This is a genomic window from Pseudoxanthomonas sp. (assembly GCF_002863005.1).
GTDB lineage: Bacteria > Pseudomonadota > Gammaproteobacteria > Xanthomonadales > Xanthomonadaceae > Pseudoxanthomonas_A.
Map to the genome: position 1 here is coordinate 166,640 of NZ_PKDG01000018.1, position 56,174 is coordinate 222,813.

The 56,174-nt window shown below is 67.3% G+C and carries 53 protein-coding genes, 2 tRNA genes and 2 pseudogenes (2 of these 57 running past the window's edge); 34 read left to right on the top strand and 23 right to left on the bottom strand.

Annotation, left to right across the window (positions count from 1 at the left end):
* The 3 genes from CYU89_RS08590 to CYU89_RS08600 form a co-directional block, all read right to left on the bottom strand.
* Positions 1-214, bottom strand: the 5' portion of a protein-coding gene (locus CYU89_RS08590; protein WP_296280191.1) for a DUF4190 domain-containing protein. Its footprint begins 65 nt before the window's first position; the window shows 214 of its 279 coding nt (coding positions 1-214); it begins with the start codon at positions 212-214; its stop codon lies beyond the left edge, outside the window.
* A gap of 147 nt (positions 215-361) precedes the next feature.
* Complete coding sequence (locus tag CYU89_RS08595) at positions 362-1,894, bottom strand: aldehyde dehydrogenase family protein (RefSeq protein ID WP_296280192.1); 1,533 nt, start codon at positions 1,892-1,894, stop codon at positions 362-364.
* A gap of 245 nt (positions 1,895-2,139) precedes the next feature.
* Positions 2,140-2,216: transfer RNA gene (locus CYU89_RS08600), tRNA-Arg, on the bottom strand.
* Positions 2,217-2,333: 117 nt separating this feature from the next.
* Here CYU89_RS08600 and CYU89_RS08605 point away from each other — a divergent pair.
* From CYU89_RS08605 to CYU89_RS08630, 6 genes are all read left to right on the top strand, one after another.
* Positions 2,334-2,789, top strand: a complete 456-nt coding sequence (locus CYU89_RS08605; RefSeq protein WP_296280193.1) for a GNAT family N-acetyltransferase — start codon at positions 2,334-2,336, stop codon at positions 2,787-2,789.
* A gap of 327 nt (positions 2,790-3,116) precedes the next feature.
* On the top strand, positions 3,117-5,609 hold the full coding sequence (gene thrA / locus CYU89_RS08610; protein ID WP_296280194.1) for a bifunctional aspartate kinase/homoserine dehydrogenase I: 2,493 nt from the start codon (positions 3,117-3,119) through the stop codon (positions 5,607-5,609).
* Positions 5,610-5,640: 31 nt separating this feature from the next.
* Complete coding sequence (locus CYU89_RS08615; RefSeq protein ID WP_296280195.1) at positions 5,641-6,570, top strand: homoserine kinase; 930 nt, start codon at positions 5,641-5,643, stop codon at positions 6,568-6,570.
* 53 nt (positions 6,571-6,623) lie between these two features.
* Positions 6,624-7,913, top strand: a complete 1,290-nt coding sequence (gene thrC, locus CYU89_RS08620; RefSeq protein WP_296280257.1) for a threonine synthase — start codon at positions 6,624-6,626, stop codon at positions 7,911-7,913.
* 200 nt (positions 7,914-8,113) lie between these two features.
* Complete coding sequence (locus CYU89_RS08625) at positions 8,114-9,154, top strand: L,D-transpeptidase (protein WP_296280196.1); 1,041 nt, start codon at positions 8,114-8,116, stop codon at positions 9,152-9,154.
* Between the two features lie 49 nt (positions 9,155-9,203).
* The gene (locus CYU89_RS08630) at positions 9,204-9,941 is read left to right on the top strand and encodes a murein L,D-transpeptidase catalytic domain family protein (protein ID WP_296280197.1); all 738 of its coding nucleotides are present in this window, start codon (positions 9,204-9,206) and stop codon (positions 9,939-9,941) included.
* A 5-nt stretch (positions 9,942-9,946) separates the two neighbouring features.
* Here the strand turns inward: CYU89_RS08630 and CYU89_RS08635 are convergent, their stop codons facing one another.
* Positions 9,947-10,807, bottom strand: a complete 861-nt coding sequence (locus tag CYU89_RS08635; RefSeq protein WP_296280198.1) for an MBL fold metallo-hydrolase — start codon at positions 10,805-10,807, stop codon at positions 9,947-9,949.
* 73 nt (positions 10,808-10,880) lie between these two features.
* Between CYU89_RS08635 and CYU89_RS08640 the strand changes: the two genes are divergently transcribed.
* The 4 genes from CYU89_RS08640 (at position 10,881) to CYU89_RS08655 (ending at position 13,455) form a co-directional block, all read left to right on the top strand.
* Positions 10,881-11,192: a metalloregulator ArsR/SmtB family transcription factor gene (locus CYU89_RS08640; RefSeq protein ID WP_296280199.1), complete on the top strand. Its 312-nt coding sequence runs from the start codon at positions 10,881-10,883 to the stop codon at positions 11,190-11,192.
* Between the two features lie 10 nt (positions 11,193-11,202).
* Positions 11,203-11,727 carry a rhodanese family protein gene (locus CYU89_RS08645; protein ID WP_296280200.1) on the top strand — a complete coding sequence of 175 codons (525 nt, stop codon included), beginning with the start codon at positions 11,203-11,205 and terminating at the stop codon, positions 11,725-11,727.
* 38 nt (positions 11,728-11,765) lie between these two features.
* A complete protein-coding gene (locus CYU89_RS08650) occupies positions 11,766-12,248 on the top strand; it encodes an OsmC family protein (protein WP_296280201.1) in 483 nt (160 codons plus the stop codon).
* A 172-nt stretch (positions 12,249-12,420) separates the two neighbouring features.
* Positions 12,421-13,455 (top strand): LacI family DNA-binding transcriptional regulator, encoded by a 1,035-nt coding sequence (locus CYU89_RS08655; protein ID WP_296280258.1) that lies wholly within the window; start codon positions 12,421-12,423, stop codon positions 13,453-13,455.
* Between the two features lie 160 nt (positions 13,456-13,615).
* Here CYU89_RS08655 and CYU89_RS08660 read toward each other — a convergent pair whose 3' ends face one another.
* Together CYU89_RS08660 and CYU89_RS08665 are read right to left on the bottom strand one after the other, a co-directional pair.
* On the bottom strand, positions 13,616-15,304 hold the full coding sequence (locus CYU89_RS08660) for an alpha-amylase family glycosyl hydrolase (protein WP_296280202.1): 1,689 nt from the start codon (positions 15,302-15,304) through the stop codon (positions 13,616-13,618).
* Entirely contained in the window at positions 15,304-16,689 is a 1,386-nt protein-coding gene (locus CYU89_RS08665; protein ID WP_296280203.1) for an MFS transporter, read from the bottom strand. Before CYU89_RS08665 ends, CYU89_RS08660 begins: the two co-directional genes overlap by 1 nt.
* Before the next feature lie 371 nt (positions 16,690-17,060).
* Here CYU89_RS08665 and CYU89_RS08670 point away from each other — a divergent pair, with 371 nt between their 5' ends.
* Together CYU89_RS08670 and CYU89_RS08675 are read left to right on the top strand one after the other, a co-directional pair.
* The gene (locus tag CYU89_RS08670; protein WP_296280204.1) at positions 17,061-18,677 is read left to right on the top strand and encodes an alpha-glucosidase family protein; all 1,617 of its coding nucleotides are present in this window, start codon (positions 17,061-17,063) and stop codon (positions 18,675-18,677) included.
* 311 nt (positions 18,678-18,988) lie between these two features.
* Complete coding sequence (locus CYU89_RS08675) at positions 18,989-21,739, top strand: TonB-dependent receptor (RefSeq protein ID WP_296280205.1); 2,751 nt, start codon at positions 18,989-18,991, stop codon at positions 21,737-21,739.
* A gap of 126 nt (positions 21,740-21,865) precedes the next feature.
* Here CYU89_RS08675 and CYU89_RS08680 read toward each other — a convergent pair.
* Together CYU89_RS08680 and rnd are read right to left on the bottom strand one after the other, a co-directional pair.
* Positions 21,866-21,941 (bottom strand) — tRNA-Ala (locus CYU89_RS08680).
* 17 nt (positions 21,942-21,958) lie between these two features.
* On the bottom strand, positions 21,959-23,068 hold the full coding sequence (rnd, locus tag CYU89_RS08685; RefSeq protein WP_296280206.1) for a ribonuclease D: 1,110 nt from the start codon (positions 23,066-23,068) through the stop codon (positions 21,959-21,961).
* Positions 23,069-23,297: 229 nt separating this feature from the next.
* On the opposite strand from rnd, the gene CYU89_RS08690 reads away from it, so the two are divergent.
* The 6 genes from CYU89_RS08690 (at position 23,298) to CYU89_RS08715 (ending at position 27,793) form a co-directional block, all read left to right on the top strand.
* Positions 23,298-25,028, top strand: a complete 1,731-nt coding sequence (locus CYU89_RS08690) for a formylglycine-generating enzyme family protein (protein WP_296280259.1) — start codon at positions 23,298-23,300, stop codon at positions 25,026-25,028.
* Between the two features lie 17 nt (positions 25,029-25,045).
* Positions 25,046-25,957, top strand: a complete 912-nt coding sequence (locus tag CYU89_RS08695) for a M48 family metallopeptidase (RefSeq protein WP_296280207.1) — start codon at positions 25,046-25,048, stop codon at positions 25,955-25,957.
* Positions 25,954-26,487 carry an SRPBCC family protein gene (locus tag CYU89_RS08700; protein WP_296280208.1) on the top strand — a complete coding sequence of 178 codons (534 nt, stop codon included), beginning with the start codon at positions 25,954-25,956 and terminating at the stop codon, positions 26,485-26,487. Before CYU89_RS08695 ends, CYU89_RS08700 begins: the two co-directional genes overlap by 4 nt.
* Before the next feature lie 34 nt (positions 26,488-26,521).
* The gene (locus CYU89_RS08705) at positions 26,522-26,761 is read left to right on the top strand and encodes a hypothetical protein (RefSeq protein WP_296280209.1); all 240 of its coding nucleotides are present in this window, start codon (positions 26,522-26,524) and stop codon (positions 26,759-26,761) included.
* Between the two features lie 27 nt (positions 26,762-26,788).
* Positions 26,789-27,181 carry a VOC family protein gene (locus tag CYU89_RS08710; RefSeq protein WP_296280210.1) on the top strand — a complete coding sequence of 131 codons (393 nt, stop codon included), beginning with the start codon at positions 26,789-26,791 and terminating at the stop codon, positions 27,179-27,181.
* A 168-nt stretch (positions 27,182-27,349) separates the two neighbouring features.
* Entirely contained in the window at positions 27,350-27,793 is a 444-nt protein-coding gene (locus CYU89_RS08715; RefSeq protein ID WP_296280211.1) for a phage tail protein, read from the top strand.
* A 3-nt stretch (positions 27,794-27,796) separates the two neighbouring features.
* Here the strand turns inward: CYU89_RS08715 and CYU89_RS08720 are convergent, their stop codons facing one another.
* From CYU89_RS08720 to gluQRS, 7 genes are all read right to left on the bottom strand, one after another.
* A complete protein-coding gene (locus CYU89_RS08720; RefSeq protein WP_296280212.1) occupies positions 27,797-28,012 on the bottom strand; it encodes a hypothetical protein in 216 nt (71 codons plus the stop codon).
* Positions 28,013-28,018: 6 nt separating this feature from the next.
* Positions 28,019-28,312 (bottom strand): hypothetical protein, encoded by a 294-nt coding sequence (locus CYU89_RS08725; RefSeq protein WP_296280213.1) that lies wholly within the window; start codon positions 28,310-28,312, stop codon positions 28,019-28,021.
* Between the two features lie 78 nt (positions 28,313-28,390).
* A complete protein-coding gene (locus CYU89_RS08730; protein WP_155944648.1) occupies positions 28,391-28,561 on the bottom strand; it encodes a hypothetical protein in 171 nt (56 codons plus the stop codon).
* A 53-nt stretch (positions 28,562-28,614) separates the two neighbouring features.
* Positions 28,615-29,355 carry an acetoacetyl-CoA reductase gene (gene phbB / locus CYU89_RS08735; RefSeq protein WP_296280214.1) on the bottom strand — a complete coding sequence of 247 codons (741 nt, stop codon included), beginning with the start codon at positions 29,353-29,355 and terminating at the stop codon, positions 28,615-28,617.
* A 72-nt stretch (positions 29,356-29,427) separates the two neighbouring features.
* Positions 29,428-29,931 carry a polyhydroxyalkanoate synthesis repressor PhaR gene (gene phaR, locus CYU89_RS08740; protein WP_296280215.1) on the bottom strand — a complete coding sequence of 168 codons (504 nt, stop codon included), beginning with the start codon at positions 29,929-29,931 and terminating at the stop codon, positions 29,428-29,430.
* A gap of 175 nt (positions 29,932-30,106) precedes the next feature.
* Positions 30,107-30,847: a beta-ketoacyl-ACP reductase gene (locus tag CYU89_RS08745; RefSeq protein ID WP_296280216.1), complete on the bottom strand. Its 741-nt coding sequence runs from the start codon at positions 30,845-30,847 to the stop codon at positions 30,107-30,109.
* A gap of 45 nt (positions 30,848-30,892) precedes the next feature.
* On the bottom strand, positions 30,893-31,813 hold the full coding sequence (gene gluQRS, locus CYU89_RS08750; RefSeq protein ID WP_296280217.1) for a tRNA glutamyl-Q(34) synthetase GluQRS: 921 nt from the start codon (positions 31,811-31,813) through the stop codon (positions 30,893-30,895).
* A 119-nt stretch (positions 31,814-31,932) separates the two neighbouring features.
* Here gluQRS and htpX point away from each other — a divergent pair, with 119 nt between their 5' ends.
* Positions 31,933-32,814, top strand: a complete 882-nt coding sequence (htpX, locus tag CYU89_RS08755; protein ID WP_296280218.1) for a protease HtpX — start codon at positions 31,933-31,935, stop codon at positions 32,812-32,814.
* Positions 32,815-32,891: 77 nt separating this feature from the next.
* Here the strand turns inward: htpX and CYU89_RS08760 are convergent, their stop codons facing one another.
* Both CYU89_RS08760 and epmB read right to left on the bottom strand, forming a co-directional pair.
* Positions 32,892-34,967, bottom strand: coding sequence for an EAL domain-containing protein (locus CYU89_RS08760; RefSeq protein WP_296280219.1), 2,076 nt, complete (start codon positions 34,965-34,967; stop codon positions 32,892-32,894).
* A 97-nt stretch (positions 34,968-35,064) separates the two neighbouring features.
* A complete protein-coding gene (gene epmB / locus CYU89_RS08765; protein ID WP_296280220.1) occupies positions 35,065-36,084 on the bottom strand; it encodes an EF-P beta-lysylation protein EpmB in 1,020 nt (339 codons plus the stop codon).
* A 103-nt stretch (positions 36,085-36,187) separates the two neighbouring features.
* On the opposite strand from epmB, the gene efp reads away from it, so the two are divergent.
* The 7 genes and pseudogenes from efp to folE2 all read left to right on the top strand — a co-directional run bounded on the left by efp (position 36,188) and on the right by folE2 (position 41,649).
* Positions 36,188-36,754: an elongation factor P gene (gene efp / locus CYU89_RS08770; RefSeq protein ID WP_162338187.1), complete on the top strand. Its 567-nt coding sequence runs from the start codon at positions 36,188-36,190 to the stop codon at positions 36,752-36,754.
* Positions 36,754-36,963 carry a hypothetical protein gene (locus CYU89_RS08775; RefSeq protein ID WP_296280221.1) on the top strand — a complete coding sequence of 70 codons (210 nt, stop codon included), beginning with the start codon at positions 36,754-36,756 and terminating at the stop codon, positions 36,961-36,963. The genes efp and CYU89_RS08775 overlap by 1 nt, the downstream gene beginning before the upstream one ends.
* 11 nt (positions 36,964-36,974) lie before the next feature.
* On the top strand, positions 36,975-38,315 hold the full coding sequence (locus CYU89_RS08780) for a TRZ/ATZ family hydrolase (RefSeq protein WP_296280222.1): 1,341 nt from the start codon (positions 36,975-36,977) through the stop codon (positions 38,313-38,315).
* Positions 38,316-38,361: 46 nt separating this feature from the next.
* Complete coding sequence (gene ubiG / locus CYU89_RS08785) at positions 38,362-39,081, top strand: bifunctional 2-polyprenyl-6-hydroxyphenol methylase/3-demethylubiquinol 3-O-methyltransferase UbiG (protein WP_296280223.1); 720 nt, start codon at positions 38,362-38,364, stop codon at positions 39,079-39,081.
* A 2-nt stretch (positions 39,082-39,083) separates the two neighbouring features.
* Positions 39,084-39,761 carry a phosphoglycolate phosphatase gene (locus CYU89_RS08790; RefSeq protein WP_296280260.1) on the top strand — a complete coding sequence of 226 codons (678 nt, stop codon included), beginning with the start codon at positions 39,084-39,086 and terminating at the stop codon, positions 39,759-39,761.
* Between the two features lie 136 nt (positions 39,762-39,897).
* Positions 39,898-40,200 (top strand): annotated as a pseudogene (locus CYU89_RS08795) (phytoene/squalene synthase family protein); the annotation flags it as partial.
* A gap of 513 nt (positions 40,201-40,713) precedes the next feature.
* Positions 40,714-41,649, top strand: a complete 936-nt coding sequence (gene folE2 / locus CYU89_RS08800; RefSeq protein ID WP_296280224.1) for a GTP cyclohydrolase FolE2 — start codon at positions 40,714-40,716, stop codon at positions 41,647-41,649.
* Between the two features lie 586 nt (positions 41,650-42,235).
* On the opposite strand, the pseudogene CYU89_RS08805 reads toward folE2, so the two are convergent.
* The 3 genes and pseudogenes from CYU89_RS08805 to yidD all read right to left on the bottom strand — a co-directional run.
* Positions 42,236-42,982: pseudogene (locus tag CYU89_RS08805) on the bottom strand (M23 family metallopeptidase); the annotation flags it as partial.
* Positions 42,983-43,086: 104 nt separating this feature from the next.
* Positions 43,087-44,433, bottom strand: a complete 1,347-nt coding sequence (locus CYU89_RS08810) for a dihydroorotase (protein WP_296280225.1) — start codon at positions 44,431-44,433, stop codon at positions 43,087-43,089.
* Entirely contained in the window at positions 44,433-44,690 is a 258-nt protein-coding gene (yidD, locus tag CYU89_RS08815; RefSeq protein WP_296280226.1) for a membrane protein insertion efficiency factor YidD, read from the bottom strand. Before yidD ends, CYU89_RS08810 begins: the two co-directional genes overlap by 1 nt.
* A 95-nt stretch (positions 44,691-44,785) precedes the next feature.
* Between yidD and dksA the strand changes: the two genes are divergently transcribed.
* The gene (dksA, locus tag CYU89_RS08820) at positions 44,786-45,910 is read left to right on the top strand and encodes an RNA polymerase-binding protein DksA (RefSeq protein ID WP_296280262.1); all 1,125 of its coding nucleotides are present in this window, start codon (positions 44,786-44,788) and stop codon (positions 45,908-45,910) included.
* Positions 45,911-45,980: 70 nt separating this feature from the next.
* Here dksA and CYU89_RS08825 read toward each other — a convergent pair whose 3' ends face one another.
* From CYU89_RS08825 to cysS, 3 genes are all read right to left on the bottom strand, one after another.
* On the bottom strand, positions 45,981-47,222 hold the full coding sequence (locus CYU89_RS08825; protein WP_296280227.1) for an MFS transporter: 1,242 nt from the start codon (positions 47,220-47,222) through the stop codon (positions 45,981-45,983).
* Positions 47,219-47,656 (bottom strand): SufE family protein, encoded by a 438-nt coding sequence (locus CYU89_RS08830; protein WP_296280228.1) that lies wholly within the window; start codon positions 47,654-47,656, stop codon positions 47,219-47,221. The genes CYU89_RS08825 and CYU89_RS08830 overlap by 4 nt, the downstream gene beginning before the upstream one ends.
* Before the next feature lie 157 nt (positions 47,657-47,813).
* Entirely contained in the window at positions 47,814-49,394 is a 1,581-nt protein-coding gene (cysS, locus tag CYU89_RS08835) for a cysteine--tRNA ligase (RefSeq protein ID WP_296280229.1), read from the bottom strand.
* Positions 49,395-49,536: 142 nt separating this feature from the next.
* Between cysS and CYU89_RS08840 the strand changes: the two genes are divergently transcribed.
* The 7 genes from CYU89_RS08840 to argC form a co-directional block, all read left to right on the top strand.
* On the top strand, positions 49,537-50,040 hold the full coding sequence (locus CYU89_RS08840) for a hypothetical protein (RefSeq protein WP_296280230.1): 504 nt from the start codon (positions 49,537-49,539) through the stop codon (positions 50,038-50,040).
* Positions 50,041-50,312: 272 nt separating this feature from the next.
* Positions 50,313-51,317 carry an N-acetylornithine carbamoyltransferase gene (locus tag CYU89_RS08845; protein WP_296280231.1) on the top strand — a complete coding sequence of 335 codons (1,005 nt, stop codon included), beginning with the start codon at positions 50,313-50,315 and terminating at the stop codon, positions 51,315-51,317.
* Positions 51,318-51,348: 31 nt separating this feature from the next.
* Complete coding sequence (locus tag CYU89_RS08850) at positions 51,349-52,548, top strand: argininosuccinate synthase (protein ID WP_296280232.1); 1,200 nt, start codon at positions 51,349-51,351, stop codon at positions 52,546-52,548.
* 19 nt (positions 52,549-52,567) lie between these two features.
* Positions 52,568-53,659: an acetylornithine deacetylase gene (locus CYU89_RS08855; protein ID WP_296280233.1), complete on the top strand. Its 1,092-nt coding sequence runs from the start codon at positions 52,568-52,570 to the stop codon at positions 53,657-53,659.
* A gap of 81 nt (positions 53,660-53,740) precedes the next feature.
* Positions 53,741-55,060, top strand: coding sequence for an acetylglutamate kinase (locus CYU89_RS08860; protein WP_296280234.1), 1,320 nt, complete (start codon positions 53,741-53,743; stop codon positions 55,058-55,060).
* A gap of 1 nt (position 55,061) precedes the next feature.
* Entirely contained in the window at positions 55,062-55,682 is a 621-nt protein-coding gene (locus CYU89_RS08865) for a GNAT family N-acetyltransferase (protein ID WP_296280235.1), read from the top strand.
* Positions 55,679-56,174 carry the 5' portion of an N-acetyl-gamma-glutamyl-phosphate reductase gene (gene argC, locus CYU89_RS08870; RefSeq protein ID WP_296280236.1) on the top strand. The gene runs 467 nt beyond the window's last position, so 496 of the gene's 963 nt are visible here — the first part of the coding sequence; its start codon is at positions 55,679-55,681; the stop codon falls past the right edge of the window. Before CYU89_RS08865 ends, argC begins: the two co-directional genes overlap by 4 nt.

Here is a 56,174-nt window from a genome sequence, read left to right on the forward strand (position 1 = left end):
CCCACAGCAGCGCTGACACCCAGCCCAGTATCAAGCCGCCGATGGCCATGCCGTCGCCGTCCAGCGTGCCTGCGCTGCGGCGGATCTCGGCGCGCGCCATGTGACCGGTGATGATGGCTACGAGGGTGCCGATGAAGGGCAACAGGGTCCAGCCGAGGATGCCGGACACGAGGCTGGCGATGGCGAGGCTGCTGGTGGTGCGGGCTTGGTTCATCAGGGGCTCCGTGCAGGGGTCAGGGAGGCGCGCCGGCGCTGGACCGGGCGGACAAAAAAAAGCGCCACCCGGAAGGGGTGGCGCGATTATCCCAGAAGCCGGCCCGTTCAGGGCAGCCGGCACGCATGCCGGCCGGCCGCGTTCGGGTCAGAGATCGAACTTGATGCCCTGTGCCAGCGGCAGCGAGTCGGAGTAGTTGATCGTGTTGGTCTGGCGGCGCATGTAGACCTTCCATGCATCCGAGCCGGACTCGCGGCCGCCACCGGTCTCCTTCTCGCCACCGAATGCACCACCGATCTCGGCGCCGCTGGTGCCGATGTTGACGTTGGCGATGCCGCAGTCGCTGCCGGCCGCCGACAGGAACTGCTCGGCCGCCTTGAGGTTCTGGGTGAAGATCGACGACGACAGGCCCTGAGGCACGGCGTTCTGCATGTCGATGGCTTCGTCCAGGGTCTTGAACTTCATCACGTACAGGATCGGCGCGAAGGTCTCGTGCTGGACGACTTCATCGGAATTCTTCAGGCCGGTGACGATCGCCGGCAGCACGAAGTTGCCCGGGCGGTCGATCGCGGTACCGCCGGTTTCGACGGTGCCGCCGCTGGCCTTGGCCTTGGCGATGGAATCGAGGAACTGCTGCACGGCGCCCTGGCTGTTGAGCGGGCCCATCAGGTTGGCCGGATCCAGCGGATCGCCGATCTTGCCTTCCACCTGCTTGTACGCCTTGACCAGCGTGGACAGCACGGTGTCGTAGATGGATTCGTGCACGATCAGGCGACGCGTGGTGGTGCAGCGCTGGCCAGCGGTGCCGACGGCGCCGAACACGATGCCGGGGATCGCCAGCTTCAGGTCGGCGCTTTCATCGAGGATGATCGCGTTGTTGCCGCCCAGTTCCAGCAGGCTGCGGCCCATGCGGCGCGCGACGCGTTCGCCGACGGTACGGCCGACCTGGGTGGAGCCGGTGAAACTGATCAGCGGGATGCGCTTGTCGTCGACGAACTGCTGCGCCAGTTCCACGCCGGCGTCGTTGATCAGGAAGAAGATGTCCGGGAACCCGCCGGCCTTCAGCGCCTCGTTGCAGATCTTCATGCTGGCGATCGCGGTCAGCGGCGTCTTGTTGGACGGCTTCCAGATGCAGATGTCGCCGCAGATCGCGGCCAGGAACGCGTTCCATGCCCACACAGCGACCGGGAAGTTGAACGCGCTGATGATGCCGACCAGGCCGAGCGGCTGGTACTGCTCGTACATGCGATGGCCGGGGCGCTCGGAGTGCATGGTGTAGCCGTACAGCATGCGGCTCTGCCCCACGGCGAAGTCGGCGATGTCGATCATCTCCTGCACTTCGCCGTCGCCTTCGGGCTTGCTCTTGCCCATTTCCAGCGCGACCAGCGAGCCCAGCGCGTCCTTGTGCTTGCGCAGCGCTTCGCCGCACAGGCGCACCGCTTCGCCGCGGCGCGGCGCCGGCGTGGTGCGCCAGATCCTGAAGGCGGCCTGGGCGCGCGCGACGATCTTCTCGTAGTCGGCCTGGCTGCTCGCATGGACCTCGGCGATCACCTCGTCGGTGGTCGGGTTGATCGACTGCAGCAGGCCGGCGTCGGTGGTCGTGGACCACTCACCACTGCCGAGGTAGGTGCCGGAGTTGGTGGTGGTAAGGCCGAGGGCCTTGAGGAGGTCAGCAGGCATGGAAGCTCCAGGGTCGTTGCACGGGATGCCGCCGGACGGCGAAGCATCGAAAGAGGTGCGCGATTCTACCAGAGACGGCCCGCCGGACCTTGCGTAAGTCTGTGTTTTTCCAGCGATTCCGGGCCCATCGATGATTGCGCGGAACGCCGATGATTCGGTGCCGGGCTTTATTCGGATTGCCGATGCGGGAACGGATAGATCGTCGATTCGCCGAGGTGCGCAGGCGGCGCGGGCGATGGGAAAGATGGTGACCCCGGCGCGATTCGAACGCACGACCTGTCCCTTAGGAGGGGACCGCTCTATCCAGCTGAGCTACGGGGCCATCGGCGCCGATTCTCGCACGAAGCGCCGCCACGTACGACGCATCCGGCGCCCGGCCGTATCACGCCGACGATCCTCATGGCACTGTGGAACAACGCCCCCCCACCTGTTCGCACCCATGGACATCCGCCTCGATGACCTCCGCCATCCTGACGTCATTGCGCTGCTGCAGGAGCACCTGGACTGGATGCATCGCACCTCGCCGCCCGAAAGCGTGCATGCGCTCGACCTGGACGCGCTGCGGCAACCCGACATCGCCTTCTGGACGCTCTGGGACGGTGAGACGCTGGCCGGATGCGGTGCGCTGCGCGCGCTGGACGCGACCCACGGTGAAGTGAAGTCGATGCGGACCGCGCAGACGCACCTGAGACGTGGCGTCGCTGCGACGATGCTCGATCACATCCTGGCCGAGGCGCGCAGGCGGGGGTATGCGCGCCTCAGTCTGGAAACCGGTGCGATGGCGTACTTCGCCCCCGCGCATGCCCTGTATGCGCGTGCCGGTTTCCATCCATGCGCCCCCTTCGGCGATTACGTCGAAGACCCGAACAGCGTCTTCATGACACGTGCGCTGTAGGCAAGTGTATTGGTTTCAGTTGCATCCAACTGAAATCATTGGCTTTGTTGCGTCGCAGCGCTTGACAGCCCCCCGGGGTTCCGTGGTTCTCTTGCGCCATGCGACCTTCCGTCCACCCCTGTGCGACCCCGACCCCGGCCCCCATGCCAGCGTCGGCGCATGCGTGCGGCGGACGCTCCCTGATTACGACCATTACCACCCTGACTCGTCGGGTGCGGCTGGTCGTGTTCGCGTAATAAGCAAACCACGGCCCCGCACCCGGATCAGGATGCAGGGCCTCCCCACTTCCTGATGCGTGCCGGGCCTCCTACCCGAGGTTCCTGACCCATGTCGTCCCGCAACGCCGAAGTCCCACCTGCCAAACCGCGCACCGTCGTCCACAAGTTCGGCGGCACGTCCGTTGCCGATGCCGAGCGCTACCGCCATGTGGCGCAGCTGCTGCTGGCGCGCGACGAAGACGTGCAGGTCACCGTGGTGTCGGCGATGAAGGGCGTGACCGACGCGCTGATCGAGCTGTGCGAGTTGGCCGCGGCCAATCGCCCGGAATGGCATGAGGCCTGGCACGCCTTGCGCGCGCGCCATCGCGGTGCGGCCGTCGCGCTGCTCGGCGAGGCATCGGGACCGGTGATCGAATGGGTGGACGAGCGCTTCACCCGGCTCGAGGAAATCCTCAACGCACTGATCGTCATCGGCGGGCTGCCGGAACTCGTCCTGCAGCGCGTGCAGGGGCTGGGCGAAGTCTGTTCGGCGCGCCTGCTCGGGGAATACCTGACGCTGCAGGGCGAAGACTGCGCCGTGCTGGACGCGCGCGATGTGTTGCGCGTCGACCACGGCGAACTCGGCGTGGTGGTCGACTGGGAAACCAGCGCGCAGCGACTGGCGGCGTGGCAGGCCGCACACCCCCAGCGCCGCGTCGTGGCCACCGGCTTCGTCGCGCGCGACCGCGAGGGCCGTTTCACCACGCTCGGCCGCAACGGCAGCGACTACTCCGGCGCCATCTTCGCCGCCCTGTACGACGCCGCCGAACTGCACATCTGGACGGACGTGGACGGCGTGCTGTCGGCCGACCCGCGCGTGGTGCCGGAAGCCGTGCAGCTGGGTGCCCTGAGCTACGACGAAGCCTGCGAACTCGCATATTTCGGCGCCAAGGTCGTGCACCCGCAGACCATGTCGCCGGCGATGGAACGCGGCCTGCCGATCATCATCCGCAATACCTTCCATCCCGAACATCCCGGCACCCGCATCACCGCCGAACGCGATGCGGTCGGCCCGGTCAAGGGGCTGACGCTGAGCGCCGACCTGGCGCTGCTGAACCTGGAAGGCACCGGCCTGATCGGCGTCCCCGGCACGGCGGAGCGCGTGTTCGCGGCGCTGCGCAACGCGCATGTGTCGGTGGTGATGATCTCGCAGGGCTCGTCCGAGCATTCGATCTGCTGCGTGGTCCGGGCCAGCGAGGCGGGAAAGGGGCAGGCGGCGCTGCTGGACGCCTTCGCGCACGAGCTGGACACCCGGCAGATCCAGCGCGTCCAGCGGCGCGATGGCGTGAGCGTGCTCGCCGCGGTCGGCGATGGCATGGCGGGCACTCCCGGCGTATCGGCGCGCCTGTTCGGCGCGCTGGGGCGCGCGCAGGTCAATATCCTGGCGATCGCGCAGGGGTCTTCCGAGCGCAACATTTCGGTGGCGATCGACAGCGCCGACGCCACCAAGGCGCTGCGTGCGGCGCATGCGGGCTTCTGGCTGTCGCCGCAGACCTTCGCGGTGGGCGTGATCGGCCCGGGCAATGTCGGGGGCGCACTGATCGAGCAACTGCGCGCGGCGCAACCGCAACTGCTGGGCAAGGCCAACGTCGACCTGCGCCTGCGCGCCATCGCCTCGAGCAGGCGCATGCTGCTGGACGAGCGCAGCATCGGCGCCGACTGGCGCGCCCGCTTCGACGCCAGTACGCAACCGGCCGACCTCGACCGCTTCACACAGCACCTGCTGTCCGCGCACATGCCGCATGCGGTGATCGTGGACTGCAGCGCCAGCCCGGTGGTCGCGGACCGTTACGCCGAATGGCTGGCCGCCGGCATCCACGTCATCACGCCGAACAAGCAGGCCGGTGCCGGTCCGCTGGCGCGTTACCACGCCATCCGCGACGCCGCTGCGGCCAGCGGTGCCCGCTTCCGCTATGAAGCCACGGTCGGTGCGGGACTGCCGGTGATCTCGACACTGCGCGACCTGGTGGATACCGGCGACACCGTGGTCTCCGTGGAAGGCATCTTCTCCGGCACCCTGGCCTGGTTGTTCAACAGGTTCGACGGCAGCGTGCCGTTCTCGCAGCTGGTCACCGAAGCGCGCGGCCTGGGTTACACCGAACCCGATCCGCGCGATGACCTGTCCGGGACCGACGTGGCGCGCAAGCTGGTGATCCTGGCGCGCGAAGCGGGCCGGGAACTGGCGCTGGAAGACGTGCAGGTCGAGAGCCTGGTGCCGGAAGGGCTGCGGCAGGCGAGTGTCGACGACTTCATGGCGCGACTGGGCGAGGTGGATGCCACGTTCGGTGAGCGGCTTGCGAACGCGCGCGCCGCGGGGAACGTGCTGCGCTACGTCGCACGACTCGATGCCGAAGGCCATGCGAGTGTGGGGCTGGTCGAGCTGCCGTCGGGGCACGCCTTCGGCAACCTGCGCCTGACCGACAACATCGTGCAGTTCACCACGCGCCGTTACTGCGACAATCCGCTGATCGTGCAAGGCCCCGGCGCTGGTCCCGAGGTCACCGCCGCGGGCGTCTTCGCCGACGTGCTGCGCGTGGCGGCCGGGCAGGGGGCGAAGCTGTGAGGGATCCGACGACGAGGGACGGAGCGTGGGCATGAGGCAGCAGGCAAGTGCGTTTTCGCCGGCATCGGTGGGCAACGTCGGCGTGGGGTTCGACATCCTGGGCCACGTGATCGAAGGCGTCGGCGACACCGTCACCGTGCGTCGCATCGACGCGGCGGACGTCCGCATCTCGGCGATCCGCGGTGCCACTGTCGACCTGCCGCTGGATGCGCCCGGCAACACCGCGGGTGCGGCGCTGATCTCCCTGCGCGAAGCCCTGGCACTGCCGTTCGGATTCGAGGTGGAAATCGAGAAGGGCATTCCGCTCGGCTCGGGCATGGGCGGGTCCGCCGCATCCTGCGTGGCCGCGCTGGTGGCCGCGAACGCGCTGCTCGATGCGCCGCTCACGCGCGAGCAGCTGTATCCGCACGCACTCGTGGGCGAGGCGGTGGCCAGCGGCGGCAAGCATGGCGACAACCTGGGCCCGATGCTGCTGGGCGGGCTGGTGCTGTCGACGGCCGAGCGGCTGGTGCGCATACCCGTGCCCGATCACTGGCACAGCCTGCTCGTACATCCCGAGGCCATCCTGGAGACGCGTCGCGCGCGAGCCGCGCTGCAGGGAGCGTACGAACTCAAGGCGTTCGTGGCCCAGAGCGCGAACCTCGCACTGGTCCTCGCCGGCTGCCACGCCGGCGATGCGATGCTGGTGCGCGACGGCCTGCGCGACGTGCTGGTCGAGCCGCGCCGTGCACCGTTGATCGCCGGCTTCGATGCCGTGAAACGCGCCGCGCTGGACGCAGGCGCACTGGGCGCCAGCATCTCGGGTGCAGGCCCCAGTGTGTTCGCCTGGTTCGAGTCGCGTGGCGAAGCGGAAGCGGCAACACCGGCCGTGCAGGCCGCTTTCGCCTCGGCCGGCTTCGACAGCCAGGCCTGGGTGTCGCCGATCAATGCCACGGGCGCGGAACTCCTGTCCGCCCACTGATTCCTTCCACCGGCCGCCGCGACTGCATGCGTGGTGCCTTGCCTGCGAACCTCATGAACTTCATCTCGACCCGACACGCTTCACCTGCCGCCTCGCTCAGCCAGGCGATCGCCGCCGGCCTCGCGCCTGACGGCGGGCTGTATGTTCCCGAGGCACTCCCGAAGGCGCGCGAGCTCGCGCCCGGGCGCGACATCGCCGGGACGGCAACGACCCTGCTGGCGCCGTTCTTCGCGGGTGATGGACTGGAAGACGAACTGGCGGCGATCTGCGGCGAGGCCTTCGACTTCCCGGCGCCGCTGCGTCCGCTCGGGACGCCGCGAGACCACGTACTCGAGTTGTTCCATGGACCGACCGCTGCCTTCAAGGATTTCGGCGCGCGCTTCCTCGCCGCGAGCATGGCGCGCCTGCGTCGCGAGCACGCCACGCCCTTGACGATCCTCGTCGCGACCTCCGGCGATACGGGTGCGGCAGTGGCGGCCGCCTTCCATCGCCAGCCGGGCCTGCGCGTGGTCGTGCTGTATCCGGACGGACGCGTGTCGCCGCGGCAGGCGCACCAGTTGGGCTGCTTCGGCGACAACATCGCGGCGTTGCGCGTGGCGGGTTCGTTCGATGATTGCCAGGCGCTGGTGAAGCGCGCCCTCAACGATGCCGACCTGCAAGCGCAGGTGCCCCTGAGTTCCGCCAACAGCATCAGCCTGGGCCGGCTGCTGCCACAGATGAGTTACTACGCCCATGCAGCGCTGGCGCACCGCGCGGAGACGGGGCGGACATTGAACGTGGTCATCCCCACCGGCAACCTGGGCAACGCGATGGCGGCAATCCTGGCGCGCGCACTCGGCGTGCCGCTCGGCAGGATCGTGCTGGCGACCAATGCCAATCGCGTGCTGCCGGATTTCTTCGCCGGGGGCGACTATGCGCCGGCAGCCAGCGTGTCGACGCTGGCCAACGCGATGGATGTGGGTGCGCCGAGCAACTTCGAGCGCCTGCGCTGGCTCTACGCAGGCGGCGACGCGGCGCTGCGGACGGCGTTCACGGCGTCCAGTGTCGACGACGCGACCATCCGCGCGGTCATCGCGCGCAGGTTCCAGGATCATGGCGAGGTGCATTGCCCGCATACGGCGACCGCGGTGAACGTCCTCGAGGACCTGCGCGCGCAGGGGGAGGAGGGCGACTGGGCGGTCGCGGCCACGGCGCATCCGGCCAAGTTCGAGAGCGTGGTGGAACCGCTGATCGGGCGTGCCGTCGAGGTGCCGCCCGCGTTGGCCGACCTGCTGGCGCGTCCCGCGCAGGCCGATCCGATTCCGGCCGATTACAACGCCTTGCGCGAGCGCCTCTCGGTCTAGCCCGGTGACGGATCGCCCCTGCAGAAGCGACATGAGTCGCGACCGCACGGTCTGATGCACGTCGACGTCTTCATGTGCGCCGGGGATGATGTCGAGAGGGCTTCCGAGCAGTCGCTGGTGCACGGTCGCGACTCGTGTCGCTCCTGCAGGAGGGCGTCGCCGTCCTCGGCGCACGACCCACCTGCGATAAGCTCTCGCCCATGAAGCGCACCCTGTTGCAGACCCTCCTGCTGGCCACCGTGCTCGCCAGCATCGTTCCGACCATTACGCACGCGCAGTCCGCCGTACCGCAGGCCGATGTCCGCGCGCTGAAGCCGGGCGAATTCCTCTGGTACCCGCAGATCGCGCCGGAAGGCCCGGTGGTGCTGGTGGTCAGCCTCGACGAACAGCGCGCCTACGTCTACCGCAACGGCATCGCGATCGGCGTGTCCACGATCAGTTCGGGCAAGGCCGGCAAGGACACGCCGACCGGCGTGTTCACCATCCTGCAGAAGAACAAGGATCACCGTTCCAACCTCTACAACAATGCACCGATGCCCTACATGCAGCGGCTCACCTGGGACGGCATCGCGCTGCACGGGGGACACTTGCCGGGCTATCCGGCGTCGCATGGCTGCGTCCGCCTGCCGCAGGCCTTCGCCGAGAAGCTGTTCGGCATCACGCGCTTCGGTGACTCGGTGGTCGTGGCCAATGCGAAGGCATCGCCGGCCAGCCTGGTGCATCCCGCCGTGCTGGCCCCGGTGACCGCAGGAGGGCAGGTGGCACATCCGCCACTGTCGGCGTACGAGGTGTACTGGAACGAGGCGGCGTCCCCGGACGGGCCGGTCAGCATCCTGGTCAGCCTGTACGACCAGCGGGTATCGGTGTTGCGCAACGGCGTGCTCATCGGTGCCGCACCGGTGCAGCGGGTCCGCGACTTCGCGCTCAACGGCACCGTGCTGCTGGTGATGACGACCGAGATGGAGGACATCCCCAGCCTGCTCGATCCCCGGCGCAAGGAACATCGCTGGGTCGCGCATCGGGTGCTGGGCGAGGAGGGCGCGCCGATGCCGCCGCTGCGCGCGCTGGGCGATTCCTTCTGGATTCCGCAGGATTTCGCCCGCCGCCTGTACGCCGTCCTCAAGCCCGGGACGACCGTACTGCTGTCCGATCTGCCCGGTGTGCGCGCAACGCAGGATGACCCGTCGACCGTGCCCGTCTTGGAATCGGACGAAAGCAGCCCCACGACGGGGGTACGCTGAGCCTCCCGGACGGAACCGGGATGCTGCTTCCCATGCCCCGGATTCCGTCATGAACCGTTGCCACCGCGTGCTGCCGTTGTGCCTCGTCGTTGCGGGTATCGCCCCGACGTACGCGGTACGGGCCGCTTCGCCGCCTCCCGCGCCTTCCGAACGCCTGGTCGATGCGCTGCATCGTGCCGCGCCGTCGCTCGACCGCGAGGTGCTGTCGATGGCGGCGCGTGCGATGACGTGCACGATCCGGCGCGGCGAACCGGTGCCGATGCGGCGCCTCAGCGTGATCGACTATTCGTTGCCGTCGACGCAGCCCCGGCTGTGGGTGTTCGATCTGGAGCGCGCACGCCTGTTGTTCGAGGAGCGCGTCGCGCACGGGCGCAACACGGGGGAGAACCTCGCCACCCGTTTCTCCAATGCGACCGGCAGCTACATGTCCAGCCTCGGGGCGTTCGTCACCCAGGAAGCGTATAGCGGATCCAACGGCTATTCCCTGCGCCTGCAGGGGCTTGAGCCGGGCTTCAACGACAGGGCGCGTGAGCGCGCCATCGTCATACACGGCGCCCCTTATGTCAGCGACGCGCTCGTGCGCATGCAGGGACGCCTCGGCCGCAGCCTGGGGTGCCCGGCAGTCGGCAGTGCCGTGGCCAAGCCGCTGATCGACAGCATCCGCGGCGGTTCGTTCCTGTTCGCCTACTATCCCGATCCCGCTTGGCTGAAGCAGTCGCGCTTGCTCAGCGCCGATTGCGGAAGCGGCGTGGCCACCCATCCGGCATCGATCCCGCCGGGTGGATGATCGGGTCAGATCCTGATCGGAATCTTCAGGTAGCGTCGCCCGTTGTCTTCCGGTGCCGGCAGGCGGCCGGCGCGGATGTTGACCTGCAGCGACGGCAGCAGCAGTGTCGGCGCCGCCAGCGTGGCATCGCGCGCTTCGCGCATCGCGACGAAGCTGTCTTCGTCCACGCCGCCGCCGACGTGCACGTTGCGCGCTTTCTCGTCGGCCACGGTGGTCTGCCACGCGTAGTGGTCGCGTCCCGGCGCCTTGTAGTCGTGGCACAGGTACAGCACGGTACTCGGCGGAAGGGCGAGCAGTTTCTGGATCGAGCGGTACAGCGTGCGCGCATCGCCGCCGGGGAAATCGGTACGCGCGGTACCGTAGTCGGGCATGAACAGCGTGTCGCCCACGAAAACCGCCTCGCCGATCCGGTAGGACACGCAGGCGGGCGTGTGGCCCGGGGTGTGGATCACCTCGACCTGCAGCCCCCCGAGCGCGAACGTGTCCCCATCGCGGAACAGGCGGTCGAACTCGCGCCCCTCGCCACTCACGTCATCCAGCCCGAACACCGGGGCGAACGTTCGCTGCACCTCGGTAATGCGCGAACCGATGCCGATTGCCGCGCCGGTCTTGTCCTTCAGGTAGGGGGCGGCACTGAGATGGTCGGCGTGCGCGTGCGTCTCCAGGATCCAGTCCACCGTCAGTCCGTGGTCGGCGACAAAGCCCAGCAACGTGTCGGCGCTGTGGTGCGAGGCGCGGCCGGAACGGTGGTCGTAGTCCAGCACGGGGTCGATGATCGCCGCCTGGCGCGTGGCTGGGTCCCAGGCCACGTAGGTGATGGTGTTCGTGGCGTCGTCGAACCAGGCGTGCACGGCGGGGGTGGTCATGGAGATCTCCGGGGGGTTGCTTTTTGATTTAGATAAAACTAAATTAAGTAAAGTCTAAAGTAAAGGCCGGCCGATGCCGTTCAAACAACGCGACCTGGAAAAACTGCGTGCCAGCGCCGCCGACGCCGCGGCCCTCATGCGCGCATTGGGCCACGACGGCCGGCTGCTGGTCCTGTGCACCCTCGTCGCACAAGGCGAGTGCAGTGCCGGCGAGCTGGCGCAGCAGGTCGGACTCAGTCCGTCCGCGCTGTCGCAGCATCTGGCGAAGCTGCGCGACGATGGACTGGTGGACAGTCGCCGCGAGGCCCAGAGCGTGTACTACCGCATTGCCGAACCGCGCGTGGCGCGTGTCGTGTCGTTGTTGAAAGACCTGTATTGCCCATGAGGAAGCATCCATGACGATTCCATCGATTTCTCCCGCCGAGGCGCGGTCGCTACTGTCGGACGGCGCCGTGTTGGTGGATATCCGCAATCGCGACGAGCATGCACGCGAGCACATTCCAGGCGCCGTGCTGTGGCCCGTGGCACAGGCGACGGGGCCGATACCCCGGGGCGCTTCGAAGACCCTGATCTTCCATTGCCGCTCCGGTGCCCGCACCCGGGCGAATGGTCCCATGCTCGCATCGGCAGCGGATGGATGCGAGGCGTTCGTCCTGTCCGGCGGTCTTGAGGCCTGGAAAGGCGCCGGCCTGCCGGTCCGCGTGGACCGTCGCCAGCCGATCGAGCTGATGCGGCAGGTGCAGATCGCCGCCGGGGCGCTGGTACTGACCGGTGTCCTGGTGGCCGCGATGGTCTCGCCGTATGGTCTGCTGCTGTCGGGCTTCGTGGGTGCAGGCCTGGTGTTCGCGGGCGTCAGCGGCTTCTGCGGCATGGCGCGCGTGCTGGCATGGATGCCCTGGAATCGCCGCACGATGCCATGATCCCGTCCACCGCCCGACTCTTCCCAACGGAGCCCTCCATGAGTGACACCCAGCGCATCAGCCTCACCCTGGAGCAGGAAGACGACTACGCCTTCCGCATCCGCTTCGACGAGACGACCATCGCCGACCTCATGACCGACGAGCCCGAGCCGCTGGGGAAGGGCGAAGGTCCGAACCCGACGCGCCTGCTGCTGTCGGCCGTGGCCAACTGCCTGTCGGCCAGCCTGTTGTTCGCCCTGCGCAAGTTCAAGAACGCGCCGGGCAAGCTGGTGACCCACGCGACCGCCGAACTGGTGCGGAACGAACAGGGTCGACTGCGCGTGGGACACATCCATGCCGATATCCGGCTGGCCGAGGCGGGGGCGACGCATGCCTCGCTGGAGCGGATCCTGGCCCAGTTCGAAAACTTCTGCGTGGTCACCGAGAGCGTGCGCCACGGCATCGAGGTCTCCGTCAGCATCACCGACGCCGATGGCGTGCAGCTGCACGGTGCGACTCGAACGGACCAGGGCACGCCCTGAGCTGCGAGCCCGCTCTTGGGGGAGCGAGGTACGTCGTGATGAGGCGCTGCCGGCGCCCTTTCGCGACTTACGTCGCTCCCACGGCGGAAGGGGAGGCCCCGACCGGATCGCCGCCTGCGGCCCGGCGTGGCATGATCCTGCCCTCCGCCGTCCGTATCCGAAGCCGTCCGTGATCGCGCCCATCAAGGGGAAGGCCACCTCGCTGGACATCGCCCACCTCGCGGGCGTGTCCCAGCCCACCGTGTCGCGCGCCCTGCGGGGCAGTCCGATGGTCAACGAGGAAACACGCAAGCGCATCCTCGCCATCGCCGAACAGCTCAACTACAAGGTGGACAAGAACGCGTCCAACCTGCGCCGGCAGCATTCCGGAACGCTGGCGCTGCTTTTCTTCGAAGATCCCACGCCCGACGAATCGGCGATCAACCCGTTCTTCCTCTCCATGCTGGGCAGCATTACCCGTGCATGCGCACTGCGCGGCTACGACCTGTTGATCTCGTTCCAGCAATTGTCGACCGACTGGCAGGCCGACTACGAGGACAGCAAGAAGGCCGACGGCATCATCCTTCTGGGTTATGGAGACTATCTGGAAGCCCGCAGCCGGCTGGAGCGGCTGGTGGAGCAGGGCACGCATTTCGTCCGCTGGGGCGCCGTGCAGCCCGGCACGCCCGGGGTGTCGATCGGCTGCGACAACACCCAGGGCGGCCATGACATCACGGCGCACCTGGTCGCGCAGGGGCGTCGCCGCATCGCGTTCCTCGGACATGCGTCCAACCACTACCCGGAATTCTTCGAGCGCTACCTCGGCCATCGCCGGGCGCTCGAAGCCGCCGGCCTGGTGGCCGACCCTGCACTGCAGGTCGATGCGATCACGACCGAGCAATCCGGCTACGAGGCGGCCAGCACGTTGCTGGCGAGTGGTGCGACGTTCGACGCCGTCTTCGGTGCCAGCGACCTGATCGCCGTCGGCGCGATGAAGGCGCTGCTCGAACACGGCCGGCGCGTGCCCGACGATGTCGCGGTGGCCGGCTTCGACGACATCCCGCTGGCCAGTTTCATGAATCCCGGCCTGTCCACCGTGCAACAGGACACCAAGCTGGCGGGCGCCCTGCTGGTCGAGACATTGCTGGCGCTGATCAATGGCGAACCGGCGGAAAGCCAGACCATTCCGGTGAAGCTGGCGCTGCGCGGATCGACCGCTGCCAAGTGAGTCTGCGGTTGTAGGAGCGACGTGAGTCGCGACCGCGCGCCATCAGCTCTGCTGGCGTTCCCCGTCTCCGAGAACGTGCCCTCTCCAGCGCGCCGACGCGCGTACAGGTCGTTTCTGGTTAGCGGTCGCGACTTGCGTCGCTCCCACAGAAGGCATTGAGTCAATCCGCCTTCGGCGACTTGCGTGCCATCAGCTCGGCGAGACGTGCACGGGTATCGGCCCGCGCAATCGCATCATCCAGCAGGAACACGCGCACACCGTGGGCCGGCACGTCCGCCTGCAGGCGGTTGCGCACGCGCTGGGTCTTGCCGGTGAAGGCGTCGCGCCACTGGCCTGGCTCGAGATACTCGGACACGGACATCTTTGCCGGCGTATCCGCCTTGTTCAGCAGCACCAGGGCGGTCTGGGTGGTTCCTTCGTGCTGGAGCACGCGGTAGAAGATCGCCTGGTCGCCCTTCAGGCGTACGTTGAGCTGCAAGCCGCGCTGCAGGGCCGGTGTTTCGCGGCGCAGCTGCGCGATGCGCTTCAACGGGGCGAAGATCGGGCTCTGCGGTGCCGCGTCGATGCGTTCCTGGCCGAAGTAGTTGCGGTTGCCGGCGTGCTCGGCGTTGCCACGCTCGAAGCCCACTTCCGAGCCGTAGTAGATCACCGGGATACCGCGCGCCGTGAACAGCCAGTTGTGCGCGTCGATGAAGCCGGTGTCCGCGGCCTTCATGCGCGCCATGTCGTGGTTGTCGTAGAACGTCATGAGATCGTACGGATTGGCGTACGGACCGTCTTCCAGGTACAGCGCCTTGCCGAGTTCCTCGTAGCTGGTGCCCGGTTTCTCGAACACCTCGGTCAATTTGGCCTTCAGCGGGAAGTCCAGCACGCTGTAGCTGCCATTGCGCGCCCAGGTATGGCCGGCGATGCTGGCGGCGTCGTAGTTGAAGTTCTCGCCGAACATGAAGAAGCCCGGCTTCTTCGCGCGGATGCGGTCGGCGAATTCCTTCCAGAACGCGTGCGGCATCCAGGCGATGGTGTCCACGCGGAACGCGGCCGCGCCCTGGTCGATCCACTGCTCGTACGCGCCGATCAGGTACTCCATCACCGCCGGGTTGTTCTCGTTGAAGTCGGACAACTGCGCCAGGCCGCCGCCGGTGTTGTAGAAGGCGTGCATCGGCTTGCGACGCGGATCCAGCTTGTCCGGGTCCAGGTTCTGGTGGTCGGCGATCAGCTTGCCGTCCTTGTCCCAGACCTTGCCGTACTGCGGTTGCATCTTCGGCATCGAGTACGCGGGCGAGCCGTGGTTGCCGACGATGTCCAGCACCACGTCGAGCTTCTGATCCTTCATGGCGCGGGTGAAGCCGGCGAAATCCAGCCCTTCGCTGGGCAGGTGTTCGTCCAGCTTGTAGAAGTTGATGCCCCAGTAGCCGTGGTAGCCGGTCTTGCCGCGGTCGGTGAACATGCCTTCCCACTTCACTTCCTCGCCACCGGTGAACGCTTCATCGGGATTGTCGACGATGGGGGTGACCCATACCGAGGTGAAGCCGAGGTCGTGGATGTAGCCGGCGTTGTCCAGCACACCCTTGAAGTCGCCGCCGAGGTAGCCAATGTTGTCGCTACGCCCGGCGGGTGCGCCCGGGGTGGGGCGATCGAAGGTAGGGTGCTTCCCACCCTGGTCGCGATGGTCGTTCGACGGATCGCCATTGACGAAGCGGTCGGTCAGCACGAAGTACACCGCCTCTTTCGCGAACGGTTCGGTCGTGCCGTAGACCTCGTCGACGGGAACGACGGCGAACGCCAGCGTGGGGGCGCACAGCAGGCCTGCGAGCAACACGGCGAGCGGGCGGGGGGCGGGAAAACGCATCAGTGCACCTGCGGCGGGGCGGAAGAGGGAGCGTCGGCGGCTTCGTGCACGCCGGCCAGCGAGAGGGCGGCAAGCAGCAGGCTGCCGCCGCTGATCACGAGGGCGAAGATCGCCTGGTTGTCGAAGAAGTGGCGCAGGGCCGGGCCGAGCAGGGTCGCGGCGACGATCTGCGGCACCACGATGAACATGTTGAAGATGCCCATGTAGATGCCCATCTTCTCCGCCGGAACATGGCTGGACAGCAGGGCGTACGGCATCGACAGGATGCTGGCCCAGGCCACGCCGACCAGTGCGAACGACCCGATCAGCCATGACGGGTGGGGCACGAACCACATCGACAGGAAGCCGATCCCGCCCAGCACCAGCGAGCCGGCGTGCACGGCCTTGCGGTTCAGCGGCAGCCGTGCGGCGTAGAAGCTGAGCAGCAGCGCCACCAGCATCGACGACAGGCCGTAGTAGCCCATGTACGAGCCCACCAGGTCCGCCGCGTCCTGGAAGGCGCCGTTGGCCGACTGGAACGCCGCCGCCTGCGCGGGCACCGTCATGTCGAATGCCGCCGGATCCGGTGCGGCCGAATCGAACACGTGTTCGGTCAGGCCGGGCGTAGCCATGCTCCACATGGCGAAAAACGCCAGCCAGCTGAAGAACTGCACCACGCCCAGGCGGCGCATCTGCGCCGGCATGTGGACGACATGGCGGACGATCTCGCTGGCCACGTTGCCTTGCGCGCGCTTCTCGGCCTTGAACCGCTCCAGATCATCCGGCGGATATTCGCGCGTGGTGAGGATGGTCACCAGGATGCTGGCCATGAACACGAAGGCGCCGATGGCGAACGCGATCTTCACCGAGGGCGGCACCACGCCCGGGCCCGCTTCGTTGGACACGCCCAACCGGGTGATGAACCACGGCAGGTTGCTGGCCACCCATGTGCCGATGCCGATGATCAAGGTCTGCAGCACGAAGCCGTAGGAGCGCTGGCTCTCCGGCAGTTTGTCGGCCACCAGCGCGCGGAAGGGCTCCATGCTGATGTTGATGCTCGCATCCAGCACCCATAGCAGGCCTGCGGCGATCCACAGGGTCGGCGAGTGCGGCATGAACACCAGCGCGATCGAACTCAGGATCGCGCCGGCGAGGAAATACGGCCGGCGCCGCCCGAGCAGCGGATGCCAGGTGCGATCGCTGAAGTAGCCGATCACCGGCTGTACCAGCAGTCCCGTCAACGGCGCGGCGATCCACAACAGCGGCAGTGCATCCTTTTCCGCCCCCAGTGTCTGGAAGATGCGCGACATGAAGCCGCCCTGCAGCGCGAACCCGAACTGGATGCCGAGGAAGCCGAACGACATGTTCCAGATCTGCCAGAAGGACAGGCGGGGCTTGGCGGTCATTCGGATCCCTGGGTGGCGTGTTTCAGTGGAAGTGCGCGCGCGATGGCGAACGTCGCGGCATCTTGCCGACATGCGCGTCCGATTCCATGCTGCACCGCAAACAACACGCAGGCGCGAGTTGCCGCCCATCCTTGCGATGCCATCGCCCGCGAGATGCCTGCAAACCGTTGGCAGGCATGGGTTTTGCGACCTGGAAAGTGTGGTCGGGGTGCGATGACGCGAATGCCGTGTCGTCGCGGGTCGTGTCGATCTGCATACGTATTCATGCGCGGCGACCGCGACCCGCGTGCACGCAGTCCGGCACGGCGTGGAATAGTGGCGCCCGCCGAGCGCACCGGAGGGGTGCGTTACGCATTGCGACGGGTGCATCGATGACGAAGAACAACTGGTGGCGTGGCGCGGTGATCTACCAGATCTACCCGCGCAGCTTCCTGGACACCAACGGGGATGGCGTCGGTGACCTGCCGGGCATCGTCGAGAAGCTCGACTACATCGCCGGGCTGGGCGTGGACGCCATCTGGATCTCGCCATTCTTCAAGTCGCCGATGGCCGACTTCGGCTACGACATCGCCGACTACCGCGATGTCGACCCGCTGTTCGGCACGCTGGAGGACTTCGATCGCCTGCTGGCCAAGGCGCACGCGCTGGGCGTCAAGGTGATGATCGACCAGGTGCTGAGCCACTGTTCGGTCGAACACCCTTGGTTCAAGGAAAGCCGGGAGAGCCGCGACAATCCCAAGGCCGACTGGTACGTATGGGCCGATCCCAAGGAAGACGGCACGCCCCCCAACAACTGGATGTCGCTGTTCGGCGGCGTCGCCTGGCGCTGGGAACCGCGTCGCGAGCAGTATTACCTGCACAACTTCCTCGCCAGCCAGCCGGACCTGAACTTCCACAACCCGGCCGTGCAACAGGCCACGCTGGACAACGTGCAGTTCTGGCTGGACCGCGGTGTCGATGGCCTGCGCCTGGATGCGATCAACTTCTGCTTCCACGACGCGCAGCTGCGCGACAATCCTCCCAAGCCGAAAGACCAGCGCGTGGGCCGCGGATTCAGTCCCGACAACCCGTACGCCTACCAGTATCACTACTTCAACAACACGCAGCCCGAGAACATTCCCTTCCTGGAGCGCCTGCGTGGGTTGCTGGACGCATATCCTGACGCGGCGGCGCTCGGCGAGATCTCGTCCGAAGACTCACTGGCCACCACGGCCGAGTACGTCACCGACCAGCGCCTGCACATGGGCTACAGCTTCGAGCTGCTGACCGAGGACGGCAGCGCCGCCTACATCCGCGGCACCGTCGAACGGCTTGAAGCGGCGATGGTGGAAGGCTGGCCGTGCTGGGCCGTGTCCAACCACGATGTGCAGCGCGCGGTGACGCGCTGGGGAGGCGGGGATGCCTCGCCCGCGCTGGCCGCACAACTGGTGGCCCTGGTGTGCTCGCTGCGCGGCTCGGTCTGCCTCTACCAGGGCGAGGAACTGGGCCTGCCGGAAGCGGACGTGCCGTATGAAGCATTGCAGGATCCCTACGGCAAGACCTTCTGGCCCAATTTCAAGGGGCGCGATGGGTGCCGTACGCCCATGCCATGGGACGGGGGAGACCAGGCCGGCTTCAGCCGGGCGTCGCCGTGGCTGCCGATTCCCGACGAACACCGCGCCATCAACGTCGCCCGGCAGGACGCCGATCCCGCGTCGGTGCTCAACCTCGTGCGCCGCTTCCTCGCGTGGCGACGCACGCAGCCCGCACTGAGAAGCGGAAGCATCCGTTTCCTCGACGCGCAGGAACCCGTCCTCGCCTTCGTGCGCGAAGCGGACGGGCAGCGCGTGCTGGCGGTCTTCAACCTGTCGGCGCAACCGGTCACGTGGTCGCTGCCGGAAGGCATGCCGGTGGACGCGCTGGACGGTCACGGCCTGCCGCGGGTGTCGCTGGAGGGAACACGGTTGTCGCTGCCGCCCCGCGGCGTGTTCTTCGCACGCGCGCGCTGACATTTTCCTTTTCCGAACGGTACGCACCCACCGTGCATGCGCATGGGCGTGGCGTCGTGGACGGACCTTCCCGACGCCTGTGCGCGCATGCCGGCGATGCCGTGCTTTCGCCTGTTTTTCCGTACGGAACGCGCGTTACGGCGGGTCGCGGAAATATGCATGAATACGTATGCAGGGCGATTTGTGCGACTGCGTGCGCCACTACCATGGCCGCACGTTCCGGGGCCCCGTGTCCCGGCGTGTAAGACCCGGGCGATCGCATGGCGCGACGCACCCGGTTCGTCGCATACAACGTCCTTGGAGAGGGGAACATGCAACTCAAGCGCAACCTGCTGAGCGCGGCGTTGGCGTCTGCCATCGCGCTCACCGCGACCGGTGTGAACGCCCAGACCGCCGCCACGACCGAACAACAGACCCAACAGGCCGATGCCACCGAGCTCGATACGGTGGTCGTGACCGGCATCCGTCGCGGCATCGAGAGCGCGATCTCGGTCAAGCGCGATTCCACGTCCATCGTCGAAGCCATTTCGGCCGAAGACATCGGCAAGCTGCCTGACGTCAGCATCGCCGAATCGCTGGCGCGCCTGCCTGGCCTCGCGGCGCAGCGCGTCGCCGGCCGTGCGCAGGTGATCAGCGTGCGTGGCCTGTCGCCCGACTTCTCCACCACGCTGCTGAACGGTCGCGAGATGGTCAGCACCGGCGACAACCGCAGCGTCGAGTTCGACCAGTACCCGTCCGAGCTCGTCAGCGGCGTCACCGTGTACAAGACGCCCGATGCCGGCCTGGTCGGCCAGGGCCTGTCGGGTACCGTCGACATGCAGACCGTGCGTCCGCTGAGCTTCGATGCACCGGTCGGCGCCGTCGGCATCCGCGGCCAGCGTAACTCGCTGGGCAATGCCGCCGATGCGTCCGGCTACGGCGAGCGCATCAACGCCAGCTACATCACCCAGAACGAAGCGCGCACCTTCGGTTTCTCGATCGGCTACTCGCACGCGACCACGCCGATCCAGGAAAACCAGGTCGGCCTGTACGAGCCGTGGCAGGCCATCGGCGACAACTGGCGCCCGGGCGTGCCGGCAGGCACGTTCTACTCCGACGGCATCAAGGCGCTGCGCCGGACCGGCGAAACCAAGCGCGATGGCGTGATGGCCACGCTGCAGTTCCGTCCGTCCAACGCCTGGACCAGCACGCTGGACCTGTTCCACTCCGAAGCCGAGCAGGTCAGCACCGCGAACCAGTTCGAAGTGCACATCGGCGACTACAACGGCGGCTATGGTCGCCTGGACGTCGACAACCCGGTCATCAACGGCAACGACACGTTCACCGGCGGCACGGCCAACAACGTGTACCCGCTGGTGCGCGGCATGTACAACTACCGCGAAGACGAGATCAACGCCTTCGGCTGGAACAACGAGTTCAATGTCGGTTCGGTGCGCCTGACCGCCGACGTCAGCTGGTCGAAGACCAAGCGCGACGAGATCAACCTCGAGAACAACACCCAGCGCCTGCCGGCGCCGCAGCTGGATTCGGTGGACCTGACGTTCCGTTCGGGCGGCTTCTCGCAGATCAACCCGGGCTTCGACTACTCGGATCCGTCGCAACTGTTCCTGGCCAACACGATCTACGGCTCGGGCTACGGCAAGACCCCGAAGGTCGAGGACGAACTGAAGGGCGTCAAGCTGGCGGCGTCGTTCCCGCTGCCGGAAGCGCTGGGCTGGTTCACCGATCTCGATGTCGGCCTGAACTATGCCGATCGCGAGAAGAGCAAGCGCCAGCCCGAGGGCAACATCAACCTCGGCGCACAGGGCGTCACCGCCGTCGGGTCCGACCTGCAGTACGGCCTGGTGGACCTGCGGTTCGCCGGCATCGGCTACATCCCGTCCTGGAACGTGCCGGCTGCGGTCGCGCGCTACATGACGTTCAATCCCGTCGACGATCTGTCTTACCTGATTCCCAAGGCATGGGACGTCAACGAGAAGATCTCCACGGGCTTCGCACGCGCCAACCTCGATACCGAATGGGGTTCCGTGCCGGTGCGCGGCAACATCGGCGTGCAGATCCAGCACGTCGACCAGTCGTCGACGTCGCGCTACTGGGACAGCACCCAGCCGGCGGGCAGCAACGTGCAGCCGGTCGAGCGTGGCAAGACCTACACCGAAGTGCTGCCCAGCATGAACCTGGCGTTCTCGCTGCCGGCCGATCAGACGCTGCGCGTCGGCCTGGCCGAGCAGGTGGCCCGTCCGCGCGTGGATGAGCTGCGCGCTTCGCTGGAGTTCGGCGTCAATACCGCGACCGGCGAGCCGGGCGGCAGCGGCGGCAACCCGGAACTGGAGCCCTGGCGCGCCTACGCCTTCGACCTGTCGTACGAAAAGTACTTCGGCACGAAGGCGTACGTGGCCGCGGCGTTCTTCTACAAGGACCTGCGCACCTACATCTACACGGAATCGCGCGACGGCTTCGACTTCAGCGACTTCCTGGTCGACTACGTGCCCGGTCCGGGCGAGCCGCCGACGCAGAGCACCGGTCGCTTCACCGCGCCCTACAACGGCAAGGGCGGCAAGATGCAGGGCATCGAGCTGACCGCATCGCTGCCGCTCGACCTGTTCAGCGACGCGCTGGAAGGCTTCGGCGTGATCGCCAGCGCGAGCTTCAACGACAGCGACATCACCATCCCGCCGCCGCCGGGGTCCACCAACAGCGTCGGCAGCCAGGACATCGCGCTGCCGGGTCTGTCCGAGCGCACGTTCAACTTCACCGCGTACTACGAGCGCAACGGCTTCGAAGCGCGTGTCAGCCAGCGCAAGCGTTCGGATTTCATCGGCGAGATCGGCAACTTCGACGGCGACCGCACCCTGCGCTACGTGGTCGGCGAGGACGTCACCGACGCCCAGGTGAGCTATTCGTTCCCGGACGGCCATGCCTTGAACGGACTGAGCTTCCTGTTCCAGGTCAGCAACCTCACCGACGAGGCCTACCAGACCTACGCCGGCACCAAGGACCGTCCGCTGGAATACATCGAGTGGGGCCGCACGTACCTGCTGGGCGTCAACTACAAGTTCTGATCCACGCGTCACCTTGCTCTCCCAGCCCGCCGGCTCGCTGCCGGCGGGTTTTTCTTTTGGAGACTGCGGATGGCGGCGCGCAGGCAACAAAAAAGGCCAGGCATTCGCCTGGCCTTTCGTGTTGGATGGTGGAGCCAGGGAGGATCGAACTCCCGACCTCGTCATTGCGAACGACGCGCTCTCCCAGCTGAGCTATGGCCCCACAAGAGCGGCGCCATTCTAGCCCGCGGCCGCGGCCGGTGCCAAGCCTGAACGGTCGAGGATGGGGTCCAGCGCCGGTGCCAGTTCGGTGCGCCGCCAGCCCGCCAGTGCGGCAGGCCACCGGCCGGACTCCTGCAGCGCCTCCAGGTAGCGACGCGAGGCGAGCACGCCGTCGGGCAAGCCGAGTTCTACGCTGCGTGCCGACACCGCATCCTGCAGGCGCTTGAGCTGGGCCTTGTCGCCGTCGGTGGCGGTGCGGGCCAGCGGCAGCGCGGCCTCGTCGTCCAACGGCGTGTCGAGGGCCTGCCAGATCGCGTCGGCCAGCTTGCGCGGTGCTTTCGGCTGGGTGTCGAACAGGCGCAACAGGGAGGCCTTGTCCGCGGGCGGCGTGCGCGCCAGCGCGACCGCCAGCTCGTTGTCGAGGATCCAGCTGCGCGGCTTGTCGCTGGTGCGCGCCTGCCTGTCGCGCCAACGCAGCAGGCGTACCAGCCGCTGCTGCGCTTCCGCGTCCAGGAACTGTGCGCTGCGCATCGACAGGTGCGGCCAGCGTTCGACGTCGTCGCTGGCGGCATTCTCGACGAAGCGCGCGCAGTCCTCTTCCAGCCAGGCAAGACGGCCGCTGGCGACCAGCTGCGCCTGCAGGGCATCGTGCACGGCGAACAGATAACGCACGTCGTCGGCGGCATAGTGCAGCTGCGATTCGCTCAGCGGACGACGCAGCCAGTCGGAGCGCGTCTCGCCCTTGGCCAGCACGACGCCGGTGACGCGTTCCACCAGCTTCTGGTAACCCAGGCCCGCGGCGATGCCCGCGATCGCCGCGGCGATCTGGGTATCGAACAGGGGCGCCGGCAATGCATCGCACGCCACCTTGAAGGCCACCAGATCCTCGCTGGCGCTGTGCATGACCTTGGTGATCGCGGGGTCGAGCAGCCAGGGGCGCAGCGCGGCGGTCATGCCCGGCGCGAGCGGATCGACCAGCAGCACGTCGTCGTCGAGGGCGATCTGCACGAGGGCGAGCTGCGGCCAGTAGGTGCGCTCGCGCACGAATTCGGTATCCAGCCCGATCCGCGTGGGCCGGCGCTGCAGGTGCGCATCCAATGCGGCGGGGGTGTCGATCCAGTGGGGCACGTGTTCTCCGCGTGATGCTTCGATTGCTCAGTCAGGGGACAATAACCTAAGGTCCGGGCTGTGCAGGTAGTGTCTGCCCGCATTGTCTCACGGGGGCGCAGGCTCCCATCACGGAGGGTGTTTGCGCGCGATCCTCGCCGCATTGTTGCTGTCGCTGCCATGGCTGGCGGGCTGCTCGCGCGATGCGCCCGAGGCGCAGGACGCAGGCGCGGCCCGCGATGCCTTGCGCATGCCCAGTGTCACGGTCACCGGCGATGACAGCGGGGTCGAGGAGCTCAATTGGCGACCGCCCCCGGTGGCGCTGGCGCCCGAGGACGTCGCCGAGGCGCACAAGCGCGCTGCGGATGCACTGTCCGAGGGGCGCCTGTTCGACGGTCCCGATGACGCCATTCCCCTCTACCTTGCGTTGCGCGACATCGATGCGAACGATGCGAGGGCGAAGGCGGGACTGGACCGCAGTCTGGATCGCCTGCTGGATCAGGGCGCGCAGGCCGTGCGCCATGCCGAGGACCGGACCGAGTCGCTGCGCCGCGCCCGCCAGATCGCGGCCGTGGCACGCACCGTGGCGCCGGCCGATCCGGCGGTGGGCGCGTATCTGGCGCGGGTGGACGAAGCCGACCAGCTCACGCGCCTGAACATGGCCAGCGAGCGTGCGCTGCGTGAGGGCAGCCTGGGCGAGGCGGGCGGCGGCGCACTGGCCGGCTTCCGCGAAGTCCTGAAGTGGAAGCCGGGCCAGGCGCGTGCGCGGCAGGGCATCGCCGCGGTGGAAAGCGCGATGATCCGGCGGGCGGAGGTGGCGGCACAGGCCAGTGACTTCGCCACCGCGCGCACGTGGTTGGGACATGCTGCCGCCGTCCGCGACGACGCCCCGACGGTCGCCGATGCGCGCCTGCGCGTGGAGGGCATCCGCCTGGCGCGGATCATCGCGCTGAGGGATGCCGGCATCCGCGATCTGGCGACGCCGCTGGGGCTGAAGGACGCGCGCGTGAAGTTGGCCGAGGTGCTGCGCATCGCCGAACCCGGTGACCGGGTGGCTGCGGATTTCCGCCAGCGCATCGACCTGGCGACCCACTACGGCCTGTTCCGTCCCGGCCAGGCCTTCACCGACGCGCTGCACCATGGCGGGCGTGGTCCCGAAATGGTGGTGGTGCCGCACGGCGGCTTCAGCATGGGCGCGGCCGAAGACGAGGCCGGCGCGGCGGATGCCGAGAAGCCGGCCCATTACGTGCGATTCGACCGGGGATTCGCCATGGCGCGGCACCCGGTGACGGTGGGCGAATTCCGCCGGTTCGTCGAGGCCACCCAGTACCGCCCGCGCGCCACCCGCCGCGGACACTCGGTGGTGTACGACGAGCGCAGCGGCAACTTCGTGCGCCGCAGTGGCGTCGACTGGCAGTCCGACTATGCGGGCCAGCCCGCCAGCGACGACATGCCGGTGCTGCACGTGAGCGTGTACGACGCCGAGGCTTACGCCGAATGGCTCGCGGGCCAGACCGGGCACGGCTATCGCCTGCCCAGCGAAGCCGAGTACGAATACGCGCTGCGCGCCGGCCAGCAGGGCCGCTATCCGTGGGGCAACGGCCAGCCACCGCGCGGTGTCGCCAACCTCACCGGGGGCAACGACCGCTCGCCCAGCGGACGCAACTGGAACAACGCCTTCGTCGGCTATGGCGACGGTTATTGGGGCCCCGCGGCGGTGGGGCGCTTCCGCGCCAATGCCTTCGGCCTGAAGGACCTGGACGGCAATACCAGCGAATGGGTGGGCGATTGCTGGCATGCCAGCTACCGGCGTGCGCCGGCCGACGGCGCGGCGTGGTTCAATCCCGGCTGCCGGTCGCGGGTGGTGCGCGGTGGCTCCTGGGCCAGTTCGCCGGCGCAGGCGCGTGCCGCGTGGCGTTCGTCCTCGGATTCGGATATGACTAATGCGCGGGTGGGCTTCCGCGTCGTTCGCGGCATCTAGCCGCCAGGGAGAGGGTGATGAGGCAAGATCCTAACGGGCGCTCGCAGTACGGGCAGGGTGGCGGGCGTCGCGGCGGCGGACTGGGCAACCTGCGCTGGCTGATCCTGCTTGGCTTCCTGATCTATGGCGGCTGTTATTACCTGAGCAATCGCGTGGTAGATCCGTATACCGGCGAGAAGGTGCTGATCGACAATTCGATTGGCGTTGAAGAGGAAAAGGCGCTCGGCCTGCAGGCCTACGAGGAAATCCTGCAGCAGGAGCAGCCGGTCGATCCCAACTCGCAGATCGCCCAGCAGGTGCGCACCATCGCCCAGCGGTTGATCGCGAAGGTGCCCGAGGTCGAGGCCGCCATCGCGGCGGAGAAAGGAACCCAGCCCAGCGGCAACTGGAAGTCCTTCGACTGGGATGTCAACGTCATCCAGTCCGAGCAGGCCAATGCCTTCTGCCTGCCCGGCGGCAAGATGGCCGTGTATACCGGACTCATCCCCGTCGCGCAGAACGCCGATGCGGTGGCCGTGGTGATGGGTCACGAGATCGCCCACGCGCTGCTGCGCCACGGCGCCCAGCGCATGTCGCAGCAGAAGCTCACGCAGATCGGCCAGATGGCGGGCGCGATGAGCGGCATGGACCCGCAACAGCAGCAGATGGTGATGGCCGCGATGGGGTATGGCTACCTGCTGCCCTACGCGCGTGAGCATGAAACGCAGGCCGACGAAGTGGGCCTGATGCTGGCTGCCGCGGCCTGTTTCAACCCGGAGGAAGCCGTTCCCCTGTGGCAGCGCATGAGCGAAGCCAGTGGCGGGCAGGCACCGCCGGAGTTCTCTTCCACGCATCCGAATCCCGGCACGCGCATCCAGAACCTCACCGCGTTGATGCCGAAGGCGAAGGAGTACCGCCAGAAGTTCTGCCCGCAGGGAGCGGCACAGTGAAGGCGCTGGCGGTCATTGTTCTGCTCGCCGCCATCGCGCCGGCGCAGGCAGCGATCAAGGACGCGCAGCCGGATGGCTTCACGATCGAGAACGCGGAATGGGTGCCGGTGTCGCCGCAGGTGGCGTACGCAGCGCTGACCGATGACGTAGGCCGCTGGTGGCCAGCCGACCATACGTGGTGGGGTGATGCCTCGAAGCTCTCCATCAGCGACAAGGTCGGTGGCTGCTTCTGCGAAATCAATGGTGCGCAGCAGGCGTGGCACATGACGGTTGTGTTCACCGATCCCGGCAAGCTGATGCGCATGACCGGAGGCCTGGGGCCCCTGCAGGGCATGGGGCTGCAGGGCGTGCTGGAATGGCGTTTCACCGAAGAGAAGGGCGGCACACGCATCACCCTGTGGTACCGCGCCGGAGGCTATACGCCGGATGACATCGGCAAGTTCGCACCCGTCGTCGACAAGGTGCAGGGGCTGCAACTGGGCGGCCTGGCCGCCTTCCTGCGCAAGGGCGCCGACGGCGCCCCACGCTGACCATCACTCCCACGTTCGAGGAAAGGAACACCGCATGAGCATTCGTTTGTCGGAAAAGGACAGTGGCCGCACGCTGGGCAGCATCTCGGACGCGGATTTCCAGATGCTGGTGGACTACATGGAAGAGGAATCTTCTAGGGACCAGGACTACTACGTGGAACACACGGCCATCGATGCGCTGGAAGGCCTGGGGGCGAGCGCAGAGTTCGTCGCGCTGTTGCGCACTGCGGTGGGCGAGTCCGAGGGTGTCGATGTGGTGTGGTCGGCAGAGTAGGACGAGCACAGCGCACCGGAAGCCGCCATGTCCCACATCATCCCCATGCAGCCCGTCCGCCACCTGCCGCGGGCGATCGCCTTCTACGAGGCGCTCGGCTTCCTCGTCGAGGACCGGCGCGACGACTGGGGCTGGGCGAAGCTGCGGTGGGGTGACTGCCGGGTGATGCTGGACCAGTCCATCAACGTGAATCCCGACGCGCCGCGTGGTGCGGTGCTGTACCTGTATCCGGACGACGTCGATGCCTTCCACCGGCAGGCGCGCGCCTGCGGCCTGGACGTGCCCGACCTCGACGAGACGTTCTATGGCATGCGTGAGTTCCGGCTCGATGATCCGGATGGCAATCGTCTCTGGATCGGGCAGCAGGCCAGGGACCAGGGCTCTCGCCATCGGGATCGTGAGGTCGTCCCGGCCCCATAGGCGACGGCGCGGTAAGCACTCCAAGCTTCGTCGACGGGGTTCGACGATCCATCTCGAGCAGGCGTGGAAGGAACAAGGCTGACCGCTGGCGTGATGTGACTGCGTTGGAGAAGGAGATCGACCGCGCCCCTGGCTGGCCTGTCTCCCTCCCTCACATGGAACCTGCCCATGACCTTAGTGCGTGACCGTCCGTATACCGGCATGAACTTCCTCGTCGACCTCGGTACCGGAGAGGACGGCGCCCAGGGCGGCGTGTCCGAAGTGACGTTCCCCGATGCGCGGCTGCAGCTCAACGAATACCGTAACGGCAACGACAAGACGCTCGAAGCGACCAAGCTGTCCACGCTGACGCATTACGGACACCTAGTGTTGCGTCGGGGTGTGACCGGCTCGCTGGCGTGGTACCAGTGGTGGGACGAAGCACGCAACGGCGGCGATGCGCGGCGCAGTATCAGCGTGACGCTGCTGGATGAGCAGGGCAACCCGGTGATGCGCTGGCGCTTTCTACGCGCGCGGCCGGCGGCTTACCAGACCTCGTCGATGGATGCTCTGCTGGCGGAGACCCTGTTCGAGACGCTGGAGATCGCGTTCGACCGCTTCGAACTGGAGTAGGGCTCAGTCCAGCGGATCGCGTGGCGCATTACGGAAGTAGTGCAGCACGAAGCCGATCGTCAGGCCCAGCAGCCCGCAGCCGAACGCCATGGCGACGGAGGCGGGCTCCTTGCCGGTCAGGTAGAACACGGCGACGCCGGCGGCGATACCCAGCAGTGTGGGGATTGCGAAGCGCGGCCTCGCCCAGAGGTCGAACAACAACGACCCGAGTATCTCCATGACCGGTCAGGGCGCCGCTGCCGCAGGGCAGGGGCCCGACATGCCGGTTTCGTACGTCTGCAGCGTCCAGCCAGCGGGTTCGAGAACATAGCGGCGCTCGGTGCGGACCGAGCCCTCGCATCCGACCAGCAGCACGCTGGAGCCGGGTTTGGCTACCGCAAGAGCCACAGGTTCGACGCAGCCGACATGCTTGCAGCGTGGTGCGTCGAGGCGCGCAGCAGTCTGCGTGGCGCAACCCGCAAGGCCGGACAGTGCCACCACGGCCACTCCCCGCCATGCCGGTGAACGGAAACGATGCATGCGGCCTCTCCCGGGCAGGCCACGGACCGTGGCGGGACGACGGTATCGTGCTGCCCGTACGCGGACAACCCGGCGGCGTCAGAGCTTGCTGAAGACCGTCGCCGCGACCAGCAGGCCGAAGCCGGCGACCACCAGCCAGAAGGCATGCGGGGCCAGCACCGGCACGTAGCCGAACTTGGCCGCGATGCCGCCGCCGCCGAGCAGCAGCGCGATCAGCCAGACACCGAAGGTGGGAGGAGTGAGTTTCATGGAAAGTTCTCGAAAAGGGTCCTGGAGGTGTCGGTGTTCGAACGGCAATCCGGTCAGAAGCTCATGAACAGGCCGCCGTTGACCGGCAGGTTGGCGCCGGTGATGTAGCCGGCATCGTCCGCCGTGAGGAAGGCCACCGCGCGTGCGATGTCGTCCGGTTGACCGATGCGGCCGACCGGCACCGAGGCGACGGTGCGCTCGCGCACGTCATCGGGCATGGCGCGGGTCATCGGCGTTTCCACATAGCCGGGCGAGACGCTGTTGACGGTGACGCCCTTGCGCGCGACTTCGCGCGCGAGCGACATCGAGAAGCCGTGCAGGCCGGCCTTGGCCGCGGCGTAGTTCACCTGGCCGAAGTTGCCGGTCTGGCCACTGACCGAACTGATGTTGACGATGCGGCCGAAGCCGCGCGCCTGCATGCCGTCCACCACGTGGCGGCAGAGATTGAACACGCTGTCCAGGTTCACGCCGATCACCGCGTCCCACTGCGCCTTGTCCATCTTGCGCAGCGTCGCGTCGCGGGTGATGCCGGCATTGTTGACCAGGATGTCGAGCGTGCCGTGGCGGGCTTCCACGTCATGGACGAAGGCGGCGCAGGCATCGAAATCGGCCACGTCGACGACGGCGGTCTCGATGCCCAGCGCGGCGGTGTGGCGGCCGAAGTGCTCGAGCCGCTCGGGCGATGCGGGCAGGTCGGCGGCGATCACCTTGCGGCCCTCGCGCGCCAGCGCCTGGCAGATCGCCAGCCCCAGCCCTCCCAAGCCACCGGTCACCACGGCAATGCGTTGCGTCATGCGGAATTCCTATCGCGACTCAAAAAAAGGCCCGCGCAACGGGGCGCGGGCCGGGTTTCACCACGTGGGACGTCAGCGCGAGCGCGGCTTCGGCGTCTCGCGTGGCGGATCTTTCGGCTTGACCGTGGTCGGGCGGCCCATGCCACCGGTCAGGTTGCGCTGGAATTCCTGCCACAACTCCATGTTGCGCTCGGTGAGCTGGTTCATCATGGTCCACGGCGTCTGGCCGAGCAGGTTGCCCATCTGGCTGCGGAACTGCTGCTGCTGCTCCATGAACAGCTGCATGCTGCGCTCCAGGTAATTGCCCATGAAGCCCTGCAGCGAATCGCCGTAGAAACGGATGATCTGGCTGAGCAACTGGGTGGACAGGATCGGTTCGCCGTCCTGTTCCTGTTCGCTGATGATCTGCAGCAGGACCGTCCGGGTCAGGTCGTCGCCGCTCTTGGCGTCGCGGACTTCGAAGTCTTCGCCATCGACGATTAGCTGGCGCACGTCCTCGATGGTGATGTAGCTGGAGATCTCGGTGTCGTACAGGCGACGGTTGGGGTACTTCTTGATGATGCGGATCGCAGCCATTGAGTCTTCGCTCTAAACGCGTATGGCGGCCAGCATGACGCAGCGCAACAGCCCTTGCAACAGGCCACACGGCAGGCCCGCCCTGTTCAGCCAGCCGGATTGCTGCGCAGCATGGACAGGGACGACGCCCCTTTCGGGGCGTCGGGGGAATGCGTGGGCAAGGACCTGCCGGGCCTTACCACCCCATGTGGTGGCCGCCGTTGATGTCGAGGTTCGAGCCGGTGATCCAGCTGGCCTGTTCGTCCACCAGGAACGCCACCGCATATGCGATTTCCTCGGGCTTGCCGAGGCGGCCGGTGGGGATGTCCGCGGCGATCTTGGCCCGTACGTCCTCCGGTACCGCCATCACCATGTCGGTGGCCACGTACCCGGGCGACACCGTGTTGACGGTGATGCCGAGCTTGGCGTTCTCGCGCGCCAGCGAAATGGTGAAGCCGTGCATGCCGGCCTTGGCGGCGGCGTAGTTGGCCTGCCCGTACTGGCCCTTCAGGCCGTTGATCGAGCTGATCTGGATGATGCGGCCCCACTTGCGTTCGCGCATGCCGTCGATGACCGGGCGGGTGACGTTGAACACCGAATTGAGGTTGGTGTTGATGACGTCGCCCCACTGGGTCGCCGACATCTTGTGGAAGGTGCCGTCGCGGGTGATGCCTGCGTTGTTGATCAGCACGTCGACCGGGCCGAGCGTCTGTTCGACTTCCTTCACCATCGCCTGCGCTTCGTCCGGCGAAGTCACATCGCCCTTGACCAGCGCGATGTCATAGCCCTCGGCCTTCATCTGCGCCTGCCACGCGCGCGCCTTCTCTTCGTTGCGGTAATTGGTGGCGACCTTGTGGCCCATGTCGGCCAGCTTCTTGCAGATGGCGGTACCGATACCTCCGGTGCCACCGGTGACCAGGGCGACGCGCGATGTCATGTGGGGACTCTCCTTGGACCGCCGCAAGCCGACGGCCACCCGATTCTAGACAGCGCCTGCGACAGGATTGTTGTGCGCTGCAGCGAACGTCAGTGATATCACTTTTGGAAGACGATCCGGGCGGAATTCGCGATGTGCGGCGTGCAGTACCGACGCAACGTTCGACAGGCCGTCGAGCACGGCCGCCGGTTGGCCCAGCGCCTGCCAGGCCGCGCGCAGTGCCGGCAGCGGGGCGTCGTCGTCGACGGGGAGCGATGCCATGGATTTCGACAGTTTGTTGCCGTCGACGTCGACGATCAGGGGCAGGTGCAGGTACTGCGGCATCGTCAGGCCGAGCGCGCGCTGCAGAAGGATCTGCCGGGGTGTGGAATCGAGCAGGTCCGACCCGCGCACGATGTGCGTGATGCCCTGATCGGCATCGTCGACCACCACCGCCAACTGGTAGGCCCAGAAGCCATCGGCGCGCCGCAGGACCACGTCGCCTACCTCTAGGTCGACGCGTTGGTCGAACGTTCCCTGCAGCGCGTCCTCGAAGACCACGCGGGCGCCATCGGGTACGCGCAGTCTCACGGCGGCGCTGCGACCCGGACCGGGCGCGATGCAGTGGCGATGGATGCCGCCCGTGGCGACGAGATCGCTGCGGCTGCAGGGGCACGGGAATGCGTGGCCGTCGCGCAGCAGGCGGGACAGCGCATCGGCATACAGGTCGTGACGCGCGCTCTGCCAGACGACCGGCAGGTCCGAGACAAGGCCGAACGACGCCAGCGTGGCCAGTTGCTGCCGCGCAGCGCCGGCGACTTCGCGTGGCGGATCGAGGTCCTCCACGCGCACCAGCCACTCGCCGTCGTGATGCCGGGCGATGAGCCAACTGCCCAAGGCGGCGACCAGGGAGCCGAAATGCAGGCGGCCGGTGGGCGATGGCGCGAAGCGGCCGCGATAGCGGAGGGAGGGATCGTTCTCGGTCATTCGTCGGAAGCAAGGGCAAGCTGAACCGGCAGTCAGGAAGTCGCTTGAATTCATTACGCCGCAGCCGCAATTCTGCGGCGTCCGCGTTCACTTTTGCACGACCCTGGGAGATCCGAACCGTGTTCACGCGTGTTGCCTTGTTCCTCGCCACCAATTTCGCCGTCCTGGTGCTCGCGGGTATCGTCATGTCCCTCTTCCGTGTGAACCCGAACCAGATGGGCGGCCTGCTGGTGTTCGCCGCCGTGTTCGGTTTCGGCGGTTCGCTGATTTCCCTGCTGACCTCGAAATGGATGGCCAAGCGCGCCACCGGTGCGCAGGTGATCGAACAGCCTCGCAACGATACCGAGCGCTGGCTGGTGGCCACGGTGCAGCGCCAGGCCCAGGCGGCCGGCATCGGCATGCCCGAGGTCGCGGTCTACGACGCCCCCGAGATCAATGCGTTCGCTACCGGCGCCAACCGAAACAATGCGCTGGTAGCCGTGTCCACGGGCCTGCTGCGGCAGATGAACCAGGACGAGGCGGAAGCGGTGCTGGGCCATGAAGTCGCCCACGTCGCCAACGGCGACATGGTGACCATGGCGCTGCTGCAGGGCGTTCTGAACACGTTCGTCATCGTGCTGGCGCGCGTGGTGGGCGGCATCGTCGACAGCTTCCTCTCCGGCAATCGCGAGGGTGGCGGCCGCGGATTCGGCTACTACATCATCGTGATGGCGCTGGAAGTCGTGTTCGGCCTGTTCGCCACGATGATCGCCATGTGGTTCTCGCGTCGCCGCGAATTCCGCGCCGACCATGGTGGTGCGACGCTGGCAGGCCGCCAGAAGATGATCGCCGCACTGGAACGCCTGTCGCAGCAGCAGCGCCCGAGTACGCTGCCCGCGCAGGTGGAGGCCTTCGGCATTGCCGGTGGCATCGGCCAGGGCATGAAGAAGCTGTTCCTCAGCCACCCGCCGCTGGAAGACCGCATCGCCGCGCTGCGCGCGCAACAGGCGACCGTGGCCTGATACCCGCCGGCCCGCACGTAAAGAAAAACCCGCCGGAAGGCGGGTTTTTCGATTGCGGTGCACGGGTAGCCGACCGATCAGCTGAAGTCGTAATTCATTGCCGGACCGGGCGCCGCCAGGAAGTTGCCTTCCACGTAGTCCAGGCTGGCGGTGAACAGGAACGCCATGGTCGCTGCGTCCTGCACATGCTCGGCGACCGTCAGGATCCCCAGCGCCTGCGCGCGTTCGGCGATCTCGCGGATCTTCTGCTGGTGCTCGGTGTTCTTGCCCAGGTCTTCGCTGAAGACGCGGTCGATCTTGAGGAAGGTCGGCTGGAAGTGCGACAGCAACTGGAACGAATCCAGGCCCGCACCGAAATGTTCCAGGCCGACCTGGCAGCCCAGCTTGGCGGCCGCGGACTGGAAGGCCTGGGCCTGGCGCAGGTGCGTGAACACCTTGGCCTCCGGGGTCTGCAGCCACAGGCGGTCGCCCGGTACGTCGTGCGCGGCGAGTTGCCTGGCGATCAGGTCGAGCAGGCGGTTGTCGGCGAACGAGGCCGGGCTGACCTTCACCACCAGGCGCGTGTCATGGCCGGCGCGCTTGCGTTCGGCCAGGACTTCGATGGCGCGGTTGACCACCCAGCGGTCGATCGCATCGAGCAGGCCGTTTTCTTCGGCGATGCCGATGAAGGACTGCGGCAGCACGACCTCGCCGTTGGATTCCAGCCGCAGCAATGCCTCGTATACCTCGCCGGGTTCGCCCTGCAGGCTGACCACGGGTTGGTAGTGCAGGCGGAAACTTCCGTCCTGCAGGGCTTCGCGCAGGCGCTGGATCCAGTTCTGGACGCGCTCTTCCTCGGCCCGGTCGACGGCGCCGGGGTCGAAGATCTCGATGCGGTTGCCGCCCAGGTTGGTGGCGGTCTGCAGGCAATCCGTGGCGCGGGTCAGCACCGGACCGACGCTGGCGATCTTCTCGCCGATCTGTACGCCGCCGATGCTGGCGGTCACCGACGCCGAGCGTTCGCCCACGTTGAAGACGTGCGAGGCATAGGACGCCCGCAGCCTTTCCGCCAGCGCCGCGGTCTGCGCATGGTTGCCGCGCAGCAGGACTGCGAACGTGCGCTCGCCGAAGCGGGCGGCGAGGGTGCCTTCGTCGAGTTTCTCTGACAGGCGCGCCGCCAGCGCGGCGGCCAGGGCGTCGGCCGAGTCGATGCCGATCTCGGACAGCAGTCGCTGGTAGTGGTCGGGCTCGAGCAGCAGCAGGGCGTACTGGTCTTCGCCGCGCGCCACCTGGGCCACGGCGTTCTCCAGCTCGCGCAGGAAAGTGGGGCGGTTGAGCAGGCCGGTGACCATGTCGCGCTGCCGCAGGTCTTCGACCTCGCGGGCCAGCTCGGGGTCGAACTCCTCGCGGCGGCGGAAGATCACCTGCACGCAGGCCTCGCCCTCGTAGGTCGCGGTGGCGAACTCCAGCGTGGCGGGAAAGCTGTCGCCGTCGATGCTGCGGGCTTCCAGTTCGAAGCGCGGCGGAGGCGGTTCGCCCTTGCTGAGCTTCTTCAGCAGCGCCTTGAAGTCGTTGACGTACTGCGGACCGACCAGGTCAAGCAGCGACAGGCCTTCCACATCCTCGAACGATTCGAAGCCGAACATCTCCAGGTAGGCGTCGTTGGCACGGATGTGCATGCCCTCGTGGATGTAGGCGATGGGGTCGCGCGAGGACGAGATCAGTGCATCGCACCGGCGCTCGGTTTCGCGCATCTGGCTTTCCAGCCGGCGCTGCGAGCGCCGCGCATCCAGGTCGGCCCACTCGCGGCGCAGTACCGTCAGCACATGCTCCGCACGCCCCCGCAAGGCGATGGCGCGTGCGCCGGCCGCCTGGTCGGCGAGCAGGTCGGCTTCGCTGATCGCATCGGCCAGCACGATCACGGGGATGTCCTTGCCGCTGGCGTCGACCTGGGCCAGCACGGTCGCTAGGGGAATGCCCTTGGCACTGCGGGACGCCAGCAGCAGGTCCATCGGCTGGCCGGCCACCATCTGCCCCAGTTCGCCGGCGTCCAGCGGTCGCAGCGGGCGCACGGCGATACCGCCGTTGCGCAGCGTGGAGACGATGGCTTCCGCGTCCTCCGCGCTGTCGTCCACCAGGGTCAGTCGTAGCGTGGTGTCTTTGCCGATCTGCATGCAGCGTGTCCGCGAGGGGTGCGCGTTTAATACCTGAACGCGGCAGGTGAGTCCAATGCAGCCGTCGCAGATGCGAACACGGCCCGGCGAGGGCGCCTCACAGCGGTCGCTTGCCCGTGTCCCCGGCAATTTCCCGCACCAGCCTCGGCACCAGGTAGCCGGACAGGCGGGCGGCCAGGTCCGCATGCAGCGCCTTCGCGCGCACGTCGTCGACTTCGAAGTGGGCGGCGCCGGCCACCCGGTCCAACTGGTGCAGGTAATACGGCAGCACCCCCGCGGCGAAGCCGCGTTCGCTCAGGGCGGCCAGCGCGTCGACGTCGTCGTTCACCCCCCGCAGCAGCACCGCCTGGTTGAGCAGGTGAACGCCGGCATCGCGCAGGCGGCGCAGCGCGGCGTCAACCGCACCGTCGAACTCGTTGGCGTGGTTGGCATGGATCACCAGCGTCAGCGGCCAGGGCAGGCGGCCCAGCCAAGCCAGCAGGCCCTCGTCGATGCGCTCGGGCAGCACGACCGGCAGGCGGCTGTGCAGGCGCAGCCGGCGCAGGTGCGGAATGCCGGCCAGGGCGTCCGTCAGCTCGGCGAGCTTCGCGTCCGACAGGGACAGCGGGTCGCCACCCGACAGCAGCACTTCCTCGATGCTGTCGTCGCGGCGGATCACGTCCACGGCTTCGCGCCAGCCGTCGCGTGCGGCGGTTTCCTCGGCGTAAGGGAAGTGGCGGCGGAAACAGTAGCGGCAGTTGATGGCGCAACTGCCGGTCGCCACCAGCAGGGCGCGGCCGCGATATTTCTGGATCACGCCGTTCCCGGTGCGTGCGGCGCCGTCGCCGACGGCATCCAGCCCGTAGCCGGATGCGGGGCGCATCTCGTCGTCCAGGGGCAGCACCTGGCGAAGCAGCGGATCGTGCGGATCGCCAGCGCGCATGCGAGCCACGAAGCCGCGTGGCACGCGCAGGGCGAACTGCGATGCGGCCTGGTCGGACACGCGATCCGCCAGCGACTCCAGCCCCAGCAATGCCAGTAGTTCACGGGGATCGCGCACGGCATCGCGCCAGGCCTGTTGCCAGCGGAGGGCCGGCCGGGCAGCGGGCTGTCGGGGGTCGGGGGCTGCGGTTATCATGTCGGGTCTGAAAACAAGCACCCGCCGGGTCCGGCGGGTCCCCGCATTCTATCCGGCCGGCCGCCTCGCGCGGCGGGTACGCCTTACCTCCAGGAGCAGCAGCATGGCCAGTTACGGCATGAACGACGTCAAGAACGGGATGAAGATCCTGATCAACAACGACCCGGCGATCATCACCGATACCGAGTACGTCAAGCCGGGCAAGGGCCAGGCCTTCACCCGCGTGAAGTACCGCCTGATCAAGAGCGGCCGCGTGCAGGAAATCACCATGAAGAGCACCGACTCGGTCGAAGCGGCGGACGTGGTGGATACCGACATGCAGTACCTGTACACCGATGGCGAGTACTGGCACTTCATGCAGCAGGAGACCTTCGAGCAGGTGCAGGCCGACAAGGCCGGCATGGGCGGCGCCGAGAAGTGGCTGAAGGGCGAGGAAGACTGCGTGGTCACCCTGTGGAACGGCAACCCGATCCAGGTGACCCCGCCGAACTTCGTCGAGCTGCAGATCACCGAGACCGACCCGGGCGTGAAGGGCGACACCGCGGGTACCGGCGGCAAGCCGGCCACGCTGGAAACCGGCGCCGTCGTGCGCGTCCCGCTGTTCGTCGGCCAGGAAGAAGTGATCAAGGTCGACACCCGTACCGGCGAATACGTCAGCCGCGTCAAGTGATGGGACAGCTCGCGCTGTACCTCGGCGTCTGGGCCGTCGGCGTACTGCTCGCCGGCCTGGGCGTGATGCTGTGCTGGAACGCCAGCCTGGCGCACCTGTTTCCCGCCGTGCCGCGCCTGGGCTACGGCCGCGCACTGGCGCTGATGCTGCTGTGCTGGCTGCTGTTCGGGGCCGGCGCCATTGGCCTGACCTATACGCTGGGATTCTGAGCCGAGGCCCCATGAACGACCGTACGCCCGTTGCCTGTGACCTGTTGATCGAAGCCGGCTTCGTGGTGCCGGTCGTTCCGCACGGCGCGGTGCTGGAAGACCATGCGGTCGCCGTGAGCGATGGCCGCATCGTCGCCGTGCTGCCGGTGGCCGACGCGCGCGCGCGCTTCGCGCCGCGTGAGACGGTATCGCGTCCGGACGCGGTGCTGATTCCCGGCATGGTCAACGCGCACACCCACAACCCGATGACGCTGCTGCGCGGCGTGGCCGACGACCTGCCGTTGAAGGTCTGGCTGCAGCAGCACATCTGGCCCATCGAGGGGGCGGTGATCGGCCCGGACTTCGTGGCCGACGGCATCACCCTGGCCATCGCCGAAATGCTCCGCGGCGGTACCACCTGCGTCAACGAGAACTACTTCTTCCCCGACGTACAGGCGGCGACCTACAAGCGCTACGGCTTCCGTGCACGTGTCGGCCTGCCGGTCATCGATTTCCCGACTGCCTGGGCCGCGTCGGACGATGAGTACTTCGAGAAGGCCGGCGAAGTGCACGACCAGTGGCGCGACGATGCGCTGATCGCGACCGCGTTCGCTCCGCATGCGCCGTACACGGTCAACGACGCCAATTTCGAACGCGTGCGGATGCTGTCCGACCAGCTCGACGTGCCGGTTCACCTGCACCTGCACGAGACCGCCCAGGAAGTGGAGCAGTCGATCGAGAAGCACGGCCAGCGCCCGATCGCGCGCCTGGACCGGCTGGGCCTGGTCAACGACCGGCTGATCGCCATCCACATGACCCAGCTGACCGAGGCCGAGATCCATCTCTGCGCCGAACGCGGCGTCAGCGTGGTGCATTGCCCCGAATCCAACCTCAAGCTCGCCTCGGGCTTCTGCCCCGCCTGCGCGCTGGAGCGCGCTGGCGTGACGCTGGCGGTCGGTACCGACGGCTGCGCCAGCAACAACGACTTGGACATGTTCAGCGAAACCCGTACGGCGGCGTTGCTGGCCAAGGCGGTGGCCCAGGATGCGGCCGCGCTGGATGCGTTCAGCGCGCTGCGCGCGGCCACGCTGGGCGGTGCCAAGGCGATCGGCTTCGACGACCGCATCGGCTCGATCGAACCCGGCAAGCAGGCCGACCTGGTCTGCGTCGACCTGTCGGCGCTGGAGACCCAGCCGCTGCACCACGTGGTGTCGCAGCTGATCTATGCGACCGGACGGCAGCAGGTCAGCGACGTCTGGATCGCGGGCCGGCCGAAGCTGCGGCAGCGCGTGCTGGTGGATATCGACATCGACGGCGTCATCGCCAATGCGCGGCAGTGGCGCGAGCGGATCGCCGGCATCCGTCTGTCCTGAGCGATGCGTGACGGCGCCATGGCCGGCGTCGTCTTACAATGGCGCCATGACGACCTCGACTGCGCCCCGCGACGATAACTTCAGCCAGGCCGAACTCGACAAGTTCGGCGCGCTCGCCAATCGCTGGTGGGATCCGGATGGTCCCCAGAAGGCGCTGCACGCACTCAATCCCGTCCGCCTGCAGTATGTCCGCGAACGCGCCCGCCTGCCGGGTGCCACCGCGCTGGACGTCGGCTGCGGCGGCGGTCTTCTCAGCGAGGCGCTCGCCCGCGAGGGTGCTCACGTCACCGCGATCGACCTCGCCCCGGAACTAGTGAAGGTAGGGCGGCTGCACAAGCTCGAGTCCGGCCTGCAGGTCGATTACCAGTTGCGTTCGGTCGAGTCGCTGGCCGAGGAACGGCCCGGGACGTTCGACGTGGTCACCTGCATGGAGATGCTGGAACACGTGCCGGATCCTGCGGCGATCATCCGCGCGTGCCATGCGCTGCTGAAGCCGGGCGGCCACCTCTTCCTGTCCACGCTGAACCGCACGCCGGCCGCATTCGCCTTGGCGATCGTGGGCGCAGAGTACGTCGCGCGCCTGCTGCCGAAGGGTACGCACCATTACAAGGAATTCATCAAGCCATCGGAGCTGGCCGCCTGGCTGCGCGAGGCGGGCTTCCAGTTGCAGGACGTCACCGGGTTGGCCTACGAGCCCTGGCGCCAGCGGGCGCGGCTGGCCTCGCGCACTGACGTCAACTATCTCGCCAGCGCGGTGAAGCCGTGACGATGACCGGTTTCCCGCGCGCGGCGCTGTTCGACCTGGACGGCACGTTGCTCGACAGCGCGCCGGACATGCTGGCCACCGCCAACCGCATGCGTGCATCGCGCGGCATCGGCGCGATGGCCCTGTCGGCCCTGCGTCCGCACGTATCGAAGGGTGCACGCGCGATGCTGGCCGCGGCGTTCCCGGACATGGAGAAGGCGCCCCGCGAAGCGCTGGTGCCGGAATTCCTGGCGATCTACCAGGAAGAACTCGGCCGTCACAGCGTGCTCTTCGACGGTGTCGCCGAGATGCTCGATGCGCTGGAAGCGGCGGGCAGCACGTGGGGCGTCGTGACCAACAAGCCGGAGTATCTTGCGCGCGACATCCTGCCGCAGTTGGGCTGGGAAACGCGATGCGCTGTGCTGATCGGCGGCGACACGCTGGCCGAAAAGAAGCCGCATCCACTGCCGTTGCAGGTCGCCGCCGAGCGCATCGGCACCGCCATCGCCGACTGCGTGTACGTGGGCGACGACGAGCGCGACATCCAGTCGGCGCGTGCCGCCGGCATGCCGTCCATCGCGGCATTGTGGGGATACCGGCAGGCGCATGAGGAGCCTGCGCAGTGGCAAGCGGATGTCATGGTCGAGTCGCCCGAGGCCCTCATCGCACCGTCGGCCTGGCCCTCGACCCGGCTGTTGTAGGATCGACGTGAGTCGCGACCGCACGGTTGCAGTCCTCGATTGTTTCAGTCGCGAATAGAGAACGTATTGCATCCAGACGCCTATGCGCGCCAGCCTCACGGTCGCGACTGACGTCGCTCCTACAGAGTTCCACTGCATGTCCGATTCCGCCGCCCTCGACAGCTTCCTGGACAAATGGCGCGCCCGATGGCCGGAATGGTCGGTCGCCGAAGTATTCGTTGCGCCCGCGCGACGCGACATCGTGGTGGCCTGGTTCGCGCTGCTGCAGGAGTTCGAGGACATCCTGAACATCGCTGGCGACCCCCTGCCGGCGGACGCCAAGCTGGCCTGGTGGGGCGAGGAACTGCGTGGCTGGGCCTCGCAACGTTCGCGACATCCGCTCGGCCGTCGTCTCGAACCGGTGCGCGCCGACTGGGCGCGGCTTGCCGATGCGTTGCCCACGCTTGCAGAAGCGCGCGCGGTAGCGCGGGATCGCGAGGCGGGCTTCGCCGCGTTGTCGCGCTACGGCGAAGCGGTTGCCGCCGTGGAGGACGGAGTGCTGGGACGCATGCCCGCCTCGCAGGCGATCGTTGCGGAGATGCTGGCTGCCCGCTTGATGGAGGTCGGCGGCGCAGCCGTGCCGGTGAGCCTGCGGCAAGGCGCGGATGAAGCGGGCCAGCTCAGGGCCTGGGCCACCGCGTTGCTCGAAGCCTGGTCCCCGCGCGACGGTGCGCGCGAGCGTCGCCTGCTGTCCGCCTATGTGCATGGGCGGCTTCTCCGTTTCGCGCGCAGGGGCGAACCTGCGCCGCTGCCATCACAGGCCGCGCTGTTGTTCACCGGCTGGCGCGCCGCGCGTGGCGGCTGAACACGCTGCCTATCGTCGCGATAGCCTGCGAAAGGCGTCGTAACGGACTGTTTCATCTGGTGATTCGGGGCAGGGGGTACAATGCGCGCCATCACTCCCCCGTGCACGATGATGACTTCCTCGCTCCCCCTGGCGCCCCGCGCCGACCTTCCCGACGTCGCCCACCAGCGCGTGCCGCTGGCGCGTCCGCTGGACTGGGTGGGCATGGATAACATCGCGCTGCCGGTCCGCATTCCGGACGGGCAGGGCGGTCAGCTGCAGGTGGCGGCGAGCATCGACCTGTCGGTGAACCTGGCCAATGCTGATGCACGGGGCATCCACATGTCCCGGCTGTACCTGGAACTCCAGGATGGCCTGGCGCGTGAAGCCATCACCCCGGCCGGCCTGCGCCATCTGCTGCAGACCAGTGTCGACTCCCAGGCCGGCCTGGCCACCCAGGCGCGCCTGCGCATCCGCTACGAAGCACTGCTGCAGCGGAAGGCGCTGGAAAGCGACTACGCCGGCTGGAAGCGTTATCCGGTCGAGATCGAGGCCACGCTCGCCGACGGCCACCTGATCCTGGCACTGGCGTTCTCCGTGGAGTATTCGAGCACCTGCCCGGCGTCGGCCGCGCTGTCCCGCCAGGCCAACGCCGAGCGGTTCACCGAGGACTTCGCCGCGGCGCACCCGCTGTCGGTCAACGTGGTGCATGACTGGCTCGCCTCCGAGCGAGGGCTGGCCGCCACGCCGCATGCGCAGCGCAGTCGCGCCAGCGTGCGCGTCGAGCTGCGTCCGCAGTTCGATGAACTCCCATTGGTGGCCTTGGTCGATGCGCTCGAAGCCGCGCTGGCGACGCCGGTCCAGACGGCCGTCAAGCGCGTGGACGAACAGGCGTTCGCCCGCCTCAACGCAGAGAATCTGATGTTCTGCGAAGACGCAGCCCGTCGAGTCGCGTCGGTGCTTGCCGGCGATGCGCGCATCGCCCGCTACGACGCCACCGTCGCGCACTACGAAAGCCTGCACCCGCACGACGCGGTCGCCCGGGTCAGCGGCAGCAACGACTGAGGCCTCGGTTGCCGGATGTGGGAGCGACGTAAGTCGCGATCGCTCTCAAAGCAACGCTTCGCGACTTACATCGCAACCACAACGGCAGGCTGGGTCACTTCCCGCCTTCGAGCACCAGCAGTGGGTTGATGCGCACGGCGAACCGCGCCGACCGGAACCAGAAGCGTCATGGACCATCAACGCGCCGCAGCGCGCCGATGGGGCGAACAACGGGTGCCTACTTCCCGCGTTCGAGCACCAGTAGTGGATCGATGCGCACGTCGAACCGCGCCCACCGGAACCAGAAGCGTCATGGACCATCAACGCGCCGCAGCGCGCCGATGGGGCGAACAACGGGTGCCTACTTCCCGCGTTCGAGCACCAGCAGTGGATCGATGCGCACGTGGAACCGCGCCCACCGGAACCAGAAGCGTCATGAACCATCAACGCGCCGCAGCGCGCCCATGGGGCGAACAACAGGTGCCTACTTCCTGCGTTCGAGCACCAGCAGTGGATCGATGCGCACGTCGAACCGCGCCCACCGGAACCAGAAGCGTCATGGACCATCAACGCGCCGCAGCGCGCCGATGGGGCGAACAACAGGTGTCTACTTCCCGCGTTCTAGCACCAGCAGTGGATCGATTCTCACGTCGAACCAGCTCATCCCCCAGTGCAGATGCGGCCCCGTGGCGCGCCCGGTCGCACCGACGGCTCCGATGACCTGTCCGGCTTCGATCCGGTCGCCGACGTTCACGTCGATGCGCGACAGGTGGAGGAAGTTCGAGCTTACGCCGTGTCCATGGTCGAGCAACACAGTGCCGCCCGTGAGATAGAGGTCGGGTGATGCGAACGTCACGATGCCGGCGGCGGGTGCCTTGACCGGCGTGCCGGTCGGCGCCGCGATGTCCATGCCGGAGTGGCCGGCGCCGGGCTGGCCGTTGTAGACGCGGGCGTTGCCGAAGCGACCGCTGATGCGGCCCTGCACGGGCCACTGGAACGGCAGCGCGAAATCCGCACGCGCGTCGTCGCGGTCGCGCGCGGCGGTGACCAGGGCCTGCTCGCGCTGGATGCGCGCGGCGATCTCCGGGGGCGGATTGACGGTCTTCGGCGGCACGCCGTTGACGCGCTCGACCGGCCAGTCGCGTGGCGTTACCGCGATCTCGACGGCTTGCGTGCGGCCGGAGGGTGTCGTGACGGCGACGCTCAGTGGGCCCGCTTCGTCGCGCCCCACGCCGAACACGACAGTGCCGTAGTCGGTGGTGCGCAACAGGCGTTCGCGAAAGCGCACCTCGCTTCCCGGCGGCACTTTGCCGAACACCAGCGCGCCCTGCGACACGCTCGCCGGGAACACGACGCGCTCCTCCTGCGGGACGGGCGCCACGGACGCGCTTTCCTGGGCGCCTACGAGGGGAATCCAGCCTGCACAGACCGCGGCGAGTAGCGCCGCTGCCGCCAACTTCAACGCGCGAACTCCAGCCGCTGGCCGTTGGGCGTGCCGACCAGGTGTTCTCCATTCCAGACCATGCGCCCGTTGACCCAGGTAGCGCCGATGCGCGAGCGGAACGTGCGGCCTTCGAACGGCGACCAGCCGACCTTGGACAGCACGTCTTCGCGCTTCACGGTGAAAGGTTCGTCGTCGATCAGCACGAGGTCGGCGAAGTAGCCTTCGCGCAGGTAGCCGCGCTCCTTCACGTCGAACAGCTGCGCGGGGGCGTGCGCGAACTTCTGTACCACGCGGGCGACGTCCATGCGCTTCTCATGCACCAGTTCCAGCGCGGCCACCAGCGCGTACTGCACCAGCGGCAGGCCGGAGGGCGCCTGTACATAGGGCTTTTCCTTTTCTTCCAGCGTATGCGGGGCGTGGTCGGTGGCGAGCACATCGATCACGTCCTCCACCAGCGCCTTGATCAGCGCTTCGCGGTCACTGGTGTCCTTGATGGCGGGATTGCACTTGATCAGGTTGCCCAGCGCCGCGTAATCGGCGCGGTCGAAGCGCAGGAAGTGGATGCAGGTTTCCGCGGTGATGCGCTTGCGCGCACCGTCCGGATGCACCAGCGGTCCCGGCGTGAACAGCGCCAGCTCATCAGCGGTGGAGATGTGCAGCACGTGCAGGCGGGTGCCGTGCTTGCGCGCCAGCGACATCGCCAGCCGCGTGGACTTGATGCAGGCCTCGCGGCTGCGGATGTCCGGGTGGTGTTCGGCACTGAGCGCATCGCCGTACCTGGCCTGGAACGCCGCCAGGTTGGCGTCGATCATGGGCGTGTCTTCGCAGTGCGTGATGATCGGCGTGGGTGCTTCGCGGAAGATCGCGTCCAGCGTGTCAGGATTGTCGACCAGCATGTTGCCGGTGGAGGCGCCCATGAACACCTTGATGCCCGGCGCGGTCTTCGGGTCCAGCGTGCGGATCGCCTCCAGGTTGTCGTTGCTGGCGCCCATGTAGAAGCCGTAGTTGCCCCAGGCCCGGCCCTTGGCCCGCTGGTACTTGTCCTCCAGCGCGGCCGCGTCCAGCGTCGGCGGGCTGGTGTTGGGCATGTCCATGAACGTGGTCAGGCCGCCGGCGACGGCTGCCGCGGATTCGGTCGCCATGTCGCCCTTGTGCGGCATGCCGGGCTCGCGGAAATGCACCTGATCGTCGATCATCCCCGGCAGCAGCAGGCGCCCGGCGGCGTCGATCACCGTGTCGTCGCCCTGGGGCCGTATTTCGGCGGCGATGCGGGCGATACGCCCGTTCTCGATGCGCAGGTCACCCTCGGTGACGCGGCCTTCATTGACCAGACGGGCGTTGACGATGACGGTAGCGGGCATCAGTGGTGTCCTGTACAGGAATGGGGAGGGGAGGCGCCGGTGCGCGGGGGGACCGGGTCGTGGCCGCCGGGATGCAGGGGATGGCAGCGCCCGATCCGCCGCACCGCCAGCCAGCCGCCCTGCAGCGGACCGAACCGGCCGATCGCCTCAATGGCGTACTCGGAGCAGGACGGCACGAAGCGGCAACGCGGTCCTAGCATAGGACTGATGAAGCGCTTGTAGCCCTTCAGCAGCAGGATGAGCAGGCGGGCGAGCATGGCCCGATGATACCGCGTCGGGTTGCCGCTGCCCGCCGGGTAGGCTATAAAAGCGCGCTTTCCCGATGCTCGGGAAGAACAAGGAAGCGCTGTTCGTGGCTGCAAAGAAACCTGCGAAGAAGGCCGCCAAGGCCGCCAAGAAACCCGCTCAGACCGTCGCCAAGAAGCCTGTCGTGAAGAAGGCTGTCGCCAAGAAACCGGCCGCCAAGCCGGTAGCGAAGAAAGCGGCCCCCAAGCCCGTCGCCAAGAAGCCGGCTGCCAAGAAGGCCGTGCCGGCCAAGAAGGCGGCACCGGCGAAGAAGCCGGCCGCCAAGCCGGTGGCCAAGCAGGCGGCGCCGGTCAAGAAGGCGGTGGCCAAGGCGACCAAACCCGCAGTCGCCAAGAAGCCCGCGCCCGCGCCGGCCACCAAGGCGCCCGTCGCCAAGGCGGCACCGGCAAAGACTCCGGCGAAGGCCGCGAAGCCCGCTCCCAAATCCGCACCGAAGCCCGCCGCAACGCCGGCTCCGGCAAAGTCCGCCCCCACCGCGGCTGCGACCAAGACTCCCGTGCCTGCATCCGCCCCCAAGGCGGCTGCCCCGGCCCCGGCGCCCGCCGCCAAGGTTCCGTCCCCCCCGAAGCCTGTGCCAGTCCCGAAACCGAATACCAAGAACGCCAAAGCCTCTACCCCCGCCGAAACCCCCGTGACGCCTCGTCCGCCCGTTGCCCGCCCCGTGGGCAAGGTAGCGGTGGCCGTCGCCGCTCGGCCTGCGGCGCCGGTCGTGCGCGGCAAGGTGAAAGAAGTGCCCTACAAGACCGATGAAGCCACCGGTCGACCGATCGTGCCGGCCGGCTACAAGCCCTCGCCCGACGAGGAGTACATGAGCACGCTGCAGCTGGAGTATTTCCGCCAGCGGCTGCTGCAGTGGCGTGCCGACCTGGTCGAGGAATCCAAGCAGACCATCGAGAACCTCAAGGACGAAGTCCGCGACATCGGCGACGAAGCCGAGCGTGCGACCCGCGAGACCGAGAACTCGCTGGAACTGCGTACCCGCGACCGCTATCGCAAGCTGATCGGCAAGATCGACAGCACGCTGAAGCGCCTGGAAGGCGGCGATTACGGCTACTGCGTCGATACCGGCGAAGAGATCGGCCTCGACCGCCTCGAAGCCCGCCTGACCGCCGAGCGCACCATCGATGCCCAGGAGCGCTGGGAACACCTGCAGAAGCAGCAGGGTGACTGAGTTCCCTGCATCCGCGAAATGAAAAAGCCCCGCTCCGGCGGGGCTTTTTCATTCCGGGCCAAGCACCGGGCTACTGCAGTTCGCGCAGGTCCAGTCGGCGCAGCCGCGGCGCCTTCCAGGCGGTGAAGCCGGCCACCGAGAGGATCGCGAACCCGCCCAGGATCACCGCCGGCACCAGCCCCAGCAGTTTCGCCATCGTGCCGGCATAGAACGCGCCCAGTTCGTTCGACGAACTGACGAAGATGCCATTGATCGACGAGACGCGCCCGCGCATCTCGTCCGGCGTCGACAACTGCAGGATGGTCGAGCGCACCACCACCGACACCCCGTCGCACATGCCGTAGAACAGCAGGATCGCCGCCGACAGCCAGAAACTGCGCGACAGGCCGAATGCGATGACCGCCAGGCCGAAGCCGGCCACGGCGAACAGCAGTACGCGCCCGGCGTGCTTCTGAAGGGGATGGCGGGCAAGCCACAGGCCCACGCAGACCGAACCCGCCGCCGGCATCGCACGCAGGATGCCGAGGCCCTCGGGTCCGTAATGCAGGATGTCGTGGATGAAGGCGGGCAGCATCGCCACCACGCCCCCCAGCAGCACCGAGAACATGTCCAGCGCCATCGCGCCCAGCATGATCTGATTGTTCCAGACGAAGCGCGCGCCCTGCGCAATGCTGGCGAACACCGGCAGGCTGACTGCCGGCGGTCCGGGCTCCTCCACGCGAAGCCGTGCGAGTACCGTCGCCGCCATCAGCGCGAATACGACGGCCATCGCATACGACAGCGTCTTACCGCCGAAGCCCACCAGCAGGCCACCCAGTGCAGGGCCCGTCACCAGCGCGGCCTGGAAGATCACGCTGCCCAGGCCGGCGGCACGCACGAAGTCTTCGCGTGGCAGGACCTTGGCGAACAGCGCGTTGTAGACCGGACTCAGGAAGGAACGCGCCATGCCGGTCAGCGCGATGGCCGCATAGATCGGCCACGTGCCCTCGAACGGCAGCCAGCCCGCGGACACCGCCACCAGGATCACGGCGGTCGTCGCCAGCGCACCGCACGCGATCATCCCCACCGGCCGTCGAGGCAGGTGATCGACCAGATACCCGGCGAACGGCGCCACGCAGAAGAACGGCAGCACTTCCGCCAGGCCCACGAGGCCGAGTGAGAACGGATCCCGGGTCAGCTCGTAGATATGCCAACCCACCGTGACCGCGACGATCTGGTACGACAGCAGCGCACAGATGCGGTACGCCAGCACCGCCGCGTACCCGCGATTGCGGAGCAGCGAGAACGCAGAGGGCTTGCCGTTTCCGCTCACTTCGCGTTCGCGGCCGTCTCGCGGATGAAGGCCAGCAATGACGCCAGGCCGTTGCTGCGGGTGGGGGAGAGATGCTTCGCCAGGCCGATGTCGGCGATGTAGTCGGGCGAGGTGGCCAGGATCTCCGAGGCAGGCCGTCCCGCATAGACACGCAGGGCGAGGAAGATCAGCCCCGAAACGATCGCCGAGTCGCTGATGGCATGGAAATCCAGTTTCGCGGCATCGCCCTCGGGCACGATCCAGACCATCGACTGGCAGCCGAGCAGGCGATGCTCCTCGCGCTTCCACTCCTCGGGAAAGGCGGGCAGCTTGCGGCCCAGGTCGATGAGGTACTGATAGCGTTCGGACCAGTCGCTGAAGAAGGCGAATTCATCCTTGATGGCGGCCTGCGCCTCGGCGGCGGTAGGTTCGAGCGGGAAGATCGTATCGGTCATGAGGTGAGCGAGTCTGGTTCAGAAGCCCCTCTACCGTCGGGAGAGGGGTTGGGGTGAGGGTACGGCGGAGTCCTTGTGGTGCCGGCATCCTGATGTTGCCGCACCCTCATCCGGCGCTTCGCGCCACCTTCTCCCGACGGGAGAAGGAAAGATCGGCTCACGCCCGCTTCCAGCGCACGCCCTGCGGCGTGTCTTCGAGCAGGATGCCTTCGGCTGCCAGCTCGTCACGGATCGCATCGGAGCGGGCGAAGTCGCGGGACTTCTTCGCTGCCGTACGCTCGTCGATCAATGCCTGGATACGGGCATCGTCGTCTGACGAGGTGCCACGGGCAAACCACTCGGCAGGATCCTGCTGCAGCAGGCCCAGGACGTGGCCGGCGCCGAGCAGTTCGGCTTTCAGTTGGCCCAACTTTTGAGGCGCGGCGTTTTCGCTAATCCAGCTATCAAGCATCTGTACCAACGCGGCGGCTTCCAGCATCCCTTTACTGCTGCCCTCTGGCAAGCCAATCCCTATGAACTTCAAGAGCGTAGCGTGAGCTTCCACGTCAGCATCCGAGATCCGTCGGTCAGGGGTAATTCCGATCCGGACTCTGTTGACTTGGCTGACAAGTTCCAAGTGACGGCGAGCTTCTGAAGCGATCCGTGCAATCTCGGCGAGCGCGAGTGGTGTATTGAGGTCATCGTCCAGTGCGTCCTCGATGACCTGCGGCGTCACCGCAACGGCATCGACGTGGACCAGATCCCGCAGCGTTCCGTACAGCCGGTCCAGCGTGTTCTTCGACTGCTCCACCAGCGCCTCGGACCAATCCAGCGGCTGCCGGTAGTGCGCCGACAGCAATGCGTACCGCAGTGCTTCCGGCGGGTGCTGCTGCAGCAGGTCATGGACCTTTTCGATGTTGCCCAGCGACTTGCTCATCTTGGCGCCGCCGAAGTTGAGCATGCCGTTGTGCAGCCAGAAGCGCGCGAACGTCTTGTGCGAACCGTCTGCGTGCTTGTGCGCGCACTCGCTCTGCGCCACTTCGTTTTCGTGGTGCGGGAACTGCAGGTCCACACCGCCGGCGTGGATATCGATGGTCTCGCCCAGGTGGGCGGCGGCCATCGCCGAGCATTCGATATGCCAGCCCGGCCGGCCGACGCCCCAGGGCGACTCCCAGCCCGGCAGGTCCGGCGTGGACGGCTTCCACAGTACGAAATCGCCCGGGTCGCGCTTGTACGGCGCGACTTCCACGCGTGCGCCGGCCAGCATCTCCTCCGGGTCGCGGCGCGAGAGCTTGCCGTAGTCCTCGAAGCTGCCCACCGCGAACAGCACGTGGCCCTCGGCGGCATAGGCGTGCCCACCGGCGATCAACTGCTCGATCATCGCGATGATGTGGCCGATGTGATCGGTGGCCGCGGGTTCGATGTCCGGGGCGAATTCGCCGGTCACGCCCAGCCCGGCCATGTCCTCCCGGTAGGCGGCGGCGTAACGGTCGGTGATGGCGGAGATCGCCACGCCCAGCGCCTTGGCGGCGGCGTTGATCTTGTCGTCCACGTCGGTGATGTTGCGTGCATAGCGCAACTGGCCGAAACGGCGCCGCAGGAGTGCCGCCAGCACGCCGAAGACGACCGGCCCGCGGGCGTTGCCGATGTGGACGTAGTTGTAGACGGTGGGCCCGCAGACGTACATCGTGGGAACGGGGCCGAGCGGTTGGAAGTCCTCGACCCGGCGGGTGAGGTTGTTGTGCAGGCGCAGGGTCATGGCGACAGGGCAGGGGAGAGCGGGGGAATTCTACCGCCTGCACCACGCGCGAGGGCCTGGTGGCGCTTCCTGCGGCCGATGTTCAGCCCCACTCAAGGCGCGATCCCTACACTGGGGCCCCTGGAATCTTCATGCAGGTCCCATGCACCGCCTCCGCGCCACGCTCCTCTTTTCCTGTTGCCTGCTTGCCGCGCCCGCCGTGGCGCAGGAACGGGTGGTCCCGGCGGAGAACGTCCGCCTCGACTATGCACAGGTGCTGGGGGTCGAACCGGTGTATCAGACGCTGCGGGCCACCCGCACGGAACAGCGGTGCGACGAAGCCCCCGCTGCCAGGCCCGAGACAGCCGCGCCCGAGAAAGATGAAAGCCGGTGGAGCCGCATGGTCAGTTCGGTGCGGGGCTGGTTCGGGGGGGACGACGAGCCCGAGCAAGCACCGCCGGTCACCCTGCCCACCGTGAAGGTCAATTGTCGCGTCGTGCCCATCGAGCGCGAGTTCCAGCGCCCCATCGCGTACGACGTCGACTACATCTACAAGGGCGTGAAGTACCGCTCGCGGCTGGCTGAGGATCCCGGCAACCGCCTGCGCATCCGCATTTCCGTCGCCCCCTACCTGGCGCCGTCGCAGCCCACGGCAAGCGGTCCCTGAGTTCCTGCACGGTTGCATGCGCAACCGAATACGTCCTTGCGCTGCGCCGCAGCACATGCGAGCATTCGCGCCCATGAAGATGAACGCACACGCCCATGCAGCCAGCGCGGCCTCCCAGGCCTCGAGCATGACGTCGCGTGCGCGTCGACCGGAATCCTGCATCTAGCTGGGTACCCCGGACGTCGTCGCTTGTTCACCGGAACCCAGCCAGAGGCTGGGTTTTTTCGTTTCTGAAGCCCGTTTTGCCACATTCCCGACACCAGGATGCCGTAATGAAGCACTTCTTGAACACGCAGGACTGGAGCCGCAGCGACCTCGACGCGTTGCTCACGCAGGCCGCCCTCTACAAGCAGAACAAGCTGGGCGACGCGCTGAAGGGCAAGTCCATCGCGCTCGTGTTCTTCAACCCGTCCATGCGCACCCGCACCAGCTTCGAACTGGGTGCTTTCCAGTTGGGTGGCCACGCCGTGGTGCTGCAGCCGGGCAAGGATGCGTGGCCGATCGAGTTCAACCTGGGCACGGTGATGGATGGCGACACCGAGGAGCACATTGCCGAGGTGGCTAAGGTACTGGGGCGTTACGTGGACCTGATCGGCGTGCGCGCCTTCCCGAAGTTCGTCGACTGGGCCTACGACCGCGAGGACATCGTTCTGAAGTCGTTCGCGAAGTATTCGCCGGTGCCGGTGATCAACATGGAGACGATCACCCATCCCTGCCAGGAACTCGCGCATGCGCTCGCGCTGCAGCAGCACTTCGGCACGTCCGACCTGCGCGGCAAGAAGTACGTGCTCACGTGGACCTATCACCCCAAGCCGCTCAACACCGCGGTGGCCAACTCGGCGCTGACCATCGCCACCCGCATGGGCATGGACGTGACCCTGCTGTGTCCCACGCCGGACTATGTGCTGGACGAGCGCTACATGGGCTGGGCCGAGCACAACGTGGCCGAAAGCGGCGGTTCGCTGCAGGTCAGCCACGACATCGACAGCGCCTATGCCGGCGCCGACGTGGTGTACGCCAAGAGCTGGGGCGCGCTGCCGTTCTTCGGCAACTGGGAACCCGAGAAGCCGATCCGCGACCAGTACAAGCACTTCATCGTCGACGAGCGGAAGATGGCGCTGACCAACAATGGCGTCTTCAGCCACTGCCTGCCATTGCGCCGCAACGTGAAGGCCACCGACGGCGTGATGGATTCGCCGCAGTGCATCGCCATCGACGAAGCCGAGAACCGCCTGCACGTGCAGAAGGCCATCATGGCCGCGCTGATGCAGCAGTAACCCCTCCGATTCCCGAACAGAACACGCCCCCATGAACCAGTCCAAAGACATCGTCCTTGCCTTCTCCGGCGGCCTCGACACCAGCTTCTGCGTGCCCTACCTCAAGGAGCGCGGCTGGAACGTCCACACCGTGTTCGCCGACACCGGCGGCGTGGATGCCGAAGAACGCGCCTACATCGAACAGCGCGCCGCCGACCTGGGCGTGGCCAGCCACGTCACCGTGGATGGCGGCCCGGCGATCTGGGACGGCTTCGTCCGGCCGTTCGTGTGGGCTGGCGAGGGCTACCAGGGTCAGTACCCGCTGCTGGTGTCCGACCGCTACCTGATCGTCGACGCCGCGCTGAAGCGGGCGGCCGAACTGGGCACGAACGCGATTGCGCATGGCTGCACCGGCATGGGCAACGACCAGGTGCGCTTCGATCTCGCGGTCAAGGCCAGCGGCGACTACCGCATCGTGGCGCCGATCCGCGAGATCCAGAAGGAACACACCCAGACCCGCGCCTACGAACAGGCGTATCTCGAAGAGCGTGGCTTCGGCGTGCGTGCCAAGCAGAAGAGCTACACCATCAACGAGAACCTGCTCGGCCTGACCATGTCCGGCGGCGAGATCGACACCTGGTCCGCCCCGGGCGAAGGCGCGCGTGGCTGGTGCGCACCGCGCGCCGAATGGCCGGTGGAACCGTTGCGCGTCACGGTCGGCTTCAAGAACGGCGAGGCGGTCAGCCTGGACGGCCAGCCGGTCGCCGGCGCTGCGCTGCTGGCGAAGTTGAATGCGTTGTTCGCGCCTTACGGCGTGGGCCGCGGCGTCTACACCGGCGACACCGTGATCGGCCTGAAGGGCCGCATCGTGTTCGAAGCGCCGGGCCTGGTGTCGCTGCTGGCGGCGCACCGCGCGCTGGAAGAGGCCGTGCTGACCAAGCAGCAGAACCGTTTCAAGCCCGAGATCGCGCGCAAGTGGGTGGAGCTGGTGTACGAAGGCTTCTACCACGATCCGCTCAAGGCCGACCTGGAGGCGTTCCTGCAGTCTTCGCAGGCCACGGTCAACGGCGAAGTGGTGCTGGAGACCCGCGGCGGCCGTGTCGATGCGGTCGCTGTGAAGTCCCCGCACATCCTCAATGCCAAGGGCGCGACGTACGCGCAGTCGGCCGACTGGGGTGTCGAGGAAGCCGAGGGCTTCATCAAGCTGTTCGGCATGAGCTCGACCCTGTGGGCCGAGATCAATCGCGGCTGATCATGAACAAGGAACCCGCATGACCGACCTGCTCGCCAGCACGCTGCAGCACCTCGAAGCGCTGGTGTCGTTCGACACCCGCAATCCGCCGCGCGACATCGGTACCGGCGGCATCTTCGACTACCTGCGTGCGCAGTTGCCGGATTTCCAGGTCGAGGTCATCGACCATGGCGCCGGTGCGGTCACGTTGTTCGCGGTGCGCGGGCAGCCCAAGCGCGTGTTCAACGTGCATCTGGACACCGTGCCGTCCTCGCCGGCATGGAGCGCCGATCCGCACGCGCTGCGCGTCGAAGGCGAACGCGCGATCGGCCTGGGTGCCTGCGACATCAAGGGCGCGGCCGCGGCACTCGTGGCGGCCGCACAGGTGACGCAGGGCGATGCGGCGTTCCTGTTCACGACGGACGAAGAAGCGAACGATGCGCGCTGCATCGCCGCGTTCCTTGCGCGCGACCATGGCTTCTGCGAAGCGATCATCGCCGAGCCGACGCAGTGCCAGGCGGTGCTCGCACACCGCGGCATCAGTGCCGTCCGGATGGCGTTCACGGGGCAGGCCGGGCACGCCTCCGCCGAGAACGCGCTGTCGTTGAGCGCCCTGCACAACGCGATGCGCTGGGGCACATCGGCGCTGGATTTCGTGCAGGCCCAGCATCACCTGCGCTTCGGTGGGCTGACCGGCCTGCGCTTCAACATCGGTCGGGTCGAAGGCGGCATCAAGGCGAACATGATCGCCCCCAGCGCCGAAGTCCGGTTCGGCTTCCGGCCGCTGCCGTCGCAGGACCCTGCCGACCTGCACGCGACGTTCCGTGCTTTTGCCAATCCCGATGCCTTGGCCGACTACGAAGAAACCTTCCGGGGCCCGTCGCTGCCGTCCGGCGATGTCGCGCGCGCGGAGGAGCGTCGCCTGGCCGCGCGCGACCTCGCCGACGAACTCGGCTTGCCGATCGGTAATGCCGTGGACTTCTGGACGGAGGCATCGCTGTTCTCCGCCGCCGGCCTGACCGCCTTCGTCTACGGCCCGGGCGACATCGCCCAAGCCCATACCGCCGACGAGTGGGTGTCGCTGGAGCAGTTGCAGCAATACGCCGACAGCGTGGCGAGGATCCTCCAGTAGCGTCGCATGGCGGGCCTCGGCCCGCCATGCGCAACCGATGATGTGGTGGGCCAGAGCCCACCCTACGAAAAGCAAGAAGACATGGAATCGAACAAGCAAACCCGCCAGACCATCATCCGCCTGCTGTCCAGCATGGCCAGCGCGAAGGAGATCTCGCAGTACGTCAAGCGCTTCTCGCAGCTGGACGCCAAGCGTTTCGCCGTCGTGAAGGTGGGTGGTGCCGTGCTGCGCGACGACCTGGAGTCGCTGACGTCCTCGCTGACCTTCCTGCAGGAAGTCGGCCTGACGCCCATCGTCGTGCACGGCGCGGGGCCGCAGCTGGATGAGGAAATGACGGCGGCCGGCATCACCAAACAGACCGTCAACGGCCTGCGCGTGACCACGCCCGAAGTGCTGGCGATCGTGCGCAAGGTGTTCCTGCAGCAGAACCTCGCGCTGGTCGAAGCCCTGCAGCAGGTCGGTGCACGCGCGACGTCCATCGTCTCGGGTGTGTTCGAAGCCGAGTACAAGGACCAGGCCACGTACGGCCTGGTTGGCGAGGTCACCCGCATCAACCAAGCGCCGATCGAGGCGAGCCTGAAGGCCGGCTCCATCCCGGTCATCGCCAGCATGGGCGAAACCGTCGGCGGCCAGATCCTCAACATCAACGCCGACTTCGCCGCCAATGAGCTGGTGCAGGTGCTGCAGCCGTACAAGATCATCTTCCTCACCGGCACCGGCGGACTGCTGGATGCGGAAGGGCGCGTGATCGATTCGATCAACCTGTCGACCGAGTACGACGAGCTGATGGCGCAGCCCTGGATCAACGGCGGCATGCGGGTGAAGATCGAGCAGATCAAGGATCTGCTGGACCGGCTGCCGCTGACCTCGTCGGTCTCCATCACCAAGCCGGCGGAGCTGGCCAAGGAACTCTTCACCCATCGCGGCTCCGGCACGCTGGTGCGCAAGGGCGAGCGCGTGCTGCGTTTCGAGGGTGGCTGGGAAGGCGTGGACCTGCCGCGGTTGAAGACGCTGATCGAATCAAGCTTCGGCCGCACGCTGCTGCCGGACTACTTCGAGCGCACCACGCCGTACCGCGTCTACATCAGCGAAAACTACCGTACCGCGCTGATCCTCACCCGCGAGGAAGGCTTTGCCTATCTCGACAAGTTCGCCGTGCTCGACGATGCGCAGGGCGAAGGCCTGGGCCGTGCCGTGTGGCACGTGATGCGCGAGGAGAATCCTCAATTGTTCTGGCGCTCCCGCCACAACAACCAGGTCAACATCTTCTACTACGCCGAGTCCGACGGCTGCTACAAGCAGGAGAAGTGGAAGGTGTTCTGGTACGGCATCGACGGCTTCGCCGACATCGAGCGCTGCGTGGCGCATTGCCGCACGCGCCTGCCGACCTTGAAGGACTGAGATGAGCGCTTCGATCCCGACGGCATGGCAGCAGGTGCCGGTCCTGACCGGCCGCCATGCGCGCCTCGAGCCGATGTCGCGCGACCATGTGGACGGCCTGCGCGCGGCGCTGGCCGGCGACGAACTGGCGGCCTTGTGGTTCACGCAGGTGCCGAAAGCCGCGGATGCGGCGGGCTATGTGGATGCGGTGCTCGCGGCGCAGGCCGACGGCCGCGTGCTGCCGTTCGTGGTGCGGGATGCGGGCGGCCGCATCGTGGGCAGCACCCGGTTCTACGGACTGGAAGCCGACGTGCCCAAGCTCAGCATCGGCTACACCTGGTATGCGCCCGACGTACAGCGCACGGGTGTCAACACCGAGACCAAGCTGCTGCTGCTCACGCATGCCTTCGAGACACTGGGCTGCATCAGCGTGGTCTTCGAGACCAGCTGGTTCAACCATCGCTCGCGTGCGGCGATCGCCCGGCTCGGCGCAAAACAGGACGGCGTGCTGCGCAACCACAAGCGGCATGCCGACGGATCGCCGCGCGACACCGTCGTCTTCTCGATCATCGATGGCGAATGGCCGGCGGTGAAGCGCAACCTGCTGGCGAAGCTCGCCCGGCACGAACAGGATTCCCCATGAGCACCACCAAGACCGTCGGCATCGTCGGCGCCCGCGGCCATACGGGCGCCGAGTTGATCCGCCTGATCGCCCGCCATCCGCACCTTGAGCTGGCGTTCGTGTCCTCGCGCGAGCTGGATGGGCAGAAGGTCAGCGACCACATTCCCGAGTTCGCAGGCGAGCTGCGCTACGAGAACCTGAGCCACGAGCAGGTCGGTGGCAAAGGCGCGGATGCCGTGATCCTGGCGCTGCCCAACGGCAAGGCGGCCGAGCTGGTTGCCGCCATCGATGCACAGGCGCCGGACACCGTGGTGGTCGACCTGTCGGCGGATTTCCGCTTCGACCAGCATTGGTACTACGGCCTGCCTGAACTGACCCGGCAGCGGTACGCCGGCGAGAAGCGCATCAGCAATCCCGGTTGCTATGCCACCGCCATGCAGTTGGCGATCGCGCCGCTGCTCGGTCGCCTGGCGGGTCCGCCGCAATGTTTCGGCGTGTCCGGTTATTCCGGCG

Bases quoted from the DNA above. Each gene is read 5' to 3' on its own strand.
- CYU89_RS08625 (WP_296280196.1), top strand. From the start codon at position 8,114: ATGAAGCGCACCCTGTTGCAGACCCTCCTGCTGGCCACCGTGCTCGCC.
- CYU89_RS08640 (WP_296280199.1), top strand. From the start codon at position 10,881: ATGCCGTTCAAACAACGCGACCTGGAAAAACTGCGTGCCAGCGCCGCC.
- CYU89_RS08830 (WP_296280228.1), bottom strand. From the start codon at position 47,656: ATGACCGATACGATCTTCCCGCTCGAACCTACCGCCGCCGAGGCGCAG.
- cysS (WP_296280229.1), bottom strand. From the start codon at position 49,394: ATGACCCTGCGCCTGCACAACAACCTCACCCGCCGGGTCGAGGACTTC.
- CYU89_RS08720 (WP_296280212.1), bottom strand. From the start codon at position 28,012: ATGGAGATACTCGGGTCGTTGTTGTTCGACCTCTGGGCGAGGCCGCGC.
- CYU89_RS08615 (WP_296280195.1), top strand. From the start codon at position 5,641: ATGAGGCAGCAGGCAAGTGCGTTTTCGCCGGCATCGGTGGGCAACGTC.
- CYU89_RS08810 (WP_296280225.1), bottom strand. From the start codon at position 44,433: ATGCCCGCTACCGTCATCGTCAACGCCCGTCTGGTCAATGAAGGCCGC.
- phbB (WP_296280214.1), bottom strand. From the start codon at position 29,355: ATGACGCAACGCATTGCCGTGGTGACCGGTGGCTTGGGAGGGCTGGGG.
- CYU89_RS08725 (WP_296280213.1), bottom strand. From the start codon at position 28,312: ATGCATCGTTTCCGTTCACCGGCATGGCGGGGAGTGGCCGTGGTGGCA.
- CYU89_RS08695 (WP_296280207.1), top strand. From the start codon at position 25,046: ATGAGGCAAGATCCTAACGGGCGCTCGCAGTACGGGCAGGGTGGCGGG.
- CYU89_RS08850 (WP_296280232.1), top strand. From the start codon at position 51,349: ATGAACCAGTCCAAAGACATCGTCCTTGCCTTCTCCGGCGGCCTCGAC.
- yidD (WP_296280226.1), bottom strand. From the start codon at position 44,690: ATGCTCGCCCGCCTGCTCATCCTGCTGCTGAAGGGCTACAAGCGCTTC.
- CYU89_RS08645 (WP_296280200.1), top strand. From the start codon at position 11,203: ATGACGATTCCATCGATTTCTCCCGCCGAGGCGCGGTCGCTACTGTCG.
- CYU89_RS08690 (WP_296280259.1), top strand. From the start codon at position 23,298: ATGCCCAGTGTCACGGTCACCGGCGATGACAGCGGGGTCGAGGAGCTC.
- CYU89_RS08790 (WP_296280260.1), top strand. From the start codon at position 39,084: ATGACCGGTTTCCCGCGCGCGGCGCTGTTCGACCTGGACGGCACGTTG.
- CYU89_RS08715 (WP_296280211.1), top strand. From the start codon at position 27,350: ATGACCTTAGTGCGTGACCGTCCGTATACCGGCATGAACTTCCTCGTC.
- CYU89_RS08630 (WP_296280197.1), top strand. From the start codon at position 9,204: ATGAACCGTTGCCACCGCGTGCTGCCGTTGTGCCTCGTCGTTGCGGGT.
- CYU89_RS08775 (WP_296280221.1), top strand. From the start codon at position 36,754: ATGGGACAGCTCGCGCTGTACCTCGGCGTCTGGGCCGTCGGCGTACTG.
- CYU89_RS08710 (WP_296280210.1), top strand. From the start codon at position 26,789: ATGTCCCACATCATCCCCATGCAGCCCGTCCGCCACCTGCCGCGGGCG.
- CYU89_RS08650 (WP_296280201.1), top strand. From the start codon at position 11,766: ATGAGTGACACCCAGCGCATCAGCCTCACCCTGGAGCAGGAAGACGAC.
- ubiG (WP_296280223.1), top strand. From the start codon at position 38,362: ATGACGACCTCGACTGCGCCCCGCGACGATAACTTCAGCCAGGCCGAA.
- gluQRS (WP_296280217.1), bottom strand. From the start codon at position 31,813: ATGACCGAGAACGATCCCTCCCTCCGCTATCGCGGCCGCTTCGCGCCA.
- CYU89_RS08855 (WP_296280233.1), top strand. From the start codon at position 52,568: ATGACCGACCTGCTCGCCAGCACGCTGCAGCACCTCGAAGCGCTGGTG.
- folE2 (WP_296280224.1), top strand. From the start codon at position 40,714: ATGATGACTTCCTCGCTCCCCCTGGCGCCCCGCGCCGACCTTCCCGAC.
- CYU89_RS08635 (WP_296280198.1), bottom strand. From the start codon at position 10,807: ATGACCACCCCCGCCGTGCACGCCTGGTTCGACGACGCCACGAACACC.
- CYU89_RS08860 (WP_296280234.1), top strand. From the start codon at position 53,741: ATGGAATCGAACAAGCAAACCCGCCAGACCATCATCCGCCTGCTGTCC.
- CYU89_RS08705 (WP_296280209.1), top strand. From the start codon at position 26,522: ATGAGCATTCGTTTGTCGGAAAAGGACAGTGGCCGCACGCTGGGCAGC.
- thrA (WP_296280194.1), top strand. From the start codon at position 3,117: ATGTCGTCCCGCAACGCCGAAGTCCCACCTGCCAAACCGCGCACCGTC.
- CYU89_RS08665 (WP_296280203.1), bottom strand. From the start codon at position 16,689: ATGACCGCCAAGCCCCGCCTGTCCTTCTGGCAGATCTGGAACATGTCG.
- CYU89_RS08595 (WP_296280192.1), bottom strand. From the start codon at position 1,894: ATGCCTGCTGACCTCCTCAAGGCCCTCGGCCTTACCACCACCAACTCC.
- CYU89_RS08760 (WP_296280219.1), bottom strand. From the start codon at position 34,967: ATGCAGATCGGCAAAGACACCACGCTACGACTGACCCTGGTGGACGAC.
- epmB (WP_296280220.1), bottom strand. From the start codon at position 36,084: ATGATAACCGCAGCCCCCGACCCCCGACAGCCCGCTGCCCGGCCGGCC.
- efp (WP_162338187.1), top strand. From the start codon at position 36,188: ATGGCCAGTTACGGCATGAACGACGTCAAGAACGGGATGAAGATCCTG.
- CYU89_RS08745 (WP_296280216.1), bottom strand. From the start codon at position 30,847: ATGACATCGCGCGTCGCCCTGGTCACCGGTGGCACCGGAGGTATCGGT.
- CYU89_RS08730 (WP_155944648.1), bottom strand. From the start codon at position 28,561: ATGAAACTCACTCCTCCCACCTTCGGTGTCTGGCTGATCGCGCTGCTG.
- CYU89_RS08865 (WP_296280235.1), top strand. From the start codon at position 55,062: ATGAGCGCTTCGATCCCGACGGCATGGCAGCAGGTGCCGGTCCTGACC.
- CYU89_RS08840 (WP_296280230.1), top strand. From the start codon at position 49,537: ATGCACCGCCTCCGCGCCACGCTCCTCTTTTCCTGTTGCCTGCTTGCC.
- CYU89_RS08845 (WP_296280231.1), top strand. From the start codon at position 50,313: ATGAAGCACTTCTTGAACACGCAGGACTGGAGCCGCAGCGACCTCGAC.
- phaR (WP_296280215.1), bottom strand. From the start codon at position 29,931: ATGGCTGCGATCCGCATCATCAAGAAGTACCCCAACCGTCGCCTGTAC.
- CYU89_RS08675 (WP_296280205.1), top strand. From the start codon at position 18,989: ATGCAACTCAAGCGCAACCTGCTGAGCGCGGCGTTGGCGTCTGCCATC.
- CYU89_RS08780 (WP_296280222.1), top strand. From the start codon at position 36,975: ATGAACGACCGTACGCCCGTTGCCTGTGACCTGTTGATCGAAGCCGGC.
- CYU89_RS08660 (WP_296280202.1), bottom strand. From the start codon at position 15,304: ATGCGTTTTCCCGCCCCCCGCCCGCTCGCCGTGTTGCTCGCAGGCCTG.
- thrC (WP_296280257.1), top strand. From the start codon at position 6,624: ATGAACTTCATCTCGACCCGACACGCTTCACCTGCCGCCTCGCTCAGC.
- CYU89_RS08605 (WP_296280193.1), top strand. From the start codon at position 2,334: ATGGACATCCGCCTCGATGACCTCCGCCATCCTGACGTCATTGCGCTG.
- CYU89_RS08670 (WP_296280204.1), top strand. From the start codon at position 17,061: ATGACGAAGAACAACTGGTGGCGTGGCGCGGTGATCTACCAGATCTAC.